This is a genomic window from Achromobacter agilis, from assembly GCF_900496965.1.
GTDB classification, from domain to species: Bacteria; Pseudomonadota; Gammaproteobacteria; order Burkholderiales; family Burkholderiaceae_B; genus Achromobacter; species Achromobacter agilis.
Map to the genome: position 1 here is coordinate 57,672 of NZ_UFQB01000005.1, position 57,671 is coordinate 115,342.

Consider the following 57,671-nt stretch of genomic DNA (forward strand, 5'->3'; position numbering starts at 1 on the left):
ATCGGCTGGACAGGGCGATCGGCGAATTGAGCTATCCCATCTACATCTGCCATTCGCTCGTGATCATGTTCTTCAGCTGGCTGCTCGATGAGCTCAGCCTGCATCAGCCCATGCTGTTCGCGGCGTTGGTCATCACGGGCTGCATCGGCTTCTCGGCGCTGCTCAACGGCCTGATCGCCGACCCGGTGGAGCGTCTGCGCAGCCGCCTGCGCACGGATGCCGATGGTGCGGACGGCAGTTCGCCGGTGCCTGTGGCGGGCGCGCGGCTGCGCCCCCCGGCGGCGGCCCAGCCCCTCGGGTCTATTCGCCGCGTGCCTTGATGTAGGCAGCCAGCACCAGCTCGATCTGGCGCTTTTCCTGCGAGCTCAAGCGGGCATAGGTCGCATAAGAGACCGTCTCGAAGGGCCAAGCGGCCGGCATGGGCACCTCGCCCACGCCGCCGTCGGGGCCCGGGTTCAGCATCGGCCCCTCGCCGATGCTGAGCCACATGGGATTGACGCGCAGCGCGCGGGTCAGCTTGATGAGAGCGTTGCTGGATGGCTGCTGGCGCTGCCCGCTCTCGTAGTTGCCGATAGCGCTTTGCGACAGGTTGCTCGCGACCGCCAAGTCTTTTTGCGTCCATCCCTGAAGCATTCTTGCGTTGCGCAGACGATGGCTAAACGTGTTCAATCGATCAACCTGAGACATTATTAATATGGATTTATGTTTTTGATTAAAGCATCCCGATACTGGCGCCAAATAACCGGATTGCGCCCCAAATTCCAGGCTAATCCGCAAATCGCGGCAGCGGGCTGCCGCGCGGCGCTTTTGCCCGCGCGGACATCAGGCCGCGAACCCGAGTTGCCCTAAAAAAACCATATCTATCATCGGCTTAATAAGGCCATATCCATACCGCGGCGCGGCCGCAGCCACGTGCGCCGGCTGGCGTAGAGGCGAAAAAGCTGCGCAAGTTTAGGCCGCCGATGTATCCGAAATAGAAAATAATGTATCGGCGATACTTAATACGTTGTTATCCTTCATTTCAAAACAAACACTATTTCAAGCAGTTCCCCTTCATTTGATCTAGCGCGACAGTTACCATCAGAAACTACAGAAACGTATCTTCACAAAAAAACACGCCCGTGTTTAAATGAAACACGGGCGTGAATCCCCTGCGGCATCGACGCGCGGATCCGCCGCGAGCCGGCTGCAATGGCCCGGACCTGGGCCCAGGCTGGTCGCGCGCCCATTCGAACAACACCGCCGGACGGCTTCGTCCTGGAAGCATCAATGAACAACACGCTGGATGTCATTTTTCTTGGCTACGACGACGCCAGACATGCCAGACTCGCCGAAGCCCTGTCCCACCTGGGTTTCAACGTCCGCCACTGCCACGACCTCGCCAAGGTCTACGAACGGTATTCCCGCAGCCCCAGCCCGCTGATCGTCCTGGAAGCCCCGCTGCCCGACATCCACAACGCCGCGGTGCGGCTGCGCGCGGCGGACCGCGGCGTGGGCATCGTCGCCATCTCGGCGTTCCCCGATGCCGAAAGCCGTATCCGTACGTTGCTTTGCGGCGCGGACGCCTGCCTGCCCCCAGAGGTCACGGGGCTGGAACTGGCGGCGGCGCTGCAGGCGCTGGTGCGCCGGGCCGCCGTCCAGGAAAGCACGGACGCCTTGCCCGAGACGCCCCCGCCGGGAGAACCCGCCCAGGAAACCTGGCGCCTGGCGAACAAGGGCTGGACATTGGTCAGCCCGGGCGGCCGCAGCCTCGGCCTGACGACAGGAGAACGCGACTTCCTGTCGCGGCTCGTAGACGCGCCGGATCGCAAGGTCAGCCGCGAAGCCTTCCACACGGACGGCGTGGACGAAACGGAGCACAGCATCACGCGCCGCCGCTTCGTGGACGTCATGATCAGCCGCCTGCGCCGCAAAGCCGCCGCCAAACAGATGGCGCTGCCGATCCGCGCCGTGCATGGATGGGGCTATATGTTCGCCGCGGATATCGCGTTCGACCTGGAGGTTCGGGGGATGGGGGATGAAAGCCGGCCGGAGGCGCCGGACGACCGGCGCCGCGAAATGGCGGACGCGTCCTCATGACGGCGGGCGGGTCCGGCGCGCTGCGCGCCGGGCGAAAAAAACGCGGCGCTGCCTCGAAAGGCTAAGACGCCGCGCTAAAACAACACGTGAACCTGGAGTCATCAGCCGGCACTGATGCCTTCTACCTGGCCCACGCGATTCCAACATTCGTGCCTCATACTGCTCACGCACGGCCAAGCCGTGAACCCGTGCGGGGTCTCTAGTCCCCGCGCAAGCTGCAACGTGATCAACGCCAGCGATCGGTCCGCCTCTGCAAACCGGCGGGCAGTTCGCCCTTATCAGCGGCGATCCTTGCGGATAGCCGCGTGATGCACGAAGTTTAGGACCTTGGATCGGTTTCCAGTAATTCTTTGTTGATAGCCTTCTATACCTATTAGGCATAGGCAGCCCTGCCCATGCGCAGCGCCTAAAATGCCGCCAAAGGACCCGCCCCCATGCCGATCATGCCCGTTCCCCCCATGCACCGCATCCGGAAGCTGCTGGCGCTGTTTCCGCCGAACTGGTGCCTGGCCATCCTGGTGGCACTGGACGGCTATGCCTTCATGCATCCCGTGCTGCGGGAAGTGCGCGCGCGGGAGTATTCGTTCTGGCTCGCCATCGACAACTGGCACGAGGTCGTGCGGGTCGTCGGCCTGCTGGAAATTCCGCGCCTGGTCCTGGGCATGGGGTTGCAGGTCATCGCCCTGGGCCTGATCCTCAAGGCCCGCATCGCCTGGGCGTTTTCGCTGGTGCTGCTGATCGGCATCGGCACGTTCGCCATCCTGGACGATCATGGCCGCGCCGGCCTGGGCATCTATACGCTGGTGCTCGTGATCGCGCTGATCGCCTATTGGCGGCGCTTTGACCGGGCCAGCGTCACCGCCGGCTCGCTGTTCGCGGTGGTCAGCATGCTGTCACTGCTGATCTACGCGATCTTCGGCACGCTCTACCTGGGCACGGAATTCAACCCGCCGATCGAAGACGCCGCGACGGCCTTCTATTTCTCCATCGTGTCCATGTCCACGGTGGGCTATGGCGATATCACCCCGCACACCAGCACCGCCCGGCTGTTCACCGCGTCGATTATCATCCTGGGCATCACCATATTCGCCACCTCCATCAGCGCGATCGCCGGTCCGGTGATCGGCGGCAATCTGAAACGGCTGGTCAAAGGCAGATTTTCCACCGCCATGCGCAAGAACCACATCATCATCGCGGGCGCGACGCCCCTGGCGCTGAGCGTCTACGACGGCCTGCGCCGCCGCGGCGACGAAGTCACCGTCATCGTGCCGTCCGGCGCGGCGTCCGAATACCCTGCCGCGGCCGACCTGATCGAGGGCGACGCGTCCAGCGTGGAGGTGCTGCGCAACGCGGGCGTCGCGCGGGCGCGCTACGTGCTGGCGCTGCGCGACGACGATGCCGAAAACGCATTCATCGTGCTGGCCGCCAAGGAAGCGACGGGCGACGCGGGCGCCAAGACGGTAGCGCTGGTCAATACCAGCAAGCACCTTGAAAAAATCCGCCGGGTACAGCCCGACCTGGTGTTCTCGGTGCAATTGCTGGGCGCGGAATTGCTGGCGCGCACGATCAGCGGCGAGCCCATGGACAGCCAGACCATCACCGACCTGTTCTTCACCAAGGCGGCGCCCGGGGGCAAGGCGGCCTAGGCGGTTGCCGGCTTCGCGCCCGCGGCATGCCAGCGCGCGAACTCGGCGGACGGCATGGGCCGCGCAAAGAAGTACCCCTGAAAGAAGGCGACCCCGCGCGCCTCCAGGTAGTCGAACTGGTACCGCGCCTCCACGCCTTCGGCCACCACCGCCAGCCCCAGCCGGCTCGCCAGCGTGATGATCGCGTCCAGTACCGGCGCTTCCTCGCCCGCGGGTCCGATGGCCTGCACGAAGCCCTTGTCGACCTTTAGATAGTCCACCGGGAATTTCTGCAGATACGACAGCGAGCAGTGCCCGGTGCCGAAATCGTCGATGGCCACTCGCAGGCCCTCGGCGCGCAAGGTATCGATATTGCGCCGCGCCTGGCCGTTGTCCGAGATCAGGCTGCGCTCCGTGATCTCGAGCACGACCAGCGGGCGGCGCGCCACGATGGCCGCGGCGAAAGCCTGGATGTCGGGCACCAGCCCGGGGCTGGACAGGTGTTCCGCCGCGATATTCACGCCGACGTGGAAGTCCGGCGGCGTGGCCCAGGTCAGCACGTCGCGCTCGATCAGGGTCAGCAGGTGGCGCGTCAGCTCGATGATCATGCCGTCCGCCTCTGCCGCCGCGATGAAGACGTCCGGACGCACCGGGCCCACGCCGGGCCGCTCCCACCGCATCAGCGCCTCGACGCCTTCGCACCGGCCCGTGGCCCGGCCGTATACCGGCTGGTAATGCACCTGGAACTCGTTGGCCCGCATGGCGCGGCGCAATTGCTCCTTGAACGATTGCCGGTTGGCCTGCAGGCGGTATGCGCCCAGCGCAAGACCCGCGCCGATCAGCAACGCCACCGGCAGATACGTCAGCATGGACTGCGACCACGCGTGCACGAGCGCTTCGGCGGGCGCCATGACGTTGACGGTCAGGGCAGCCCCGCCCGGCCCGCGGACGGTTTCGTGGAACAGCGGCACGGTGTGCGCCGCCGAACGGCCCCAGGAGTCGCTGCGGATCGGAACGCCCTTGCCCACGATGAGCTCAAGCTGCAGGTCGCCCATGGTGGCGACGGCATTCAGCAGGTCCTGCACATAGCGGCCGTCCACCTCGACGATGCCGCCGTAGCCGTCCCGTCGGGATTTGCCGAGCAGGATGGCGGGCCGGTCCGGCGCCAGGGGCGTGCCGGCCACCGTGAGCGGCCAGCTGTCAGGCGCAAAACGGACGGGCCATCTGCTGAAGTCGTCGATCGAGGCGTCCACCCCGCCCAATGCCGACGAACAATAGACGCGGCCATGGCCGGCGAGGACCAGGGACCGGAAGTAGGGGTTCAGCGCGCCCCAGCGTTGCAGGTCGGGCAGCAGTTCGGCGCAGGGCCGCGACGCCAGCGCCGCCACGCGCTCCAGCATGTCGCCGGACTGGACCAGGATTCTTTCGGCCTGGACGCGCACGATGCGCGCCGCGACGCCGGCCTCCTGGCGCTGCGCATTGTTCGCATGCAGCCAGGTCCACCCCACGCAGACGAGGATGGGAAGCATCAGGGCCAGCGCCACTGGCAGATAGCGCCAGGACGGCGCGCCGACCGTCATTCCCGAAATAGGCAAATCGCCTTGCCGCATAGGTTGTCCGTGGCTGTCGCAGGCTCAGCCTGGATAGGACACTATGGCGGACCCGGCGTCAAGAAGGGCCGTCCGCCTGCGGCACAGCGGACGCGCGCAGCAATTCGCAGATCAGCGCCACATGCGCCTGCCGGCGTTCCGGCAGGTCGATGCGCTCGCCCGGGCCGAGCAGCGCGGACATGACGAGGGTATGGACGATGGGCGACAGCAACAGCCACGGATGATCCCGCGCCACGCAATCGCTGCACAGGCCGCGGGCCCGCGCGCGCTCCAGCAGCCTGGCGATGTCGGCCTGGTGCGTTTCCGCGGTATCGCTGCGCCAGCGCGCGGCCAGGTGGGGGACTCGACCGCTCTCGGCCAGCAGCAGGCGCAGGGTGCTAACCATGGCGGGATTGGCCAGGCTCACGTAGAGATGATTGACGATGCGCTCGGCCAGATGGCGCGGCGTCGCGGCGCCGTCCACCACGGCGTCGACGTCCAGCCGCGATGGGCTCAGGTGGCGCGCCAGCAGGGCCTCGAAAACAGCCTCCTTGCTGTCGAAGTGCGCATACAGCCCCCCCTTGGACAGCCCTGCGCGCAAGGCGATGTCGTCCATCCGGGCGCCTGCATAGCCGGCTTGCGAGAATTCCTGCAGCGCGGCGTCGAGGATCTGCCCGACCCGCACGGCCTGCGGAAGACGACGACGCGGCGTGTTCATCCTGCTCCCTCCATGCATGCGATTCATTAAAAACCGACCAGTCAGTCTTTAACTTGACCTAGGTCAAGGAATGCGCAGGCGCGGCTCGGCACAATACAGGCATGACCTCGGTGTCGGGTCCGTCCCGGAGGCGGCGCCACAAGCCTGCCAGACCGGAACGGTCCCCGGCGCCCCCCCCGCGCTGGAGAGACCTCGCATGACACGCCGCCCGTTTCCGGCCACGATCGCCGCGCGCCTCGCCCCCGCAGCCTTGCTGATGCTGCTGACCAGCGGCTGCGTTTCGCTGGCGCCCGACTACAACCGCCCCGCCCTGCCCGTGCCCGCCACGTATGCGCCCGACGATTCCGGCGCCGCGACGGCCACGGCCGCGGCCGATATCGCGTGGCAGGCCTATTTCCCGGATCCGGTGCTGCAAGGCCTCATCGCCACCGCCCTCGACAACAACCGCGACCTGCGCAACGCGCTGCTGCGCGTCGAGGAAGCGCGCGCGCTGTACGGCATCCAGCGCGCGGACCAGTTCCCCACCGTCGGCGTGCAAGCCGAGGGAGCCCGCTCCCGCGTGCCGGGCGACCTGAACCTCACCGGGCAGCCGCAGGTCTCGAGCCAATACCAGGTGGGGCTCGGCATGGCCAGCTGGGAGCTGGACTTCTGGGGCCGCGTGCGCAACCTGAAGGACGCCGCGCTGCAGAACTACCTGGCCTCCGACGCCGCCGCCCGCGCGGCCACGCTGAGCCTGATCGCGGAGGTGGCGGACAGCTACCTGTCGCTGCGCGAACTGGACGAACGCCTGGCGCTGACCCGCGAGACCATCGCCTCGCGCGAAGCGTCGCTGCGCATTTTCCGCCGCCGCTACGAAGTCGGCGCCATCTCGAAGCTGGATCTCACCCAGGTCGAAACGCTGTGGCAGCAGGCCAAGGCCCTGGGCGCGGACCTGGAACAGTCCCGCGCGGCGCAGGCCCATGCGCTGGAACTGCTGCTTGGCGCGCCGCTGGATCTGCCCAAGCTGCCGCCGCGGCTGGACGACAACGCCGTCATGCGCGACCTGCCGCCCGGCCTGCCTTCGGCGCTGTTGGTCAACCGCCCCGACATCGTCGCGGCCGAACACCGCCTGAAGGCCTCGAACGCCAACATCGGCGCGGCCCGCGCCGCTTTCCTACCCAGTATCACGCTGACCGGCGCCTTCGGCACCGCCAGCGCCGAGCTGGACGGCCTGTTTTCCGGCGGCAGCCGCGCCTGGAATTTCGCGCCCAGCATCAGCCTGCCGATCTTCGATGCCGGGCGGCGGGGCGCCACGGTGGACCTGGCAGAAGCGCGCCGCGATCAGGCCGTGGCCACCTACGAACAGACCATACAGACGGCGTTCAAGGACGTGTCCGACGCCCTGTCCGCCCGCCGCTGGCTGGCGGAGCAAGTGGAGGTGCTGCGCGCTACCGTGGCGGCGCAGAGCGAACGCGCCCGCCTGGCCCAGTTGCGCTACGACCATGGCGCATCCCCTTACCTGGAAGTGCTGGACGCCCAGCGCGACCTGCTTGCGGCCCAGCAGAAGCTCGCGCAGACGCGCCGCGCGCTGCTGTCCAGCCGTGTGAGGCTGTATGCGGCGCTGGGCGGCGGCACGCAAGCCGCCGCCCAGGCCCGCGCCGCCGCCGGCCCGCAAGACGCCAGCCCCCGATAACAGAGAACCGAGGATTCTTCCGATGCGCCTGCCCACCCGAAAACTGGCCCCTGTCCTGGTTGTCCTGGCCGTTGCCGCCGCCGGCTTTTACGGCTGGCGGATGTTTTCCGACACCGGCCCGGGCGCCGGTTTCATCAGCGGCAACGGCCGCATCGAGGCCACGGAAATCGACGTCGCCGCCAAACTGGCGGGCCGCGTGCAGGAAGTGCTTGCCGCAGAAGGCGATTTCGTCGCCGCGGGCCGGCCGCTGGCGCGCATGCAGATCGACACGCTGCAGGCGCAGCGCGAAGAAGCCCGCGCGCAGCACCAGCAGACCGTCAATGCCGCGGCCAGCGCCCGCGCGCAGGTCGCGCAGCGCGAAAGCGACAAGCTGGCCGCCGAAGCCGTGGTGGTGCAGCGGGAAAGCGAGCTGGACGCCGCCCGGCGCCGCCTGGCGCGTTCGGAAGCCCTGTCCAAGGAGGGCGCCTCGTCCATCCAGGAACTGGACGACGACCGCGCCCGCGTGCGCAGCGCGCAGGCGGCCGTGCATGCCTCGCGCGCCCAGGTGAATGCGGCGCAGGCCGCGATCGACGCCGCGCGCGCGGCCCAGGTCGGCGCGGAATCCGCCATCACGGCGGCGCAAGCCACCATCGCGCGTATCGAAGCCGACATCGCCGACAGCGAACTGCGCGCCCCGCGCGATGGCCGCGTGCAGTATCGCGTCGCGCAGCCGGGCGAAGTCCTGCCCGCGGGCGGCAAGGTGCTGAACATGGTGGACCTGTCCGACGTATACATGACATTCTTCCTGCCCGAGCAGGCGGCGGGCCGCGTGGCCATGGGGCAGGACGTGCGCATCATCCTGGACGCCGCGCCCCAGTACGTCATTCCCGCCAAGGTGTCCTTCGTGGCCAGCACCGCGCAATTCACGCCCAAGACGGTGGAAACCGCCAGCGAGCGGCAAAAGCTGATGTTCCGCGTCAAGGCCCAGATCAGCCCCGAGCTGCTGCAGCGGCACCTGAAACAGGTCAAGACCGGCCTGCCGGGCGTGGCCTGGCTCAAGCTTGACGCCGACGCCCAATGGCCCGCCGGCCTGGAAGTCAAGGTGCCGTGATGGCTCCCGCGGAAACCGCCCCTGTCGTCAGGCTGTCCGGCGTCAGCCTGCGCTATGGCGAGACGGTCGCGCTGGACGGCATCGCGCTCGACATCCCCGCCGGCCGCATGGTGGGGCTGATCGGCCCCGACGGCGTCGGCAAGTCCAGCCTGCTGGCCCTGGTGGCCGGCGCCCGCAAGGTGCAGGAAGGCAAGGTCGAGGTGCTGGGCGGCGACATGGCCGGCAGCCGGCACCGCGATGCCGTCTGTCCGCGCATCGCCTACATGCCGCAGGGCCTGGGCAAGAACCTCTATCCCACCTTGTCCGTCGAGGAAAACCTGCAATTCTTCGGACGCCTGTTCGGCCATGACGAGGCCGAGCGCCGCCGGCGCATCGACAGCCTGACCCGCAGCACCGGCCTGTCGGCGTTCCTGTCGCGCCCGGCCGGCAAGCTTTCCGGCGGCATGAAGCAGAAGCTCGGCCTGTGCTGCGCCCTGATCCACGATCCCGATCTGCTGATCCTCGACGAACCCACCACCGGCGTGGACCCGCTGGCGCGCGCGCAGTTCTGGGACCTGATCAACCAGATCCGCCGGGAGCGCAGCGGCATGAGCGTCATCGTCGCCACGGCCTACATGGACGAGGCGGAGCGCTTCGATTGGCTGATCGCCATGGACGAAGGCCGGGTGCTCGCCACCGGCACGCCGGCCGAACTGGAACGGCGCACCGGCGCGGACTCCCTGGAAGCGGCCTTCATCGCGCTGCTGCCCGAGGCCAAGCGGCGCGGCCACAAACCCGTGGAAATCGTGCCGCTGGCGGTCGGCGACGACGCCGAGATCGCCATCGAGGCGCGCGACCTCACCATGAAGTTCGGCGATTTCGTCGCGGTAGACCACGTCAATTTCCGCATCCGGAAAGGCGAGATATTCGGCTTCCTGGGCTCCAACGGCTGCGGCAAGTCCACCACCATGAAAATGCTGACGGGCCTGTTGCCCGCCAGCGAAGGCCAGGCCTGGCTGTTCGGCGCGGAAGTCGACCCCAGGAACATCGATACCCGCCGCCGCGTGGGCTACATGTCGCAGGCGTTCTCGCTGTACGGAGAACTGACCGTCCGGCAGAACCTGGTGCTGCACGCGCGCCTGTTCCACGTGCCCGAACCCGAGATCCCCGCGCGCGTGGACGAGATGGTGGCCCGCTTCGACCTGGGCGACGTGCTGGACACCCTGCCCGAGAACCTGCCTATGGGCGTGCGCCAGCGCCTATCGCTGGCGGTGGCCATGGTGCACCGCCCTGAACTGCTGATCCTGGACGAGCCGACCTCGGGCGTGGACCCGGTCGCGCGCGACGGCTTCTGGCGGCTGCTCATCGCGCTGGCGCGGCAGGACCAGGTCACCATCTTCATTTCAACGCACTTCATGAACGAGGCGCAGCGCTGCGACCGCATGTCGCTGATGCACGCCGGCAAGGTGCTGGTCAGCGCCTCGCCCGACGAGATTACCCGCATGCGCGGCGCCAAGACGCTGGAAGAAGCGTTCATCGCCTACCTGATCGATGCCGGCGCGGGCACCCAGGCGGAAGCGGCAACGCCCGAAGACACCACGGCGCCCGAACCCGCCCCCGAGCCCAGGCGCCGCGGCTTCAGCCTGCAGCGCATGCTGAGCTACATGTGGCGCGAATCGCTGGAGCTGCGGCGCGATCCCGTGCGCGCGACGCTGGCGCTGGCCGGATCGCTGCTGCTGATGTTCGTGATGGGCTTTGGCATCAGCATGGATGTGGAAGACCTGCGCTATGCTGTCATGGACCGCGACCAGACCGGGCTGAGCCAGAACTACAGCCTGAACCTCGCCGGATCGCGCTACTTCATCGAACGCCCGCTCATCCAGGATTACGCCGACATGGACGCGCGCATGCGCAGCGGCGAACTGTCGCTCGCCATCGAGATCCCGCAAGGTTTCGCCCGCGACGTGCAGCGGGGAGCCAGCGCACAGATCGGCGTCTGGATCGACGGCGCGATGCCCCAGCGCGCCGAAACCATCCGCGGCTACGTCATGGGCATGCACCAGGGCTGGCTGATGCAGCAGGCGCGCGAACGGCTGGGCGCCAGCGCCACGCTGCCGGTCAGCATCGAAACCCGCTTCCGCTACAACCCCGACGTGCGCAGCCTGCCCGCCATGGTGCCCGCCGTGATCCCCCTGCTCCTGCTCATGATGCCCGCGATGCTGACCGCGCTGGCGGTGGTGCGCGAAAAGGAACTGGGCTCCATCATCAACCTGTACGTCACCCCCGTGACGCGGTTGGAGTTCCTGCTGGGCAAGCAGGCCCCCTACGTGGCGCTGGCGATGCTGAACTTCCTGCTGATGACCCTGCTGGCGGTGACACTGTTCGGCGTCCCGATCACCGGGAGCTTCCCCACGCTGCTGCTGGCCGCGCTGATCTACAACGTGGTGGCCACCGCCATCGGCCTGCTGGCCTCCACCTTTACCCGCAGCCAGATCGCCGCGCTGTTCTTCACCATGATCGGAACGCTGGTGCCGGCGGTGCAGTTCGCGGGGCTGCTCAACCCGGTGTCGTCGCTGGAAGGCGCGGGACGGCTGATCGGCCAGGTCTACCCCGCCACACACATGCTCACCATCAGCCGAGGCGTGTTCAGCAAGGCCCTGGATTTCTCCGATCTGCAGGGCGCGTTCTGGCCCTTGCTGGCCGCGATCCCCATCGTCCTCGGCGCCTCGGCGCTCCTGCTGAAGAAACAGGAGACCTGAGATGCGGCACCTGGCCAATATCTACCGCCTGGGCGTGAAGGAACTGTGGAGCCTCGCGCGCGACCCGATGATGCTGATCCTGATCTTCGTGTCGTTCACGCTGATGATCTATACGGCTGCCACCGCCGTGCCCGAGACGCTGCACAACGCCCCCATCGCCGTGGTGGACGAAGACGTCTCGCCCCTGTCGGCGCGCATCGTCTCGGCCTTCTATCCGCCGCATTTCACGCCGCCGGCGCTGATCACCTCGGCCGAGGCCGACGCCGGCATGGACGCGGGCCGCTATACCTTCTCCGTTGGCATTCCGCCCAATTTCCAGCGCGACGTGCTGGCGGGCAGGCCGGCGGAAATCCAGCTGAACGTAGACGCGACACGGATGAGCCAGGCCTTCACGGGCAGCAGCTACATCCAGCAGATCATTACCGACGAGATCAACGAATTCGCCAGGCGGTACCGCGCGCCCACCGAGCTGCCGGTCGACCTGGCCGTGCGCATGCGCTTCAACCCCAACCTGACGCAGGCCTGGTTCGGCGCGCTGATGGAGATCATCAACAACGTCACGATGCTGTCCATCATCCTGACGGGCGCCGCGCTGATCCGCGAACGCGAGCACGGCACGATCGAACACCTGTTGGTCATGCCGGTGACGCCGACCGAAATCATGGTCGCCAAGGTCTGGTCGATGGGGCTGGTGGTGCTGGCGTCCGCCGGGCTATCGTTGATATTCGTGGTGCGTGGCCTGTTGCACGTCCCGATCGAAGGGTCGGTGGCGCTTTTCCTTGCCGGCGCGGCGTTGCACCTGTTCGCAACGACCTCCATGGGCATCTTCATGGCCACGCTCGCGCGCAGCATGCCCCAGTTCGGCATGCTGCTGGTGCTCGTGCTGCTGCCCCTGCAGATGCTGTCGGGCGGCACCACGCCGCGCGAAAGCATGCCGCAGTTCGTGCAGGACATCATGCTGGCCGCCCCCACCACGCACTTCGTGGAGCTCGGCCAGGCCATTCTCTACCGCGGCGCGGGAATCGGTGTCGTATGGCAGCCGTTCCTGGCGCTGGCGCTGATAGGCACGATCCTGTTCGCGTTCTCTCTCGCGCGCTTTCGCAAGACCCTCAGCCAGATGGCATGAGGCCGAGTATTCGTTGCCCCTTACCACTCTTTTAAAAGGACGGATGATGAAGAAAGCAACTGCCTCCATGCCCCTGGGCCTCGCCAGCGCCAATGCCGCCTATTGCCAGCGCATGGCCCAGCTTGCCCAGGAAAGCCAGCAGCGCTGGATCGAGCTGGGCCGGCGCCTGGCCAGCGGCAACGCCGAGCAATACCTGGCCACGCTGGCGCCGCTGCAACAGTCCGGCGACTGGCAACAGATCGCGCCCGCGCTGGGCGAAATCACGCGCAAGCAATGGCAAGGCCAGCTCGAAGCCAGCCAGGCCATCACGCACGCGCTGCTGGAAGAACAGGCCACGCTGGCCGCCGGCATCAGCGAAGCCATGACCGGTTGGCTGAAGCAGGCCGCCGGCGGCGGCATCGGGCTTGACGCCACGCCCATGGCGCAGATCTGGACCACCCTGTCCCAGCAGATGGCGTCCGCCTGCTCGGCCATGCGCGAGGCCAGCCAACCCGGCGCCCGCCACGACGGCTGACCCGGCGGCGTCCCGCGGCGGGTTCACGCCCGCCGCGGGCCCAGTTCCTCCAGTAGGGAAATCCACGAAAGCCCGGACCTTCGCCACCATGTGGCGCGGCGAGGGATACACCACGTACACATAGGTTGCCACCGGGGTCCAGTCCGCCAGCGCGGCTTGCAGGGCCCCGCTGTCCAGATCGCGCTGCACGTAGAGCCGGGGCACCAGGCTGATGCCGCAGGGCTATCCGCTCACGGTGGCAATGCTGCGTGCGCGGCCTGTCGGTGGCCGCAGCGGTCGCCGGCATCGCGGGGGGCTCGCTGCTGGTGCTGACGCCCGTCTCCGCGCTGGCGTTCACCTCCTGGCAACTGACGGCGGGCGGGCTGCTTCTGCTGCCCGCCCGCCGGCCGCTGTAGCCACGCCATCGAAGCAGACAGATCAGCCCTCTGCCTGTGCTGCTTTTTTTGTAACTTAACCGTCAGCTGGGCATCCGGAAAACAGCCGCTTTCGCCTATGAAAATCGCAGGGAAGGCGGATCAGCCCTCCAAACTGATCCGCTTTTTTTAATCATCTCTGAATCTGTACTGATAACGGCGGAAACCCTACTGTCATGGCGTAGGACAAACTCCGCCAGCGCAGGCCGTCTTGTGGCGATTCCAGCGCGCTGGCTCCCGAAGTCAGGAATACCGCCATGGATAGCGACGCGCTATTGCTTGCCCGAATACAGTTCGGCTTCACCATTTCGTTTCACATCATCTTTCCCGCGATCACCATCGGGCTGGCCAGCTATCTCGCGGTGCTGGAAGGCCTGTGGCTGCGCACGCGGAAAACGGTCTACCGCGACCTCTACCATTTCTGGACCAAGATATTCGCCGTCAACTTCGGCATGGGCGTCGTGTCCGGCCTGGTAATGGCATACCAGTTCGGCACCAACTGGAGCTTCTTCTCCGATTTCGCCGGCAGCGTGACGGGCCCCTTGCTGGCCTACGAGGTGCTGACCGCCTTCTTCCTGGAAGCCGGCTTTCTGGGCGTGATGCTGTTCGGCTGGTCGCGCGTGGGTCCCGGGCTGCATTTCTTTTCGACCGTCATGGTGGCGCTCGGCACGCTGGTGTCGGCCACCTGGATCCTGGCCTCCAACAGCTGGATGCAGACGCCCGCCGGCTACGAGATCCTGGACGGCCGCGTCGTGCCCACCGACTGGCTGGCGGTGATCTTCAACCCCTCGTTCCCGTATCGCCTGGCGCACATGGGCCTGGCCGCCTTCCTGGCCACCGCGCTCATGGTCGGCGCGTCCGGCGCCTGGCACCTGCTGCGCGGCGACCGCAGCCCCGCCGTGAAGAAAATGTTCGCCATGGCGATGGGCATGCTGCTGCTGGTGGCGCCGCTGCAAGCGGTGGTGGGCGACTTCCATGGACTGAACACGCTTGAGCACCAGCCCGCCAAGATCGCGGCCATCGAGGGCCACTGGGAAAACGAGCCTGGCGCCGGCGTGCCGCTGACGCTGTTCGGCATTCCCGACATGGAGCGCGAGCAAACGCGCTACGCGCTGAATGTGCCGCGCCTGGGCAGCCTGATCCTCACGCACAGCTGGGACGGCCAGTTCCCGGGGCTCAAATCGTATCCGCCGGAAGACCGTCCCAACGCGACGGCCGTATTCTGGTCGTTCCGCATCATGGCCGGGCTGGGCATGCTGATGATCGCCCTGGCCGCCTGCGCCCTGTGGGCGCGGTGGCACAACCGGCTGTACGAGGCGCGCTGGCTGCATCGCTACGCCCTGTGGATGGGGCCGTCCGGCCTGATCGCGATCCTGGCCGGATGGTACGTCACCGAGATCGGCCGCCAGCCCTGGGTGGTGTACGGCGTCATGCGCACCGCCGACGCGGCCACGCCGCACGGACTAGGCGAACTAACGCTGACGCTGGCGCTCTTCGTGGCGGTGTACCTGCTGGTGTTCGGCGCTGGCGTGTCGTACATGCTCCGGCTGATCCGCATGGGCCCGAGCCCCGCCCCCGGCCGCTCGCCGCTCTCGGACGGCCCCGGCGAACCGCGCCAACCGTCGCGGCCGCTGTCGGCCGCTTCCACCCTGGCGGGCATCGAGCCCGCGCAACGCAAGCATTCGGGAGTCTGACGCCATGGGCATCGACCTTGCACTGGCATGGGCCGTCATCATCCTTTTCGGCGTGATGATGTACGTGATCATGGATGGCTTCGATCTGGGCATCGGCATCCTCTTCCCGCTGGTCTCCGACCGCGGCGAGCGCGACGTGATGGTCAACACGGTGGCGCCCGTGTGGGACGGCAACGAAACCTGGCTGGTGCTGGGCGGGGCCGGCCTGATGGCGGCCTTTCCGCTGGCCTACTCGGTGATCCTGCATGCGCTGCATCTGCCGCTCGTCTTCATGCTGCTGGGCCTGATCTTCCGCGGCGTGGCGTTCGAATTCCGCTTCAAGGCGGACGAGCGCCATCGCCCCCTGTGGGACCGCGCCTTCGTCGCCGGTTCCGTCTGCGCCACCTTCTTCCAGGGCGTCACGCTGGGCGCGTATATCGAAGGCATCCCGGTGGTGAACCGCGCCTACCACGGCGGCCCCTGGGACTGGATCAGCCCCTTCTCCCTGTTCACCGGCGCCGGGCTGCTCGTGGCCTACGCCCTGCTGGGCTGCACCTGGCTCATCATGAAGACCGAAGGGCGGCTGCACCGCCAGATGTGCGCCATCGCGCGTCCGCTCACGCTGGCGCTGCTGGCGGTGATCGCCGCGCTCAGCCTCTGGACGCCGCTGGCACAGCCGCAGATCGCGCAGCGCTGGTTCAGCCTGCCCAATATGTTCTGGTTCCTTCCCGTGCCAGTGCTGGTGGCGGCCGCCGGCTTCGACCTGATCCGCCGCGTGCGCGGCATGGCGGGCGCCGGCCCCTTCGTCCTGTCGCTGGCCCTGGTGTTCCTGGGCTACAGCGGGCTGGGAATCAGCATCTGGCCCGCCATCATTCCGCCCGACGTGTCCATCTGGACCGCATCGGCGCCGCCGCAAAGCCAGGGCTTCGCGCTCGTGGGCGCCCTGGCGATCATTCCGATTATTCTCATGTACACCGCCTGGTCATACTACGTGTTCCGGGGCAAGGTGCGCACGGGCGAGGAGTTCCACTGATGAACGGTTCCGCTTCCCCCCTGCCCACGTGGCGCAGCCGCCTGCTCTGGCTGGCGATAATCTGGGCATGCAGCGTGGCGGCGCTGGGCGCGGCCGCCTATGCGCTGCGCCTGGTCATGAGATCCATCGGCATGTCCTCCTGAACCGCCCACGCGAACGGACCCTTCCCATGAAGCGCTATGAACGGCTGACAGAAGAAATCACCGCCTCGATCCGCTCGGGCCTGCTGCAGGCGGGCGACCGCCTGCCGTCGGTCCGGCAGACCAGCGCCAGCCGCGGCGTGAGTCCATCGACGGTATTCAAGGCCTATTACCTGCTGGAAGCGCGCGGGCTGATCCGCGCCCGCGACCGCTCCGGCTATTACGTGTTGCGCTCGCCGCACGCCTCGCTGCCGGAATTGGACGGCCTGTCGAACGCCAGCGCCGGCCGCCACCCGGTGGACGTCACCGACAACGTGCTGCAGGTGCTCAACGCCACCTTGCGGCGCGACATGCTGCCGTTCGGGTCCGCGTTTCCCAGCCCTTCGCTGCTGCCTTACGGCCGGCTGGCGAAGTTCATGGCGGCCACGGTCCAGCGCCTGGACCCCTGGGGCTCCATCGACGACCTGAGCCCCGGCGACGCGGCGCTGCGCCGCGCCATCGCGCTGCGCTACCTGGCCGACGGACTCTCCGTGCCGGTCGACGACATCATCATCACCAACGGCGCGCTGGACGCGCTGAACCTGAGCCTGGCGGCCGTGACGCAGCCCGGCGACGCGGTGATCGTCGAGTCCCCCACGTTCTACGCCGCGCTGCAATCGCTGGAGCGCAACCACCTGCACGCGATCGAAGTGGCCACGCACCCGCGCGAAGGCATCGATCTGCAGGCGCTGGAAGCCGCCATCCTGCGGCACCGGCCGAGCGCCTGCTGGCTCATGACCACCTTCCAGAATCCCTTGGGCAGCCTAATGCCGGACGAGAAAAAGGACGCGCTCGTGCAGCTCCTGACGCGGCATGGCGTGGCGCTGATCGAGGACGATGTCTACGGCGAGCTCTATTTCGGCGAAAACCGGCCACGGCCCGCCAAGGCATACGACCGCGAAGGCATCGTGATGCACTGCTCGTCGTTCTCCAAGACCCTCGCGCCTGGGTATCGCGTGGGGTGGGTGGCGGCGGGCCGCTACACGCGCCAGGTCATGCGCAACAAGCTCACCACCAGCCTGGCCACTGCGGCGCCCACGCAGGCCGCCATCGCCGCCTATCTGGAGAAAGGCGGCTTCGACCGGCACCTGCGGCAATTCCGCCAGGCCCTGGCCTTGCAGCAAGGCGAACTGCTCCAGGCCGTGGCCCGCTATTTTCCGAAGGGCACCCGGGCCACTCGGCCCATGGGAGGCTACTTCGTGTGGGTGGAACTGCCTGCGCATATCGACACGCTGAAGGTGCACCGCGCCGCGCTCGGGCACGGCATCAGCATCGCGCCGGGCCCGCTCTTTTCGGCCTCGGGAGCATTCGGCAACTTCCTGCGGCTGAACGGCGGGCATCCATGGAGCGCGGAGATGGAACAGGGCATGGCGACCCTGGGCAAGCTGCTGGCCGGCGGCTGAGCGGCAGGCGGCGCTCAGCGCGCTCTGGCGGCCTTGAGCTCGCGGCGCAGGGAATCCGCATCCGGCCGCAGGGGCAGCACCAGGCGGCCCTGGCGGTCGATCGCGCCCCAGTCGCCGCCCACCACCATCGAATGCTCGCCGCCCGGCTCCGGCACGATGACGCAATGGCTGCAGACCGCGGCCAGCCCGCCGCTGAAAGGCTCCGCCCACGCGTACGAGGTGGCCAGGGCCAGGTTCAGCTGCTTGTCGTAGTACGCCATGCCTTCCGGCCGGCGCCCGCGCGACAGCCCTTCCTCGAACTCGTCCGGGCTATTGTCGTAGGTCAGCACCGCCACCGACCGGCCATCCTGGCGTACCCAGCGCCAGTTGCCGGCGACGCCCGCGGGCGCGAGGCCATCGTCGCCGAATTGCATCCGGCGCAGGTACTCGGGATTGAAGACGATGCCGCCGTTTTCCTCGCGGGCGCAATGTTCCGCGTTATTGAACACGCCTTCGTCGGTCTTGTCCGAGTACTCGCAGGAAAGCTCGAAGGCGGCGGGGTTACCAGACGCCAGGGCCAGTGTCGTGAGCAGGGCAGTCATCAGCATGCCCCATTCTAAGGCACTGCCCCCCCCGCGTGCCATCAGCCTCAGTTCGCGGTGGCGCCCGAATCCTTGACGGCCTTGGCCCAGGCCGCGATCTCGGCCTGGATGAAGTCGCCGAACGCCGCGGTGTTGAGGCTGGAGGCCTGCGCGCCCTCTTCCATCAGCCGCTGCTTGACGGCCGGCGCCGCCAGCGCGCCGCTCAGGGCCTCGTTCAGCCTGGCCACGACCGCGTCCGGCGTGCCCGCAGGCGCGACGATCCCATGCCACGACACCGCCTGGAAGCCCGGCAGGCCGGATTCGGCCATGGTCGGCGTGTCGGGCATGGCCGGCGAGCGCTGCGGCGAGGTCACCGCCAGCGCCCGCAGCGTGCCCGCTTTCACGTGCGGCAGCACGCCGGGAATCGTGGTGAACATGAAGTCGATCTGGCCGCCGATCAGGTCGGTGATCGCGGGGCTGCCGCCCTTGTACGGCACGTGCGTGAACTGCAGCTTGGCCGCGCTCTTGAACATTTCGCCCGCCAGATGGCCGGGCGTGCCCGCGCCCGCCGAGCCCATGTTGGTCCGGTCGCCCTGCGATCGGATGTACGCGATCAGTTCCTGAACGCTCGCGGCCTGCACCTGCTTGCCGATCACCAGCACGTTGGGAACCGTAGCCAGCAGCGTGACCGGGGTGAAATCCTTCTGCGCGTCGTACGAAATGCGCGAGTACAGCGAAGGATTGATGCCGTGCGTGCTGGCGGTGGCCAGCAGCAGCGTGTAGCCGTCGGGCGCGGAAGTGGCCACCTGCTTGGCCGCTATGGTGCCATTGGCGCCGCCCTTGTTGTCGATGACGATGGTCTGCCCGAGGGTCTTGGCGGCTTCGGCCGCGACCGTGCGCGCCAGAATGTCCGACGTGCCGCCGGCCGAGTGCGGCACGACCAGCGTAATGGGCCTCACGGGGAAGGACTGCGCCTGGGCCGCCGGCAATGCCGGCAACAGACAGGCGGCCAGCGCGATGCGCGCCAGCGAAGGGGTACGGAACATGAATGTCTCCTGGTTTGTTATCGGTTGCGGCGCCGCCCCGCGGCGGCTCCCGCTTTATGCCGGCGCCCGGCCGTTCAATCCGAGCCCAGCTGCAGCTTGTTGGGCTGGCGCTTTTCGATGGCCCACTTCAGCAGCGCGGCGGACCGGTAGATTCCATGCGCGAACTTGCCGTAGGGCAGGGTCAGGAACAGCGCCATGACCACGCCCAGGTGAATCGCCAGCAGCAGCGCCATCGCGCCGCCGTCGCGTCCGGCCAGCAGCGCCAGGCCGGTGGCGCTGGTCAGGAACAGCAGCACGATGAAGCCGCGGTCCATCGGCTTCTGCGCGGCGTCCCCCTGCAGCGGGTGGCGCCGCAGGTTCAGCCACAGCAGTCCGGCCGGGCCGATCAGCAGCCCGATGCCGCCCGCGGTGCCCAACAGCACCGGCGCGCTCAGGAAGGGATACGGCGCCTGCTGTCCCAGCAGGTAGTGGTACAGCGTGGCCACGCTGGTGGCCGCGAAGCACAGCATGAAGCCGTAGAAGGTGAAATGGTGGAAACGGCGGCGCCAGAGCGTGAACGCGTCGTCCGCGTTATTGCAGCCCTTGCCGTGCCCGCCATCCAGATAGCGCAGGCGCAGCGCGTCGTGCGCGGCCTCGGCCACCGCCGCGCCGGACGCCGCGCCCGGGCTGACGTTGCGCCAGAAGCGCGCCACGCCGACGCCCAGCGCCAGCACGGCAAAGCCGAACACCGCGCCGAACATCAGCGCCAGGGTGTTGTGCGGAAACACCGCATAGAAGTTGCCGCCCATCGGCTCATGGAGCAGCCCGCCGGCCATCAGCACCGCCAGGACCAGGAACAGCGCCAGGCCCGCCGCGGTGGCCAGGGAAAGGGCCAGGCCATTGCGCTTGTACAGCGAACCCAGAGCGGCAGGCCAGGCATAGTCGGTATAGGTCTGCACCCGCACCCGGGCCATGGCCTGCGGCACGTTCACCGCGAACTCGTGCGGCGGCGCGTACTGGCAGGCATGCAGACAGGCGCCGCAGTTGTGGCAGAGGTTGGCCAAGTAATTGATGTCGGCCTTGCCGAATTCCAGCCGCCGGGTCATGGCGGGGAAGACCGCGCAGAACCCTTCGCAATAGCGGCAGGCATTGCAGATCTGCATGACGCGCGCGACTTCGGTTTCGTCGTCCGTCAGCGCGCCGGCCTGCGGCTTGGCGTTCCTGCCGTGCCATTGGATGGTCTGCTCGGCCATGGCCGGCTTCGATTCGGAAAAGGACTGCGCCTCGCGGGCCAGGGCTTCAAGCTGCTTCATGGAATGCTCCCGCGGAGTGCTGGCGGCGCGCGGCGGCAGCCGCCCGGGTGCCGGCGATGCGGCCGAACGCCGTGCCGATGGACATGCCCACCCCGGCCGTATAGCCCTTGCCCAGCACGTTGCCGGCCATCATTTCGCCGGCAACGAACAGGTTGTCGCTGGGCACGTCGTTGAAACGGACCGCGGCGGTGTCGTCCACCTTCAGGCCCAGATAGGTAAAGGTGATCCCGGGCCGCAGGGCGTAGCCGTAGAAGGGCGCGGTGTCGATAGGGCGCGCCCAGTGCGTCTTGGCGGGCGTCAGTCCTTCGGTATGGCAATCGTCCAACGCGGTGTGGTCGAACTTGCCCACGCGACAGGACGCGTTGTACTGGCGGACGGTCTGCTCGAACGTGGCCGGATCCAGACCCAGCTTCTCCGCCAGTTCCGGCAGGGTATCGGCCGTCACGCCCGGGAACACCGGCGGCATGAAGCGGCCGATCGCCTTGGCGTCGATGATGGAATAGGCGATCTGGCCCGGCTGCATCGCGGTCAGGCGCCCCCAGATGGCGTAACGCTTGGGCCAGAAGTCCTCGCCTTCGTCATAGAAACGCTCGGCATCGCGGTTGACCACCACGCCCAGCGACACGCAGTCGATGCGCGTGCAGATGCCGCCGTCGTACAGCGGAGCACGGGCGTCGATGGCCACGCAGTGGGATTGGGACGGGTCGCCGATGCCGTCCGCGCCGGCGTCGAGCATGAACTTCAGAAGCACGCCCATGTTGAAGCGCGTGCCCCGGATCAGGAAGTTGTCGGCCGGCCATTCGCCGCGCTCGTTCTGGCCCCAGGCCTCTCTCAGCCATTCACGGTTGGACTCGAAGCCCCCCGCGGCCAGCACACAGGCGCGCGCCTCGATACGCTCGCCGCCGATGCGGGCCGCCACGAAGCGCCCGCCGTCCAGCTCCAGCGAATCGACCGGGGCGTTGTAGCGGACCTGCACGCCCAGCGCCTCGGCGCTGCGGTAATAGGCATTGACCAGCGCCTTGCCTCCCCCCATGAAGAAGGCGTTGGTGCGGGCCACGTGCAATGCGCCGGACAGCGGCGGCTGGAAATTCACGCCGTGGCGGCGCATCCAGTCCCTACAGGTGGAGGATTCGCGAATGACCAGGCGCGCCAGGTGCTCGTTGGTCAGCCCGCCCGTCACCTTCAGCAGGTCCTGCCAGTATTCCTCTTCGGGGTAGGCGTCGACCAGCACGTCCTGCGGCGCGTCGTGCATGCAGCGCAGATTGCGCGTGTGCTGAGAATTCCCGCCGCGCCATTCGCGCGGCGCCGCTTCCAGCAGCAGCACGCTGGCGCCGGCTTCGCGCGCCATCAGGGCCGCGCAAAGCGCCGCGTTGCCCCCACCTATCACCAAGACGTCGACCATGCCATTGTTCCCAATTCAAGGAACGGACTGTATCGGGTGGGCCGTCTTCCCGATATCAGCCAGGCGTCAACAGGTCTTCATGAATCGTGAAGGGTCACGACCGCCCACTTGCCGTCCCGCACCAGCGCGCGCGAGACCTCGGCCAGCACCAGGCGGGCCGCCAGCGCGGCGGGCGACAGCTCGTCCTCCGACAGGCTGGCCAGCAGATTGGTGCGGAACAGGTGCGCATCGTCGATGCGAGCCATATGCAACTGGCCGGGCGCGATGCGCGCCATGGCGGAACTGGGCTGGATGGTGGCCACCTGCCCCGACTGCACCACGTCCATCAGCACCGGCAGGCCGTCCACCTCCACGGCCACCAGGGGCGTCCGGCCCGACTGCAGGAAGGCGTTGTTCAGCAGCGCCCGCAGGCCGTGGCGACCGCTGGGCAGCACCAGCGGCAGATGCGCGATGGCGTCGATATGTGTCGTTTCGCCCGCGGGCAGGCCGGGCATGTCCGGGCGGGCCAGCAGGAACAGCGGTTCGTCCAGCAGCGGCATGACACTCCAGCGGCGGGCGGACTCCGCCTGGAACACGATCGCCAGGTCCAGCTGGCGGCCGTTGAGCATGTCGCTGAGGTGGCCGGACAGCGCCTCCACCAGTTGCAGGCGGATGTCCGGATAGCGTTCGTTCATGGCCCGCACGAACGGCGCCCCCAGGATCGCGGCCGTGGTGGACGGCAGGCCCACGCTGACGTGCCCGGCCAGGCGCGCCTGCTGCGCCGCCTGCACGGCGTCGTCGGCGTGGCGCAGCGCCAACTGCGCCTGCCGGAAGAACGCCAGGCCCGCATCCGTCGGCACCACGCCGCTGGCGCTGCGCTGCAGGAGCCGGGTGGAGAGTTCGCCCTCCAGCCGGCTGATCTGCTGGCTGAGCGCGGAGGTCACCATGCCGATGGACTGCGCCGCGCGGCCGATGCTGCCCGCCTCGACGACGCGGACGAAGTAACGGAGCTGACGGAGTTCCATGTACGGGGCCTGTTCAGGCGGGCTGGCGTCCGGCCTAGCCCGGAATCGCCAGGCCCTTCACCACGGCCGGCCGGGCGACGAACGCGTCCAGCGCCCGGGCGACGTTCTTGAACCGCGGGAATTCCACCAACTCTCCCGCGCCATAAAAGCCCACCAGATTGCGCACCCAGGGCAGGATGGCGATGTCGGCGATCGTGTATTGGTCGCCCATCACCCAGTCGCGCCCCTCCAGCCGCTGGTCCAGCACGCCCAGGAGGCGCTTGGATTCGTCCACGTAGCGGTCGCGCGGGCGCTTGTCCTCGTAATCCTTGCCGGCGAACTTATGGAAGAAGCCGAGCTGGCCGAACATCGGGCCGATGCCGCCCATCTGGAACATCACCCATTGCAGCGTTTCGTAGCGGCCGGCCGCGTCCGCCGGGATGAACTGCCCCGACTTGCCGGCCAGGTAGACCAGGATGGCGCCGGACTCGAACAGGCCCAGCGGCTTGCCGTCGGGCCCGTTGGGATCCAGGATGGCCGGAATCTTGTTGTTGGGGCTGAGCGACAGGAATTCCGGCGAGAACTGGTCCTTGGAATCGAAGCTGACGCGATGCGCCTCGTACGGCAGGCCGGTCTCTTCCAGCATGATGGATGCCTTCACGCCGTTGGGCGTGGGCAGCGAATACAGCTGGATGCGGTCGGGGTGCCGGGCGGGCCATTTCTTGGTGATGGCGAAGGAACTGAGGTCGGCCATGCGGAATTCTCCGAGGGAGGCGGGGGAAGTGGCGGTAATCCTAGCGCAAAACCCCGTCCGCGGGCGACCGCAAGCGGACTTCTAGCGCAGGTCCTTGGGGTTCATGGAGGCGTCGCGGACAGCAGGCCGGTGTGGTCCATCCATGCCGCTGTCAGTATCTGAAATAACGCAAGCCGTAGTCCCGGCCGTCGCCGGGCTTGCGTTTCTTCCGGGATATCGCGCGCAGATTCAACTTGCTGGGGTCAGGCCAGCCAAAACCTCGAAAAACCACTTCGGCGAATCGGGCGAACCCTTCCGTCTTGCGTCCGGCGAGCCATGCAAAAAAAATACTGGCACCTAACATTGCCGGCAAGCCGTAGCCAAAGTAGATGGCATAGACCCAGGCGCGTCCGCTCAAGCTGACGTTTCCTGCATTCAAAGCCGAAATCAAGTCAATTATTAAGAGAACAATGAACGCAAAACCCATAATTGCAGCCCAAACGCGAAAGGTCGAAAAATAATGCGACCATCGCCCCTCAAAGCAATGCGGATAGACAGCAACCAGCCCATCCGACTCGCGACGAACTCCTAAAGCCGACCATGCTCCATTCTCGGATTCCTCCGCCATGGCCTCGACCTCGTCCCCATCGCTGAAGGGGAATCTCCAGAACCAGCCCCGTAGCGGCTTCCCGTCCAGTGTGAATTCCACATAATCGGCCTTTTCCGTCGTATCCAGGGTCGCGATTGCGATGGCCGCACCGCCCATCCCCGCCAGGCCCGCCGACACCGCCGCAGGGCCGAGCCCCCCGCCGATCTGGCCCATCACGAAGTCACGGCTGCGCCGCGACCGCGTCAGGCCCTCGATCTTTCCGCGTAGTTTCTGGGGAGACACTTCCATCATCAATATCTGAAATAGCGCACGCCGTAGTCACGGCCATCTCCTGGCAGGCGTTTCGCCTTGGACGTCGCGCGTAGATTGATCCTCGCGGGATGGGCCCAGCCGAATCCCTTGAAGACCGTCTCCGCCATCCGTGCGAATCCTTCGGTCTTGCGGCCCCCTCGCCAGGCGAGAAATCCGAATACGGCCAGCAGGCCAGGCAACAGGTAGAGGGCATAAATGCCGTAGGCAGACAACTGGTTCTCGATGCTGAACGACCCTCTGAACAACGCCAACACGGCGTCCAGGCACATCATGAATACGAAAACCACGGCGACGACAATGCCCCAGAACCGGAACGTGGACAGATAGTGGGAGGAGCGTCCTTCGAAGCAATGGGGATATACCGCCACCAGCGCGTCGGCGTCGCGCCGGGCGCCGTAGGCAATCCACCCGTCGCCATCCCGCTCCGCCACCAGTTCGACCGCGTCGCCATCCTGAAAGGGAAAACGCCAGAACCAGCCGCGCACGGCCTCGCCATTCACGGTGCATTCCACGAAATCGGCAGTTTCGGAGCTGTCGATCGTAGCGATGGCAATCCCCGCGCCCCCCATGCCCGCCAAGCCCGCCGCCACAGCTGACGCGCCGACGTCCCCGCCTATCTGACTGAGGACGAAATCGCGGTTTCGCCGCGACTTGCTCAGATCGGAAATCTTGCCGGCGATCTTGCGGATATTGCCATTCGGTTCATTGCTCATAGTTTTCCTTACACCACATCGGCCAGGGCGGCGATGAAGCCTTCTTCCTGCTTCTTGGGATCGTCCAAGGGCGTACCGAAGGTCCTACGGCCGAACGCGCTGGTCTCGCACCATTCTTCCAGGGCGTCTGGCGTGAAGTACCAGACAAGCAACTGTATACCGACCAGCACAAGTGCGATTTCCCAGCCCACCAGCACACCGAGCACGCGGGCGATCGAAGCAACCGCGACCCGCGAGGCGATGCCGTCCACCGCCACGACGACGACATTCATGCCCACGCGCCGCCCCACGATCTTGAGCAGCGGCGCGGAAGTCGCGATGGCGGTAATCACGGCAGCGCCTGCAGCCGTAAAACCCAAACCCGCTTTGATGCCGACCAACACCATCAATTTGTACTGCTTCTTCTCCCGGCGTTCCGCCGCCTCATTCAGGTCGATGGATGCGCCGATGAACGACGCCCCCGCGCCGAGCATGCCCCCCATCAGCTTCCATTTCTGGAAGCCGAAGGCCTTCTTCCCAGCAAGCTGATAAGGCACGATCGCGATATCGATCACGGCGGCGCTCAAGGTGGCGGTCGACGCGATCAACTGCGCGTAGGTCTTGGCCGTCTTGTCCGTCGCCGATATCAGTTTCTTGAAGTTCCACAACTCGATCAGGCCGACCACCACCGTAATCCGCATGGTCGCCGAGCCATTGCGCCCGTTTACCGGCCGCATCTTGCCCCACATATCCCGCAGAACTTTGTGGCTAGGTTCATTCGCGATCGCCTCGTTCGCCTCCAGGAACGTCCGGGCCGTCCTCAGGCGCTGCAACGCAACCTCACGCGCCACGCCTTCCGATCGCGCCTGTTCACGAACCAGCGCCAGCGCGTCAGCATCGCTGATACCTGTCGACATTAAGAAAATGTTCTGGATGATCTTCTCGCCCACGAAATCACCCAGGCGGCTGAGCCCCATCCACTTGAAGGCGGTATCGCCCACCGTCATCATCAATTTATCGACGCCCGCGTTCTTCATGACGCGAGGCAGGGGCCCGAGCTTCTCGACCTTGGTTTCGCCGACCAGCGATACCGCCTTTTTGTAGTAGCCGGAGAAGGTCTTCAGGTTGCTGATGACCCGTTCGATGATCGCCAGGCCGGTCGGCAGCGGCGTATCCTTGGCCTTGACGGCCTCGTCGAGGGCGCTCGCCACGGCAGGCTTGAGCTCCTTCTGGTTCGCGGCAATCGCCCGCCAGAACAGCGACTTGCGATGGCTCGCATCCCGCCGCTCTTCGACCAGCGTCTTCAGGTATCGGCTCCCGGCCTCGCTGCCGCCTATGCCTTCGGTCAGGTCCGCCACGACTTCAATAAACTCATGGCCGTCGTCTTCGACCTCTTCGCTGTAGTCTTCCAGCGTATCGAACAGCAGGTCCCATTCCAGCCACTTGATCAGTTCCTGAGTCCGCGCATTCGCCAGCGTGGTCGCGGCTTCCTGGAAGCTGTCGTAGTTGGTCTTGAAGCGATTCAGCTTGTCCCAATCGATGTTGTCGTTGTAGCGATCCCAGGCCTCCTGGACCCGCTTCTTGCGATAGTTCTCCAGGTTCTGGTCGCGGGTCTGGTCCGCCTGCACGATCTCAGCGTCATAGGCATTGAAATCCGCTTCCGCCTGCCCCCTGCTAGCCGCCGGCACATACTGGTCCAGCAGCGCACTGCGGCGGCTGCGATACTCGGCATCCGAGATCACGCCATTGGAGCGATCATTCTCCAGCCCGGCCAGCGCCTGCTTGCCCTTCATGTCGGGCACGTGTTGATTGATGACCTGGTTGCGGCGCATCACCTCATAGTGCCGGGATCCGCCGCGCTGGCCCAGCTGCACGGCCTCGGCCGTGCGCCTTGCCGCGTCATCGGCCTTGCCCTCCAGCGCCGCCTTGGCGCCTTCGATATTGCTTGCGGCCATTATTTGCAATGCCCGCTCTTCGCCGTATTTGGCGATGGCGCCCAGGGCGTCGTTGCAGTAGCCGTTGAGCTCGTCGGTGATGCCGACGGCGTCCCACAGGGCGAAGGCCATCGGCCAGTAGCTGATACCCATGGTCGGGTCGCCGCACTTGTCCATCATCTGCTGCAGCAATTGCTGCAACACCAGGTCCTTGCGGTCGCCCACCGGCCGGTTGCGCGGGTACCAGGGAGTGCGGGTCGACTGCAGGCGCAATGCCGCGTCGTCATAAGTGCCGTCGACCTGGCTGATCGTGCTCGGGCGGTCGAACCCCATATGGGGAAGAGACGGCGGTTCGCCGCCCAGCTCGCTGAATTGATAGTCGCCGTACTCGACGATGGTCTTGAAGTTCGATTCGGTGGCCAGGATGTACTGGTGGTTCTTGGTCTCGCAGGTGCCTTGGGCCCACAGCGACGGCTCGATCGGCTGCATCCGCGTGGCGCGATGCGTGGGGTTCTCGTAGCGCTCGCGCGTCTGCGGGCTCCATTTGTGCTCGCTGTACGCCAGCCATACCTTGCCGCACTGTTCGGGCTTCTCGATGACGATGTAGTGCATGCGCAGGGGATTGTGCCCCTGGTTCGCGCATTTCATGGACGGCTCCAGCCGGGCGCTGTCGGCGTCGTCGCAGCGCCAGAGCGTGCCCTCGGCCGTCACGGAGTAGACTTCCCAGTAGTTGGCGCCCTGCGGGCCGGATTCGTAGAAAACGTAAAGAAAGCCCATGCGCAGGGTGCGCGCCACGTACTTGTACTTTCCGCCGTCCAACGCCACATCCTTCACGCGCTCGCCGCTGAAGCTGCCCAGCCCGGGCGCCGGAAAACTTGCCGGCACCACGGCATAGCGTGTGGGCAGAATCGGCAGGCCGCCCGCCTTGCATACATTGCAAGCAGTACTCATTCCTCTTCCCTAACTTGTTGATGCGCCGGGCGCGGCGGCCGGCAATCGCGGGCAATCGCCGCCCAGTCGGCGTCGGTCAAATCCATGACGAGCCGGGCGAAGCCGACGTCCGGCTCACGGGCTTCCAATAGCGCGGCCAATCGGGGATGCCGATCGAATTCCGGGTGCACGGTCAGCGCCCGGATGGCCATCGCCTCCCAATCCCGCGGGTCCAGCAGCCCCAGGGCCGCGCCGCGCCGCACGCAATCCACCGCCTGCGTCAGCATCCCGGCGGTAATGGCCGGAGCCTGATCCGCCACCACGCGCCATGCGCGGTTGACCGCGCCGGCCGCATCGATGCGGCCCCACTGCTCAGCATCGAATTGCAGCGGCGCTCCGGATTCGCGAGCCCCTGCGCGCGCGCGGGCATCGCCGTAGCTCGCCAGGCGAACCCACCGGTCGAGGTTCACCCATGCATCCGCCGGCCCCAGCAATGCCGTCCGCTGCGCGGCCGACGCCAAGCGCCAGGCCTGATCCAGGACGGCCGGATCATGCAGGCGCAGCAGGGCGCGGCCGCCGCCGGGGCGGACTTGCAGCATGATCCGGCCCAGATGGCGCGCCAGCGCGCCGGTGTCCGGGGCGCCGAACAGCCAGCCCCCGATACGGCGTCCCAGCCCCTGCCGCAAGGATTCCGGCGACCAGTCCCGGATCGCCATGCCCGCCGCGGCGCGGTTGATATCGGCGTCGCGCGGGCGCGCCAGATCCAGCGCGATCAGCCGCGGCCACGCCTTGGGTTCGATGTTGCGGTGCTCCAGCCGTACCGGCGTCTCGCGCGCCGCCAATTCGCCGGCCAGGCCTTGCCACTCGTCGTCCTCGGCCGGCTTGCGCAACAGGGGATCGATCAACAGCCAGCAGCGCGCCTCGCCGCGTGCGATGGCCAGCTGTTGCAGCGCTTCCGCCAGCGGGATGTCCGATGTGAATGGGCTCATGTCTGTCCGCCCAGCCGCTACAGGTCAACCGCCGCGGCGCCCGATGACGCCGCGCTCTGCATTCTCAGCTGGCACCCTTCGAAGTCCCCTGCCGGCAAAGTTGCGGGCAACGGCGCGCTTTGCGGGCCGATCCAGCTATGCACGCCGGCTTTCAATTCCACTTTGCCCGGCGCATGCAGCTGGATGCCGCCGCCTTCGACCCGCAGATAGGCGCCGCCCGCGGTGGCCAGCAGGCGTTTCTTGGCTTCGACCAGCACGCTCGCGTCGGCCGATGCGATGGTTACCGCCTTCTCGGCCGTCAACGTCATCTTGGCGTCCTGGCTGTGCAGCCGCAGCTTGCCGCCGGCTGCATGCAGGCGCAGGCCCTGGTCCTTGACCGGACGGCCGCCGGACGGCGCCTGGCCGAGCGTGAACAGCACCGCGCCGGCGGCCACCCCGAGCGCCACGTTGGCGCTGCTGGCCCAGTTAACGTCCGGCGCCACCTGCGCGAAGGTATTGCCCGCCACGAGGAACGCGTCCGCCGGTGTGTACTGGCCGATGCCACTCGGCGCGCTGACCTGGATGTGGGGCTCGCTATACGCCGCCACCGCCACGCTGGCCTTGCCCCCGCCCGGGCCTTCCTGCTCCGCTTCCACCACGTCCAGGACGTGCTGGAGTGCGTCCTGCGCCGGCACGGTTTCAGGATCGCCCTCCAGGGCCGCCTTCTGCTTGGCCGCCAGGTCCGCAAGTTCCTTGACCGACGCCATGGCGCTTTCAATCTGCTTGGCCGCCTCCGCGCTGTCCAGCAGCGCGCCGTCGGCGTTCTCGCGCAGATCGGCGCTGATCAGCAGCCCCGATCCCGCGCGCACCGCCACCGCTTCCTTGGTGGCCAGTTCCGCGCCATGGCCCAGGTCGTCCAGCCGCTCGTTGTCGCGCTGCTGCTTGATGTGGCCCAGGTTCAAGCGCGCGTCCGCCTGCGTGGTGGACGCCGTCAGCCGGGATTGTCCCGGGGTGTCGTCCTGCACCAGCTGGTTGTAGCCGCCGGTGCCCGCGCCGCTGCTCGACAGCGCCTGCGTCTTGAAGCCGGACATCACGGCGTTGTGCGCATGGCCTTCGTTGCCGCCGGCGAACCACGCGGGCGCATTGCCGGTGGCGTTGGCCCCGCCCGCCTGCACCTGGTTGTGCGACGCGTCCTCGGCGCCCTCGCCGTTGTAAAGCGCGCCCACCACGACGGGCCGGTCGATGTCGCCATGCAGGAACTCCACCAGCACCTCCTGCCCCACCCGCGGCACGAAATGGCCGCCCCAGTCTCCGCCGGCCACCGGCTCCGCCACGCGGACCCAGGTGCCCAGTTCATCCTTGGCGGGCGCGTTCTCATCGCCCGAGGGGTGCGCAAGGCGGCTGCTGGAGGCTTTGCCGCGCTGCCAATGGAATTGCACCTTGATGCGGTGGTCGCGGTCGGTGTGCACCGGGTCTTTCGCTCCCACCACCAGCGCGGTCTGCGCGCCGAAGACGGTGGGACGCGGATGCAGCCGCGCGCCATGGCCATCCTGCGTCGCCGGACGGAATTCGGTGTCGATGCCGATGCAAGTAAAGGTGTTCTTGTAGAAGTCCGCGTCGTCTTGCGCGCCCGCGCCGCCACCAAGCGCCTCGCTCACCGCGCGGCCCAGGTCGGCATCGAAGTTATTGCGGGCCTGATGCGTCATCGCAATCACGACGTAGGCGGACGGCCCGCCCTGCTGATAGTGGCCGGTCAGCTCGAAGCGCTGCCCCGGCGCCAGCGTACGCACGGTGCCCGCTCCCTCATAGCTCTCCTGGCGGACGCGGATGGCGGCCAGGGCATTGTGCGCCAGCCGTTCGCCCTGCGCGCTGTCCTCGTAGGCGTACTGCCCGGGGTAGTCGTTGCTCGCCAACTCGATGGCCTGCGCCCCGCCCGCATCGGCCTGCGCGGCGACCGAACGCGCCTGAGCACTGCGATAGTCCCAGCTGGCCATGCGCACGGCATTGGTCTGCCAGCGCTTGCGCTGGCTCCACTGCTGGATGCTGTCTTCCGTTTCCGTCACGTCCGCGCGCGCGAAACGCACGCTGGCCTGCGCGCCCGCCTTGAAGGCCCCATTGTGGTCCGCGATGACCAGCGTATGGCCGTCCGCCTCGTGCTCGATCCAATAGAACAGGCCCTCTTCCGCGAGCAGGCGTTCAACGAAGGCAAGGTCGGTTTCGCGGTACTGGATGGTCAGACTGCGCTTGGCGTAGGCCGCCTTGTCCTTCACGTCCCAGCGCCATTGCGGCGCAAGCGTCGCCTGGCCCTTATAGTCCCCGAACACGCTCTCGACGATGTCGAACACCGTCTTGTCCTGATAGGCGAAGCTGTCGCGCCGGGCGCGCAGGAAGGCCAGCCAAGGCTCCACGGTCAGGGCGTAGCGAGCCATGCCGCCGTTGGCGCCGCGGAATTCCGCCGCCGTCACATGGCCGTGCCAGAGGCGCGGCTGCTCGCGGTCCAGCGCCGTCTGCAGGCGCAGCGCCACCGGCTGCCCCAACAGCGACTTCAACGGGATGTGGGCATCGCTGGACAGCGCCGTGATTTCCAGCCGGCACGCGCCTCCGCTCAATTGTTCGTGCGCAGTCAGCGTCTCCGCCACGAGGCGGTTCTCGCCCAGCGGCGTGGTCAGGTTCAGCAGGCGGTTGGCCTGCGTTACGCCTGCGGTCTGCAGGCGGGAAAGTCCGGAGGAATCCTGGGGGGGCATGGCGGCGGCTCCGGGCTCAGGTCAGGCGGTAGCGGAAATCGCCGTTCTTGCCGGCTGTGACCCGGATACGCACAATGGCCTCGCCTTGCGCCATCCGACTCAGCACCTGCTCGGCGATCTGCGGGAGCAGCGTGCCGTTCAGGATGTGGTCGACATTTCGCGCGCCGGTATCCACCTCGGTGCAGCGCGCGAGCACGGCCTCGACCAGCGCCTCGTCCCAATCGAACACCGCGCGGTGGTTGGCCTGCACGCGCTCGGCGATGCGTCCGAGCTTGAGGCCGATGATGCGCGCCAGCGCGTCGTCGTCCACGGGGTAGTAGGCGATGGTCTTCATCCGGCCCAGGAAGGCGGGCTTGAAGGCCTTGTACAGCTGCGGCGCCAGCAGTTCCTGCAACGCCTCCGGATCCGGCCGTTCCTCGGCGTTCTTGTTCAGGCACGCCTGCATGATGGCCGACGATCCGACATTGGAGGTCAGGATGATCAGCGTATTGCGGAAGTCGATCTCGCGGCCCTCGGCATCGTCCAGCACCCCTTTGTCGAACACCTGGAAGAACAGCTCCAGCACATCCGGATGGGCTTTTTCGATTTCGTCCAGCAACACTACGCTGTAGGGCTGGCGGCGCACCGCCTCGGTCAGCACGCCGCCTTCGCCGTAGCCCACATAGCCCGGCGGCGAGCCCTTCAAACCCGATACGCTGTGGGCTTCCTGATACTCGCTCATGTTGATGGTGACCAGCTTGCGCTCGCCGCCGTACAGCACGTCCGCCACGGCCAGCGCGGTCTCGGTCTTGCCCACGCCCGAAGGGCCGATGAACAGGAACACGCCCTTGGGCTTGTTGGGATCCTCCAGGCCCGCGCGCGCCGTGCGCACGCGCTGGGCGATGGCATGCAGCGCATGGTCCTGGCCGATGACGCGCTCGGCCAGCAGGGGCTGCAATTCCAGTACCGTGCGGATTTCGTCGTTCACCATGCGGCCCAGCGGGATGCCGGTCCAGGCCGACACGATTTCGGCGATGACCTGTGCGTCCACGAACGCGGGCACCAGCGGCGCTTCACCCTGCAGGGCGCGCAGCTGCTGCTGCAGTTCGGCCAGCTGCGCCTGGCCGGGCGTAGCCGCGGGCGCGGCCGCCTTGCCCGAACGGCGCTTGGCCGCGGGCTCCGGCACGGCGGGCTCTCCCGCCGCTTCGAGTTCTTCCCGCAGCGCGTGAATCTGCCCGACCAATTCGCTTTCCTGCGCCAGCCGCACCTCGGCCTGCGCAAGCGCTGTGCGCGTCGCGTCCATCTCCTGTTCCAGTTCACGCAGGCGCGCGGACTGCGCCGCGCCCGCCGCCGCTTCGCGGCGCAGGGCTGCATGCTCGGTTTCCAGGCGGGCCAGGCGATGACGCGCATCGTCGATCAGCGCCGGCGTGGCGCTGCGGCCCAGGGCCACGCGCGCGCACGCGGTATCGAGCACGCCGACGGCCTTGTCCGGCAGCTGGCGGCCGCTGATGTAGCGGTGCGACAGGCGCGCCGCGGCCACGATCGCCTCATCCAGGACGCGCACGCCAAAATGCCGTTCCATCAGCGGCGCCATGCCGCGCAGCATGCTGGCGGCCAGTTCCTCGCTGGGCTCCTCCACCTTCACCACCTGGAAACGCCGCGCCAGCGCCGCGTCCTTCTCGAAGTACTTCTTGTATTCGCTCCAGGTGGTGGCGGCGATGGTGCGCAGTTCGCCGCGCGCCAGCGCCGGCTTGAGCAGATTGGCCGCGTCGTTCTGGCCCGCCTGCCCGCCCGCGCCGATCATGGTGTGGGCCTCATCGATGAACAGGATAATGGGCGTGGAGCTTTGCTTGACCTCGTCGATGACGTTCTTCAGGCGGTTCTCGAACTCCCCCTTGACGCTGGCGCCGGCCTGCAGCAGGCCCATGTCCAGCGTGCGCAAGGCCACGCCCGCAAGCGCCGGCGGCACGTCGCCGGCCACGATGCGCAGCGCCAACCCTTCGACCACCGCCGTCTTGCCCACGCCCGCTTCGCCGGTCAGGATCGGGTTGTTCTGGCGGCGGCGCGTGAGAATGTCGATCATCTGGCGAATCTCGGCGTCGCGGCCGATCACCGGGTCGATCTTGCCTTCGCGCGCGCGTTCGGTCAGGTTGGCGGTGTACTGATCCAGCGCCGGCGTCTTGGACAGGCCCGAGGCGGGCGCGGCCCCCTCCTCGGCGGCGCCGTCCGCGCCATCGCCCAGGGAGACGGACTGGCCCGCCTCCTCCGATCCCGCCGTCAGCGCGGTGAAATCGTGCTTCAACTCTTCCAGCCGGAAAGATTCGAACAGATGCGAGCCGCGCCGCGCAAGTTGCGCCAGGTCCGGCTCCGTCAACAGCGCAAGCAGCAGGTGGCCGGAGCGGATGCGCGTCGTCTGCGTGTCCAGCGAGGCGATCAGCCAGGCGTGCTCGAACAACCGCGGCAGATGCGGCGAAAACACCGGCGTACGCGTGTTGCCGTTCTTGAATCCGCGGATTTCGGCATTCAGGTCGGCTTCCAGCGTCGAGGCATCGATGCCGCTGCGGCGGGCCACGATGCTGAAGTCGCTAGCGGGCTTTTCCAGCAAGGCCAGGAACAGGTGTTCCAGGTCCACCTCGTAATGGCCTTGCGCCATGCACAGGCTGGCGGCGCGCTCGGCGGCCTGACGGCAGGTCTGGTTCAGTTTCCCGATCAGGGTTTTCAAGGGAGTGGCCATGTTCTAGGTGATGTTTTTCTTAGTGAATGGTGTGCAGTTCATAGCTGGCGTCGTCGCGATCCGACGCCACCGGTCCGGTGCAAAGAAAGGAGTTCCAGCCCAGGCGCGCGCCTTCGCCATCGCCGCCCAGGACGCTGCCGGCGACGTCCGTCTTGGCCATCACGAGCCGAACCTCGTACTCAAAACTCATGCCGCCGAACATCGTCAGCAGCTTCTCAAGCGCCTGCGCGCGGGCGCCGCCCGGCAGGAAATCGGCGAACGCGGCCTTGGACAGCGGCCCGATCCACAGCCGGATGCGCATGTCGCGCTGCCAGATGCGATCGCCCGCCATCGCGGAGACCCCCAGCACCGCGCCCGGCATACCCAGCTGGGTGCGGTGTTCGGGCGGAACGTGGTACCAGCGGCCGACGAACTGCTCGACCCGCAAATCCACCTGGAAGTAATCGCACAGCACGCGCTGCAGATAGGCAGCCGACACCGGCCGCTGGCGCGCCGCGGCGGCATAGTGCGCCAGCGATTCATCGAACACCTGCCCCTGGCCCGAATGCAGGCGGTCGCGCAGGGCTGCGTGGCCGATTCCGCCCAGCGCCAGCAGGAGCGGTAGATAGTGATGGTCCTGCTCGGTTTCGTGGCGCAGCGGCATGCGGTACTTTTTCCACGCCGCATAGAACAGCGCCGCCGCCCGGTTCGAGAAAATATCGAAAAATGCGCGCGCGCCGCGATCGCGCTTGGCGCTCTCCCGGTGGCTCAGTATCTCGGAATAGTGCAGCGGCAAGGCGCCCTGCGCGCCCAGCAGGCCGAAGAAGGCGGGCTCGATTTCCACCCGACCCAGCTTGCCCGAGGCCAGCGCGTCCAGGCGCGATTGCGGATCGTCAAGCGCCTGCCCGTCCTTGTCGTATGCCGTCAGCGAGGCGATTTCGCTTGCGGGAAAGCCCAGCGACGACGAGTTCAGAAAGCGCAAGTGCGCCGGCACCGCGTTCTTGGCGCGCGAGCCCTCCTGCCGGGCGAACCACAGCTCCAGCACCCGCACGGCCTGGAAGAACTTGAATCGCTGCGGTTCGGCCAGCAGCGATTCGATTACGCTAGGATCGCGTCGCCGTTGCATGGGGGGCACCGTAGGATTTCTTCCGCGCCGCGGCGCGAGAGCACGACCAACTGCACGAAGCTGTTGGCATGCACGTAAAGACCGAAAAAGCGGTTGATCACCGCCACGAAGGCATGCAGGCTGGTGCCGACGAAGTTGTCTTCGTTGATCGTCAGCCGGATTTCGATGCCGCGCACGAAGGTGGCGAACGGCTCGCCCGGCATCCAGTGCGTGGCAGGCTTGTAGTCCAGCCCCACCAGCCCTTCTATCTGGCGCGCCGCCACCGCGGCGTGCGACAGGTCATACAGGCGCAGCGTTTCCTTCAGAGCGGGCAGGCCGCTTTGCACCAGGGACAGATGGTTCAGCGCCAGATGCGAAATCAGACGCCAATGCGCCGCACGGCCCTGCTGGAAGCGGTGCGTATGCGTCGGGCGCCGCAGCATGCGGATTTCGCGCGCAACCGATCCGCCCTCCAGGAACAGGTCACCGCCGGGCTGGCCCACGGCCAGGTGCGAGGGGAGGTCCCGGTTGGTGCAGGTCAATTCCAGGCTCAGCGTCTCGGTCTGCGGCACCGAAGGATCGAAGTCAATGTCCACGATGGACATCTCCATCTCGTAGCCCGGGCTGCGTTCTGCCACCATCGAATCGCGCCGCGCGGTCCAGTAATGGCTGGCCCTATCGGGCGTCTCGCCATGATGCAGGGAGTAGAAGGGGCGGAACTCGACGATCGAATCGCCCTGCGCGTTCTGCCGCACCTGGCGTACGCGGTCGATGGAATAGACCTCGTAGCCGTAGGCGCGCCGCGCATCGGCCACCACGGGATACGACGCCGCGGCGTGCGTGATGCGGATGGGATCCGCGCGCTGGGGGAACAGATTGACCACCGGCGTGCAGCCCAGCCGGAAATTGTCGGCGGAAGCGGATTCCAGCAGCCGGGCCGTATTGGAATCGGCGCGCAGGCCCTTCACGGGCAAGTGCAGCGTGAATTCGCGGACCGGACCCACCGCGCGCCGCAGCGCCGCCAGGTCTATGTCCACGAAGTTGAATTTCTCGGAAAAGACGAAGTACTCGGCCAGCAGGCGGTAGGCGGGATGCGAGCTGGCGGGAAAATCGATCAGCGCGTCCTCCTCGGCCAGGCCCACCTGCGCCAGCGGCACCTCCGTCAGGCGGCTCCAGCGGCCGGGCTGCGTCTCCACATAGGCCGCGGCGGTGCGCAGGAACAGGCAGTCGCGCAGCGCGGCGACGAACGACGGCTCGCCATGCAGATAAACGCGCAGCCTGTCCACGGCCAGCGTGGAAAAATTCTGCGTTTCAGCCAGGCACGCCAGGGTCAGCGACAGGCGGCCCGTCACGCCCGGCGGCAGGGTCGTGGAGGACGGCGCGTTGGCGGTCGACGCGAAACCCGCCTGGCGGATTGCCACGGGCGCCAGCGTCACGTCATAAGCGGTGCGAAAGCGGCAGGCCACACCGCGCACGGCATGCGATTTCAGCTCCGTGCTGCGCGGCAGGCGCACCGGCGCGGTCAGCTGGGCGGCCACGCCGCCCATGTCGAATTGCGCCACCGAACACGAGGGGAACGGGCGCAGGTAGTGCGGATACATCACCTCGAACAGCGCTTCCGTGAATTCCGGATAGTCGTCGTCGAGCTTCTTGTTGATGCGCGCGCCCAGCAGGGCGAACGATTCGATCATCCGCTCCACGTGCGGATCTTCGCAGGTTTCGCCCGATAATCCGAGCCGCGCGGCGATCTTGGGATAGCGCTGCGCGAAATCGCGCGACGAACTGCGCAGAAAACCCAGCTCGCGTTCGTAATATGGCAGCAGTTCTTCCATCTTTCCCTTCTCCGCCGGCGGCTTTGAGCCGGCGCCCGCGTTCATTGTTCGTTCAGGCGGCGGCTGCGGTCTTGGCCCAGCCCTTGCTCACCGAATACTGCAAAGTAGATGGCTGCAGCGTTGCATCGAATGTCACCGGCTCATGCGCGGGACCCACGTCCAGCATCGCGGTGATCGCGAAATACAGCACCGACGTCGCGCGGCTGTCCACCTGCAGCATGACCCGCACATGCGTCAGGCGCGGCTCATGGCGGGCGATCGCCTGCTCCAGCGATCGGCAGATGAATTCGCGGTCGTAGTGGCTGGCCAGGCTCAGGCCCGAAAAGTCCGACAGCCCATAGGTGAGGATGGACCGCTGGCAATTCGGATAGCGCTTGAGCGATTCCTCGGTGAAGACCATGCGCGTATTGAGCAGGGCTTCGATGTCGCGCGCGACGGTTTCCTTGATTTCCTCAACCGACAGGCGCCGCAGGGCGTGCGGTGTTTTCCCGTCGCCGTCGAACAATTTGTCGAACAGGCTGGGTTCGAATCCTTTCATCACGGACCTCATTCAGGAAAGGCTGCGGCCCGGATCGAGCCGCGGCCTTTACCGTCTACGCGGTCACGTTCAGACCGAATACGTCTTGTCGTTCTTGGTCAGGCTCCATGCGCCCTGGGCGTTGCCGCCCTGGTTGCCGCCCACCTTCTGCTGCGTGTACTTCCACTGCACGGCGGCGTACTTCAGCGAGAACGATTCGTGCGGCAGGCCTTCGCTCACGACCTCGGGGGCCACGCGCGAGATGATCACGTACTTGAGCTTGATCTCCAGGTACTTGACGCGGTTGCCTTCGCCGTCGGCGCGCAGGAAATCGATGGTCACTTCGTCGAACGTCGTGCCGCCGGAGGCGTGCTGATACAGCAGCGGGCTGACCACGTCCAGATCCTTGGTGAAGACCATCTCGCCATGCTCGGTGCGCTCGGCGGTATGGCCGCCCGAGGTGGAGGCGGTAGCCGAACGCGGCTGGATGATTTCATGGCGCCACGATCCGACTTCGATCCAGTCCGGATGGTCCTTGTCTTGCGACTCGCCCTTGAGCGCGGGGTTGCCGAATTTGACGTAGATGTCCTTCATTAATAGCCTCTCCAGTAAAAAAACGTCGAATCAAACGGGCCTTACGACTTCTGGGCCTGCGCGGGAAGCTCCGCGACCAGACGCAGCGAAATCGAAAGCTCGTCGAGCTGAAAGTGAGGCCGCAAAAACGCCACGGCCCTGAACACGCCGGGGCGACCCGGCACTTCGGCGACCTGCACCGATGCCTCCCGCAAGGGGAACTGCGCTTTCTGCTCCTGGCTCGCGTTATCGTCCAGCAGCACGTACTGCGAAACCCAGCGATTCAGGAAGCTCTCGACAGATTGCGCGGAGGCAAAGCTGCCGATCTTGTCCCGCATCATGGCCTTCAGGTAATGGGCCACGCGCGACACCGAAAATATGTACTGCAGCTGCGCGGACAGGACCGCGTTGGCATTGGCACTATCGGTGTTGTATTTCTTGGCCTTTTGCACCGACTGCGCGCCGAAGAAGGCGGCATAGTCGGAGTTCTTGCAGTGCACCAGCGGAATCAGGCCGAGGTCGCTCAGTTCTTTCTCGCGGCGGTCGGTGATGGCGATCTCGGTGGGGCACTTCAGGGCGATCTCGCCGTCGTCGGTCTTGAAGGTATGGGTGGGCAGGTTCTCCACCAGACCGCCGCCTTCCACGCCGCGGATCGCCGCGCACCAGCCGAAGTCGGCGAATGCCGCCGTCAGGCGCGCGCCGAAAGCCCAGGCGGCGTTGCACCACAGGTACTTGGCATGGTCGGTGCCATCCACCTCTTCGACGAAGTTGAAGCCCTCTACCGAGGTGCCTTCCTTCGGGTCGTAGGGCAGGCGGCCCAGGAAACGCGGCATGGTCAGGCCCACGTAGCGCGAGTCTTCCGAATCTCGGAAGCTGCGCCACTTGGTGTATTCCACCGTGTCGAACACTTTGGCCAGGTCGCGCGGCCGGCCCAGGTCGGCGAAGCTGTCCAGGCCCAGCAGCTCGGGCGAGGCCGAGGCGATGAACGGCGCATGCGAGGCCGCGGCCACGTGCGACATCTGTTCGATGAAGTACATATCCTCGGGCTGGCGCGTGATCTCGAAGTTGCCCAGCAGCGCGCCGAAGGGCGAACCGCCGAACGTGCCGAACTCTTCTTCGTAGACCTTCTTGAACATCAGGCTCTGGTCGAAGTCGATGGCGGTCTGGAAATCGCGCACCAGGTCGCGCTTGGTGACGTTGAGCACCTTGATCTTGAGCATCGGGCCGGTGTTGCTCTCCTGGCACAGGTAGTGCAGGCCGCGCCAGGTGCTTTCCAGTTTCTGGAATTCGGCGCCGTGCATCACCTCGCTCAGCTGAGCGGAGATCAGGCGATCCAGTTCGGCGACGCGGGCGTCCAGCATCGCCGACAGATTGTCCGAAACGACGACGGTGCCCTTCATGACTTCACGGGCCAGTTCGCCGATCAGGTCCTTGGCGCGGTCGTGCTCGGCGGTGGACTTGGCCACCCGGCTTTGCTCGACGATCTGGTCCAGCAGGCCCGAGTCCGCCTCGGCGGCCGGGGCGGACACGTTCTGCGCGGCGGCGGAATTACTCATTGCTGCCTCCCTTGCCATTCTTGCCGGCTTCGCTGGTCAATTGCTGCAGTTTTTCCGTGCTGCTGAGCACTTCGCCCAGCAGGTCCTCGAGCTTGTCGTTGCCCGCGAGCTTATTGCGCAGGTCGGCAAGCTTGGTGCGGATGTCCAGCAGCTCTTTCAGCGGCTCGATCTGTTGCACCACGGCTTCCGGCCGGAAATCCTCGACCGAGCGGAACTTCAGGTCCACCCCGAAGGTGCCGCCCTCATCGGTCAGGCGGTTCTTCACGCGATAGGCGGCGCGCGGCTCCAGGCCGCGCATCACGTCATCGAAATTGTCTACATCAATATTGACGAACTTGCGATCCTTCAGGCGCGGAAGCTCGGCTTCCGACTGCGCGCTGAAGTCGCCCACCACGCCCACGACGAAGGGAAGCTCTTTCTGTTCGATCGCATCGCCCTTCTCGACGTCATAGGTCAGCTGGACGCGCGGCGGGCGTACTTTCTGGAGTCGTTTCTGAACGCTTTCTTTCTTAGCCATGGGGGCTCCAAGCGAAGTGCATAGTGACGGGGCTGGCGGCCCGATCAGGGTTTGAGGAGATTGCCGAAGGGATCCGGCGCGCGGCCTGCGGGAGCGGCCGCCGGGGCGGCGCCCGCGGCGTTTGCGCCCTGCGCGCCGGCGGCAGGTGTTGCAGCCGGATTGGCGACGGGTTTGGCCGGCGGCACGGCGGCCGCTGGCGTGGCGGAGCCGGCGGCCGGCACGGCAGCCGCGCCCGCCCCTTGCGTATCGTTGTTACGCTTGGCCGGCTGACGGTGACGCGGCGGTTTGTAACCTTCCGGGAACAGCACATCCTGCCCCAGCGTTTCACGCATCGCGGCGGCGAGCGCCACCGCGTCGGTCCGGGCATTGCCGGCCAGCAGCGCGTCGGCGCGCAGGTCGGCCAGCGACTGCATCGCAACGCGCAAGCCACCCACAGCGCGGACGGTCTTGGCCGTGAAGTCCTCGGGTTCCCGGTTCAGGGCTTCATCCGCCGCGACGATGGCTTCGCCATACCGCTGTTCGTCAAAGCGGATCTTCGCGATATACGACCATGGCGCGCCGCGCGACGGATTGCGCAGCGCGATTTCCTGGAACTGGGCAACGGCCTGGTCGTTGCTCTTCGTGGCCAGTGTCTCCGTGGCCAGCGTCATTGATTGTTTGTATTCGGCGTCCGTTTGGGGCTTCGATGACGTCGCGCAGCCCGTCACGAAAGCCAATATTCCGCTAATGAGGAGAACCCGGGAAATGTGCATTTTTTGGCTTGTAGGTGGGTGTAACCAAGGCCGCGTATTTCAACAACCTTTTGTTAGCACAGCACTACAGTGCATTACTTCATGTAACTCACAACGAAATTTCGCTCATCATGCAGCGATCTGTATGTTGTCGCAGGCTTCCGGTATAAAGAGCCATGTCAAAACATCTCTATTTTTCTCGGCGCATGGCAGCGGTCGCACTGATCGCGACAACCCCCGTCATCAGTGGTTGTGCAGCGGTTTCAGCGATTGGAGCAGTGGCAGGAATGACCGGCGGCGTCATGGATATGGCGGGTCTCAAAAAGGACCCGAATGCGCCTGTCGACGTGAAATTGGCGATACACGCCGGAGAAAATTTGAACTCGAGCAACGGCCAGCCCATGGCCGTGGTTACGAAAATATACTATTTGAAGAACGCCGAGGCATTTCAGCGCGCGCCGCTCACACAATTAGTTGATACTGACGGCGAAAAGTCAGCCCTGGGCGACAGCGTCATCGCCTCGCGCGAGGTCACGCTGACACCGGGGCAGCGTTACGAAAACCTGGAGAAGGTGCCGAAAAGCGCCACCTATATAGCTGTCGCGGGTTTGTTTTATGCGCCCGCGCCGCAACGCTGGAAGTACGTGTTCGCAGTGGAAACCGCAGAGGACACCGGCATCGTCATGGGCGCCCATGCCTGCGCGATGACGGTCGTCACCGGCAAGATGACCTTGCCGCCAGGCGTGCCCGACTTCGACCCGGCGCGGCTCGGATCGGTGCAATGCCCGGGCTGAACACACGCAACCCGCGGCGCCCCGTCGTCATGAACCGCCGTCTCTAATATGAACAAGAGCCAGAAAACGTGAGCCATTCAGCGAAGATCCTATGGGGAGAGGGGCTGTTCCTGCGGCCCCAGCATTTTCAACGCCAAGACGCCTACCACGAAGCCCGCCTCGCCGAGATGAGCCGGGCGCTGCATCCCTATTCGTGGGGCCTGCGCGCCGCGCGCTTTGACGCCGCGGCGCTTGCCAACGGCATGCTGCGCGCCACCGAACTATCCGCCATTTTCCCCGACGGAGAAATCTATAACGCGCCCCACAACGACGACCTGCCGCCCGCCGTGGCGCTGGACGGGCTGGACGGCGCGAGCGAAGCGGTCTTCTATCTGGCGCTGCATCCCATGAAGGACATCGGCGGCAACTATCGCGATGCGCAGCAAGGCCAGGGTTTCGATGCGCGCTACGCGCACCAGGACAGCCCCGCGCCCGATCTCTATACCAATGCCAGCACCGCCGACCTGGCGTTCCTGCGCAAGAACGTCCGCCTCCTGTCCGAGCATGAACCGCGCGATGCGCTCTTGACGATTCCGATTGCCCGCGTGCGCCGCACGGCCAGCGCCGGCTATGAACTGGATACGGGCTTCATCGCGCCCAGCCTCACGGTCCAGGCCTGCAGCGCGCTCTTCGAGCAGCTGCGCCGCCTGCTCGACGCGCTGCAGGCCAAGGTCAACGCCCTGTACGGCTTTCACCGCGAACCCAACAAGAACATCATCGAGTTCCGCTCGGGCGACGTAGCCTCCTTCTGGCTGCTGCACACCGCCAACGAGGCCTATTCGGCGCTTTCGCACCTGTTCCACAACCCGCAGCTGCACCCGGAGCGCCTGTTCCAGGAAATGCTGCGCCTGGCCGGCGCGCTGATGACGTTCTCCAAGGTGCATACGCTGGCGGACCTGCCCGCATATCGGCACGAGCAGCCGGGCGCGGCCTTTGCGCAGCTCGATGAAATCCTGCGCGACCTGCTCGACACCGTCATCTCGACCCGCTACTTCTCCATCGTGCTGGACGAGGTGCGCCCCTCGTTCCACGTCGGCCGGCTGGACTCGGACAAACTGGACGAGGCCACCGCGCTGTACCTGTCGGTTTCGGCCACCACGCCGGCCAGCGAGCTGGCCGAAACCGTGCCGCTGCGTTTCAAGGTCGGCGCGCCCGACGACGTGGAAAAGCTCGTGCTGTCGGCCATGCCGGGCGTGCAGCTGGTGTACACGCCGCAAGTGCCGCCCGCCGTGCCCGTCAAGCCGGGTGCCTGCTACTTCACCTTGCAGACGCGCGGCTCGCTGTACGACCGCATGCTGCAGGCCCGCAGCATCGCCATCTACGCTCCGTCCGGCATTCCGGAACTGAAGCTGGACCTGATCGCCGTCACCCGCTAAACGACGCCAACCGAAAGAGCCCGCCATGACCGCCGACGCGCCCTCTCTGATGCCCGGAGCTTCGCTCCCTCCCCGAGCCGCCGAGTTCTACGGCTCACGCCCCGCGAAATCGCTGCTGGACCTGCTGTACGACGGCTTCCTGATGCTGTTCCTGCTCAAGAGCGGGCAGGAACCCGCCAGCGCCGCGTCGTTTTCGGCGCGCGTGCAGCAGTTCCTGGCGGACTTCGAGCGCAGCGCCAAGAAAATGGACATCCCGGCCGAAGACGTCTACGCGACCAAGTACGCCTTTTGCGCCGCGGTGGACGAAACCGTGCTGAATTCCGGCTTCTCGATCCGCGACGCGTGGATGCTGCAGCCCTTGCAACTGACCCTGTTCGGCGAACAGCTGGCCGGCGAGAATTTCTTCGCGCGCCTGGAAGACCTGCGGGCCCAGGGCGCGCCGCGCCTGCAATCGCTCGAAGTGTTCTACATGTGCCTGCTGCTGGGCTTCCAGGGCAAATACATGATTGAAGGCCAGGAGAAGCTCGGCTACCTGACCGCGCGCCTGGGCGACGAGATCGCGCTGCTGCGGGGCAAACGCGCCGGCTTCGCGCCGCACTGGCCGCTGCCCGACAAGATCGCCCATACCTTGAAACGCGACGTGCCGCTGTGGAGCATCGGCGCCCTGTTCGCCCTGCTCGGCCTTTTGGCGTACCTGGGCATGAGCCATTTCCTGAACGCGGACATGCAGACCGCCATGGCGCCCTATCACGACATCGTCAAGCTGGGCCCGCGCGCCGCCCACCTGACCATCTCGCTTCCCTGAAGGTCCACCTACACCGCCACGCCCCATGATCGATCGCTCCTCCACGCCTGCGGGCTTCAGCAGCCTGGATGCCGCCTCGCTGTCCCAGAACGCCCGCCTGCTGCAAGTGCGCACGCCGCTGGGCGACGCGCTCACCGTCGAACGCATGCAGCTGCGCGAAGGCGTGTCCGAACTGTTCGCCCTGACCCTGGACTGTCTGGCGTCGTCGGCGGAGCTGGACGTGGAACCGCTGCTGGGCAAGGAGATCAGCGTCAGCCTGCTGCTGGCCGACGGCAGCCGGCGCCTCTGGCACGCGGTGGTGGAAGGCGTGGATTCGCTGGGCGCCGATGGCGGGCTGGCGCGCTACCGGCTGCATGCCGCCCCGTGGCTGGCCACGCTGCGCCTGCGCCGCGACAGCTTCCTCTACCAGGACAAGCCGGTCACCGACATCCTGAGCGAAGTCTTCGCCGACTATCCTCTGGCGTCGTTCGCATTCGAAATCACCGAGCCGCCGGCGCCGCGCCCGGTGCGCACCCAGTACCGTGAAACCGACCTGGCCTTCGTGCTGCGCCTGATGGCCGAAGCAGGCCTGAGCTTCCGCTTCGACCATCAGCAGGGCGAACAGCAGGACGGCGCCGCAGGAGGCGCGCAGCACCGCCTGGTGGTGTTCGACGCGGGCGCAGCGCATCCCGCCAATCCCGCCGCCACGCTGCGCTTTCACCGCAGCGACGCCACGGAAACCGAAGACAGCGTCACGCGCTTCGGCGCCGCGCGCGCCATCCAGCCCAATGCCGTCACGCGCGTGGCCTGGAACGACCGCGCGCTGCTCGCGCACGGCGCGCATGCCCAGTCCGGCCTGGATGCGGGCTCGGTGCCGCCGCTGGAAGACTACGATTACGACGGCCACGGCCGCTACACGGACGACGCCGGGGCCGAACAGCGGGCCGCGCGCAGCCTGCTGGCCCACGAAGCGCGCATGGTGCGTTTCGACGGCGGCGGCACGGCGCGCCAGATGGCGCCCGGCCACGACTTCACGCTGACGCAGCACGACCGCTATGCGGAAGGCGCGGGCCAGGCGGTCGATGAAATGGGCGGCAACCAATACACGCTGCTGCACGTATTGCACGAGGCCGCCAACAACCTGGGCAGCCAGGCGGCCCAGGTGCTGGGCGCGTCCGACCTGGAACACGGCACCTACCACAACACCTTCAGCGCCCAACCCGTGGCGGCCGCGCTGCTGCCCCCGTGGATCGCCAAGCCGACCGCCCCCGAAGGCCTCGTCGCCGTGGTGGTGACGGCGCAGGACGAAGCCATTTCGTCCGGACGAGACCTGCGCGTCAAAGTGCAGTTTCCCTGGCAGCGCGGACGGCGTCCCCTGCCGGGCGGCCTGCCCCACCGCAGCCACGGCGACGACGAAGGCAACGCGCCGGGCAACGACAGTTCCGGCACTTGGCTGCGTGTTGCCGGCGCGCAGGCCGGCCCCAACTGGGGCGCCCACCATCTTCCGCGGCAGGGCACCGAAGTCGTCGTGGAATTCCTGGATGGCGACATCGACCAGCCCGTGGTGGTGGCGCAGCTCTATAACGACGCCGACCTGCCGCCCTGGTCGGCGGGCGTGGATGCCGAGGCCAACCACCCCGGCACGCTCAGCGGCTGGCACAGCCAGGGCCTGGACGGCGAAGGCCACAGCCAGTGGCTGTTCGACGACACCTCGGGACAGGTGCGCACGCGCCTGTCCAGCTCGGCCGCTGCCTCGCAGCTGGGCCTGGGCCATCTGGTCAAGCAGGCTGCGGACGAATCCAGCCGCGGCGAATGGCGCGGCACCGGCTTCGAACTGCGCTCGGACGCCTGGACCGTGGTGCGCTCCGGGCAAGGCATGCTGCTGTCGGCCAATGCGCGGTCAAACGCCGGCTCCACCCTGGCCGATGCGAAGGAAGCGCTGGCCCTGATGCGCGGCGCGCAGAACGCCGCGCAGCGCATCAACGACGCCGCCGCGCAGCGCCAGGCGCGCGAATTGACGGCCACCGGCCAGTACGATGCGCAGATCAAGGCCATCGATCCCAAGGCCGACGGCCGCTATCCGGGCAGCGTAGGCGGCCAGCAGGCCATCAAGGCCAGCGGCGGCGGACGAACCGGCACGGAGCCGGTCGAACGCATCGATGGCGCGCGCATGCTGATCGACGCGCCCTCCTCCCTCAACCTGTCCACGCCCGCGTCGACCATCCTGCACGCGAGCGAGAACCTGCACGTCACCGCACAGGCGGATGGCCACATTGCCGCCCGCCAGACCTTCGCCAGCGCGTCGGGCAAATCGACCAGCCTGTTCGTGCAGGACGGCGGCCTGCGCGCCATTGCGGCCAACGCGCCCGTCTCGCTCCACGCACATACCGACATGCTGGAAATGCTGGCCGGCCAGGACATCACCGTCACGTCGACCACGGACAGCATCGAGATCCTGGCGAACCAGCGTGTCACCCTGCAGGCCGCGAACGGCAGCATCGTGCTGGACGGCGGCGACATCCTGTTCAAAGGGCCGGGCATGTTTTCGGTCAAAGGCGCCTCGCACAGCCTGATCGGCCCGGGCAGCGACGCCGCCGCCCTGCCCGCGCTGCCGTCGACCCAGGTAGGCGACCCGATGATCGTGACGGCCGAGCTGCTGCACCGGCCCAAGGCGCAGGCGCTGGCGGCCTTGCAAGCCAGTTCCTCCCAGGGCGCGAACGCCGCCGCGGCGGGCGCCGCGGCAAGCGGCGCCGCGACGGCAACCGCCTCGGCCGATACGAGCCTGGCCGGCCGTGCCGCCGCGCTGGCGGGGCAGGCTGGCGGCCTGGCCAGCAGCGCCGCGCAATCGATCAAAAGCGCTTCCACTGCCGTCACCGGCGCCGTCGACGGCGCCAAACAGGCGGGCACCACGCTGATGGCTGGCGCCGCAGACAAGGCCGGCGAGCTGGCACGCTCGGCGGCCAACGCGGTCACGCCGTCGCTGATGGGTGGGCCTGGCGCAAGCCTGGGCGCAACGGCCGGGCAAGCCGCCGGCACCGGCGCGACTTCGGCCGTTTCCTCGACAGCCGGCAATGCCATGGGCTCAGCCGCCGCAAATGCTGCCGGAACACTGGCGTCAGGCGTCGCGGCGAACGCGGGCGCCACCGCCCAGGGCGCGGCATCCGGACTGCAGGGCGCCTCGGCGACGGCCGGCGCTGGCGCCTTCTCCGGCGCGGCGGACATGCTTTCGGCCGCTGGCGACGCGGCGGGCAAGATTGGCGAATTCGTGAACCCCGTCATGGCGCAGGCCCTGACGGGCAATGGCGACCGGGGGTCGGCGATCGGCTCGGCGGTCAACGGCCTGCTGGGTTCGACCCGCGCCGGACAATACGGATTGCCGGCAATCGCCGGCGCCATCATGCGCGCCCCCAGCCTGGATGCTTCCGCGCTGCCGGCCGTGGCAAGCGCGGTCCTGCAGTCTCCGGCCGTGAGCGGCTCTGGGCTGCCCGGGGTCGCCGCCGCCGTCTTGCGCACGCCCGGCTTCAGCCCGGACATGCTGCCGTCGTCCGTGACCAAGGCCCTGCAAATGGCAGGCGTGCTGCCCAACTCCGGAACGCCACCTTTCGCGCCGCCGGGCACGCCTAGATCCACGCCAGGCGCAACCCAGGACGGCGCCGCCGCGCAGGATGCCGGCGAACCCGCGGCGTCCAACGCGCTGACCACCTACCGCGGCCAGACGGGCGCGCATCTGCAGTTCGTGAACTTTGCCGAAGAAGACGCGTTCTGGAACGACGGCACCGTCCTCATCAGCGAGGACCGGCAGACGGCCAAACCGAAGATCCACGTCAGATTCAGCAAGGCCGCCGTCCACAAGTTCAGCATCAAGGTCGTCGCAGGCAGGGACAACATCGCGTACTCGCAAGGCGAGAAGGGCCGCCATGCAGCCTATCGCGACCCGAACGGCAGAACGTTCCAATACCAGACGGATCCCGACGGCACCAAGGTCGTGAACGACATCTCGCTGCCGGCCGCTGGGCTGAATACCTACACCTTCGAGGTCCGGGACGCGCGAAACCAGCGCATCGCCACCGAAACGGTGGAAACGGCACGCCGGCTCTACATCCAGGAACTGGTGATGCCCGGTCCGCAACCAATGGCGCGCGCGCAGGACAATAGCGCCATGGCCGCCGAGTACCGCCGCCATGGCATCGATGTCGCGCACCTTCCGGCGCGCCAAGGCGCCGGAAACGCGAACTACGACGTAGACCAGGCCGACGCCGACCTGCTCCAGCGCCAGGCAAGGGCGATCTACGATCAATCCGAAGGGCCTGACCACGAGCCCTACACGATCGTCGTCTGCCACGTGGAACGCCTGGCCTTCAAGGCGCCCCAGCACACCATCTACCGGGACGCCTACGCGGGCCCGGGCGAGCGCAAGGTCTATGTGCCGCTGGTGGGCGGCGACGGCGCCTCCCATTTCCTCTGGTACGGCATCGACAACGACCCGTGGTTCCTGAACGCCACCTACGAATACACGGACGCCTCGGGCCAGGTCCGCCGCATCCCCATTCCGCCCGATCGCGTCTTCCCGGTGCCTCAAGATCAGGGCAAGCCCCTGGAATGCCCGGGCGTGGGCGTGATCGTCGATGGCCTGACGCCGACGCGGACGCTGGGCAAGATCCACCTCAACGTGCAATTGATGGACTCGGCAGCCACCGGCGTGGCGTTCCCGGGCACTAATCTGCTATGCGTCGCGGCCCGCACCCCCTGGGATCCTGCGGACCCCGCAGGCCGCCAACAGACGCTGGTGCATGAAATCGGCCACCTGATCTATATGGTGGCCAGCGGGCCTGCATGGGCGCAGGCGAACGGCTACGAGGACGATGACTCGCACCTGGACGCCTCGCCCTACTTCTACTCGCCCCACGGCCGCCATTGCCACTTCGGCCTGGCCAAGCTGGCCAACGTCGAAGACTATGCCTACGAATCGGGCTCCTGCGTCATGTTCGGCATCAGCGGGGCTCCCATACGCTTCTGCCCGACCTGCGCCAGGGCCGTGCGCAAAGTGGACTTCTCCAATGGCTGGCCTTCCTTCTAACCGCGCACCGCGCTGGCGCCCGCTGCTGGCCGCGCTATGCGCGGCCGCCGGCCTCATGCTCGCGTCCGCGCCCTCCGGCGCCTCGCCGCCCTCGCCCATGACTACCGACTGGATCGATCCCCCCGCCTTCGCGACCGCCCCCGTGGGCACGACCCGCGAGCACGCCTGCATGCCCGCCAACCGGGCCGACAGCGACCCCCAGCTGCACCTGGCCGGCCCTCGGCGCGTCACCCTCCAGGCCGCGGACAAGCTGGTCGTGCCGGTTTGCGCCCGAGGCATCATCCCCGTCACCACCAACATGCCGCCGCCTGCCGTCGTCGCGACGGACAAGACCACCGGCAAGGTCTATCGCGGCATCGCCTATCAACGCAAGCGGCCGCAACCGCGCGGCATGGACATCGATATCGCGCCAGGCTCGGTTCCGCCGCGGGATACACCGATCGAGCCCGGCGTCAGCGTCGGGACGCAATTCAGCACCGACGTGGCCGCGGCCGCCGGGCTTCCAAAGCAGGAAGCCGTCTACGAGGTTTACGTGGAAGCCAACGGCCTGCGCTCGAATGCCGTCACGATCGAGGTGCGGGCCGCGGAATAGCTGCCGCCCTTCAGCCCGGCCCGGCGCTGCCGGGCCGGAACATGCGCAGCACGCGATCACGGATAGATCGCCCATAGGCCCAGCACCACACCGCCAGGGCCAGCAGGGCGACCAGCAGATAGGCGCGGTGCTCCACGGGCACGGGATTGAGGGCCGACAAGGTCAAGAAGGGCTCGAAGCCCATGAAATCGCTGGCGGCGAGCGTGCTGAAGAAGAGCGCCAGCACCGGCCCCGTGAAATGCGGGCGCTCGCCCCGCGTGTCCTTGTCCGCCCATGCGAACCAATGGATGAAGCGGATCAGCTGAATCGCCACCGCGCATAGCGGGACGACGACGGCGAGCAGCAGGACGATAAGGGCGACGGCGACTTGAGGCGGAAGCATGGCGGCATTTTAGCGGCTGCCGGCGCATTCGCCAGCCAGCCCCGCCGCAAGCCTAGAACGGCAATCCCAGTATCAGCGAATTCGGCGTCGTCATATTGGAGAAAGTGTCGTCGGCGGCCTTTTTCAGCTTTTCCGTAAACGTGGGCTGCCGCGTATCGTCGCCATCGTCGATGAAGCGCGACCGGAAAAGCCGCGCGTTGCTGGGGAGGCGTTGAATCGCCCAATCGTCGTCCGGCGGATCCACCGGGTCATGCATATAGATGGAGAAGACCTGTAGGGTGGACGGCCCGAGGCGGGGCTGCGGCGTCAATGAAGCCACTTCCAGGCAGGCACGTTGATAGTCGGTGGGCGGCGCAATCCGGGCGCGCCCATAGAACGTTTCCTTCCCAGCGTGCTTGTGCATGATTTCAAGGCGCGCAAAATCAATCGCAGCCTGCAGGGCGCTGATATATAGATAGCTGGGCGCCGCCCCTCTGCGGGCCTGGGCAAGCAGGTCGACCAGCCACACCACATACATCATGCGGTGCAGATAGAGTTGCCTGGCAAGCGCCTTGTCGCCCTCCATGCCGTCGATGGCGTCCTCGGCGTGGCGCACCCCAAGCAGGGCCGCCGAAGGAGGCGCCAGTTGCTGCTGATAGTTGCGCAGAACGTCTCGCGCACGCGAGGTTGCGGCGATATCGAAGTCAGCGCCCAGATCCATTGCATTGGTCTTGGTCTGTTCCAGCCCATCGAATGGAACGCCACTCAAGCGGGCTATCCGCCACATTTCCTGCAACGCGACATGGCCGATCCCCGAATCGCGCTGCTGGAAGCCTTTAGGATAACTCCCAGAGACATCGCGTCCCAGGCCGGGGTAGATGCGCTCCTGCCGGGCCGGCGGCGCCATCGGTGACGCCATCAGCGGCACCAGTTGCGCGCCGCCAAGCGTATGCACGCGCCATCTGAGTTCGTGCGCGGAAATGAAATGCGCCGCCTTGGCAAGGGCACGCGGCAGATCCTGGGCATCCGCCGCGGTATTGCGCAAGATACCGAATGCCCAAGGGATCTTCGAGGCGGCAAACCCCACGAATGAATTGTCGCGATACCCCACCGCGTCATAAAAACCCGCGAACACCAGCTTGAGGGGCACCTTGCGCTTGTCCGCCAGTTCCCACTCCAGTTTGTCGCTGTTCTCGTCTCCGTCGCATTCCTTGCACAACTCGTTGAGAAACGCCCGTGCCAGCGCAGCCCCCCAATCGCAACCGAACACAGAGACCTGGATTTCTTCGATCTTGATCGTCGTCGAGGTCAGCGCGTCTTTGAAGTAATTGACGCCTTGGCTGATGCGCGGCGCGGCACCCGAATTGATGGCCTCGAACATGAATTTGGAGTCCCGCACCGGATCGAACTGATCCAAAATGGCCCGGGCAATGTTGCCGGCAGCATCCTTGACCACTTTGACGCCGGTTTTGCCGGGATTGCGTATCGCCTCTCCTACGTCCTTGCGCACCTTGCCCGGCAACCCCTTTATCGCATCGCCGACCGCCGAACCCACCCGCTTTCCCTTCAGGATGTCGATGCCGATATCCTTGGCAGTATCCAGGGGAAGATCCTTCGCGGGATCCACGGTCACGCTCTTCAGCATATCGCCCGCAATCGATCCCGCCTGATCTTTGGGAAACTCATAGGAGCTCAGATTCATATCTGTGCCCAGCCCAGCGATGTAATACGCCCTGCGCAACAGAGCACCCACCGGCGTTTTTCCATACCCTTTCCAGAGACGGCCGATGTTCGATGGCGGCAAGCTGGCGTCATGGATACTCAGGCCAATACCATCGAAGAACAGGGTGATATGCAACTTTCCATGGCATTTAACGCCGTTTACGGGCTCGCAAGCCAACACCTGCATGGCCGCGCGTTCTTCTTCAAGCAATATTTCTTTCCAGCTGTCTGGCGCCGTCATCGATTTGTCACCCAGCCACTACCCGGAAGCTCGGGCGCGACGTTGCTGAACTCCGATACCAGCGGCACATTAACGTAGCGCGCCGCCACCTTGCCTTCGGGATATATACGCAACTCCAGCGCCACCCTCCCGGCGGGGCGTTCAGGCTGAGGAAGCGTTACCTGAAACGGATAGTCCCCCTCCTCAGTCGCCTGCGGCCCCGATGCATAACGCCAAAGTATGCGCATCGGCGCATCGGGAGCGGCAGGCTTGTAGCCAAATGACTGGGAATCCAACCCTCGGGCCGACTCCGCACGAATAGTGTCCCGAAGTCCGGGAGTCATGGAATACGCGATGTCGTACTGCGTAAAGTTATAGGGATAAATGGTTATCGAACCTTCATACATCCCGCGCTGGACGTTTGCCGTATTAGTCCGCACCACATAGGCGTAGGCGGCCACAGCGATAGCGACCAGTATCAGCGCACCCAACGCGATCCGAAGACCGCGTTTCGAACTGCCCCGTTTCGCTTGGCCACGATCAGACATTCCCGACATTCCTCTTTCCCTTGTTCCTCATTGGCTCACCCAATCTCCGCTATTCCACACCGACTCTGGCACTGCCGTGGGTTCGGGCATTTCAGCCGCAGTCGCAAACCGAGCTTGCACCCGGTCCGTCGCGGTGAAACGCAACAACAGCACCGCCGCATCGTCCGGGCGCGGCACCTTCAATTCTGCGCGTTGCGGATAGCGGTTTCCTTCGCCGTCCAGCGGTCCCCATCGCACCTCGACCGGCTTGTGGCGGCTGTCCGGCCCGTAGAAACAGGCAGGAGAAAGCGGGCCGGGCGGCGCGCCGGAAGCCCGCGCGGTCCAATCGCCCGGAAACGCGCCCGTGGCATCTTCTAGCTGGTAGGCGATGTCGGTATCGGTGTCATTGCGGGCCTCGCACAACAGCAATGGAGGCATCATCGCCGCGTACGCCCAGCGGTAGACAGGCGGCCCCGCCACTACGGCCACCAACGCTACGGCGAGGGCCATTAGTGTCCAGGGCAAGATACGTTTCGACGTCATGCCGCCCTCCCGCGGACAAAAGCGGCGAACTGAGGCTCGAACGCATAACCCGCCGGCGCCTCGAACCCGGCCCCGCCATCGGCCGCGATCAGTTCCGCTTTCACTGCGGCGCGCTCGTCGGGCGCCAGGTGTTCCAGGACCTGGTCGAGAGCCTGCCCTTCGCGCACGCGCGCCGCGACCAACGAACTCCTGTGCGCCATGGGATGCAAGTCCAGGGCATCCAGCGCGTAGCAGAACTGGCGTTCGAAAGTCGCCAAGCCGTGCGCCGCGGCCACGCGCGACAGATGGCATGCCAGGGCATAAGGCGTGGGCCGCGTCCAGCGCGCCAGCATGCCGGGCACGCGCTGGAGCAGCGCGTCCAGCAGCGGGCCGGGTTCGCACAGGCGCATCACCGCGTCCGTTTGCGATTGCGCCAGCACCCAGGGCGGCGACGCCGGTTTCGGCGCGGTGTCTTCCTGCGCCAGGTTGAGGGAACACGCGCGGTTCCAGGGGTCTACCCATGACCATTGCTCGCCGGTCCGCAGCATACCCCGCAATACGTCTTCCCCCATCAGCGTCAACATGGGTTCCGCAAGGCGCGGATCGTAGAAGCGCAGCAGGAAATCCAGGCCGTCGTCGGTTTGCGCATCCAACCAATGGGCCAGATGCTGGGCCATGTCTTCGATCGGCTGCTCCGTCCACACCCACGACACGGCATGGTGGGCCTGCCCGGTCCGCCACAGCCATTCGGCTTGCGCGACGTCGGGCTGCACCAGCAGCGGGCCGATCGACGCGGCGGCGGCTTCGTGCCGCTGCGCGTACAGTGAGGCATCGCCCGGGGCATCGAAGTGCCGGCGCAATTCCGCTGGCACCGTGTCCTGGCAATCCTCCAGCATGCCCGGCTCGACCAGGGCGAAAAGATGGCGCCCCGAGGCCAGGTCGCGCGCGCCGGCCTGGACCTTGGCGTACAGCGCCTCGGCGTCCGAGCGCAGGATCAGGGAACGGGCGCCGGCGTTCATGAGCGAAACACTGCCGGCAATGCCTGCTTCATGGCGTTCTTCAGGCATTCGATGCAGACCTCCCCAGGCATGGAAGGGAACTGATAAGGCATCTGGTCCGGCCCTGCGAACTGCTTGTTCCCGGTCTTCACGTCGATTCTTCCCGGGGCCGTCACCGTGATGTTGCCGCCTTCGAGCACGATGCTGGCGCCTGCCGCGGTCGCGATACGGATGCGTTTGGGCGCGGCGCACTCGACGGACGTCTGGGCGCTGCCGATCCTGATGTCCTTCTGCGCCTGCACGCGCAGGATGTCGTGCTGCGCCTGGACGTCCACATTGCCCTTGGCCGAGATCAGGTCCAGCCCGGAATCCGCCCCGCCCTGCTGCAGGCCGGCGACGATGCCCAGGCCCTGGCCGGTATGCAGGCGCAGCGCGCCCATCACGGCCAGGTTCTGGTCCTTGCCCGATGACCAGTGCACGGCTTCGCCGGCGGTGTATTGCATGTGCTGGCCGGCGATCTGCGCGAGGCCCGCGCGGGCGGCCATCAGCACCACCGGATCGGTGGGGTGCGGCACTTTTCCTTCGGCTGCCTGCGTGTGCTTGGCCGTTGCATCGCCGCGCGCGCCATCCAGACTGTCGCCGGCGACGGTGCCCGACACGGTGCGGTGCATGGCGGCCAGGGGCGCCTTGCCATCATCCAGCACGCTGGCTTCCGGCCCGCTGGTGCCCATAGCCGTCGCCAGGCGCAAGCCCTCGTGCGCGCCGACCACGCTGTCCAGCGAGCGCGCCATCTGGTCCGTCTGGCCCGCCAGCGCCTGCAAGCCTGCCGCGTCTCCCGCCCCGCTGGCGGCGCCGCCAGTGACGGCATAGGTGCTGAGCAGCACGCCCGCGCCGCCGCGCACGGCGCCGTAGCCGTCGCTGCGCAGCTCCGCGCCCAGGCCGCGCAGGCCGCCGCGGTAGTTGCCGGCCTGGTGGATCAGGTGGCCCAGGTTCAGCTCGCTGGCCTCCTGGCTGCTCTTGATCTGTACGCGCAACTGGCCGTCGGTGTCGTCGAAGACGATCTGGTTGTAGCCGGAACCGCCGAATTCCTTGCTCTTGAAACCGGTCAAGGCGGCGGCATTGCGATGGTTCTCCTCGCCGCCCCCCGCGCCGTGCCAGGCGGGCGCATTGCCGGACGCCAGGTTGGCCTGCGCACTGGGCGCGCCGTCGCGCGCGGCGGCATACACCTGCATGTCGACCTGGCTGCCCTGGCGGCCGCCGGGCGTGGCGGGCGTACCGCCTTCGCCGCGGCCGTTGTACAGCGCGCCCACCACGATGGGCTGGTCCACGTCGTCATCCAAAAAGCGCACAAGCACTTCCTGCCCGATGCGCGGTACGAAGCTGATGCCCATGCCCGCGCCGGACTGTCGCTGCGCCACGCGCACCCAGCGGCTCTTGGCTTCGCCGTCCTTGGCCTCGCCCTGCCAGTGGAACTTGATGCGCACATCGCCGCGCTTATTGCGCAGGATCTCGTCCTGCGCTTTGGGTTGCGCGCCGCCTTCGGCGTCCGTCACCACTGCCGTATGCACACCGTGCACCGAGGGCGCGCCGCTCAGGCGTGCACCGCGCGCCTGCGGCAGCTCTGGCCGCCAGGGCCGGTCGCAGCGCACAGCTTCGAAACGGTTGGCGTAGCCGACCTCGCGGGCCTTGGCCAGCACGGCGGCATCCACCTCCAGCGCCGCGCCGGCATGCGGCGCGCCTCCCGGAGGCGCCGGCGCATCATCGTCCAGCAGCAGGTGCGCGTCCAGTCCGCCCAGGCGTTGCGCCAGCGAGGCGCGCGTCTCGGGCGGCAGATTGTTGATGCCTACGTGTTCGATGCGATCCAGCGCGAATACCGGTTCGAAACCTTCCTCGCCGGCCGGCCCCAAGGACGACATGGCTTGCAAGGTGAACCGCGTGCCCGACCGGAACGTGCGCACACCGCCGCGGCCGATAAAGGTTTCGGCGCGGGCGCGCACGGCCTCCATGGCCAAGGTGGCCTGACGCTTGGCCTGGGCTTCATCGGCAAAGCCGCCGTGGCCCACGGGCTCGTACCATTCCAGGTCCGCCGCGTCGTCCTCTCCGTTGGCCGGGTTGACCAGCGCCTCGGCCGCCACCGCGCGCTTGCCGCTGTCGTGCCAGCCCAGGACGGTGATGCGGTCCGGCACGCGGCGGCGCTGGCGCGCCAGGACCTGCACGGTATCGCGGGACTCCGTGGCGCCGGCGCGGTGAAAACGCACGCCGCCGCCGGCGGACTCCTCGTCCTCCGGCAGGCTGCGGCTGTCGGTGAAGATCAAGAGCGCGTGCTTGGCCGGCACGCTGGCGTCTTCCACCACCGCCCAGCCCAGGCCCGCTTCGGCCAGCAGGCGGCTCAGGAATTCGTAGTCGGTCTCACGGTACTGCGTAACGTAAGGACGGGGCGCCAGATCGGCCAGCGCGGGCTCCACGTCGGGAGCGATGCGATAGACATAGCCCTCGTAGCCATCCAGCACATGGCGCACGATATCCAGCACCGGCTTGGCTTCGTAGATGCGGCTGGTGCGCCGCTGCGTGGCCAGCCACAGCCAGGGCGCAACCGTCAGGCGGTAGCGGGCCAGGCCGGCGTCGCCGGACAGCAATTCAGCTTCACGGATCACTCCGCTACGGCTGGCGCGGCTGCCGTCCGCCCGCGTGGTCCACAGCGTGACCGGGCGAGCGATCATGTCCTGCAGCGGCAGGCCGGCATTGTCGGCCAGCGCCACGACCCGCATCTGGGCCACGCCGGACAGCGCCTCGCGCCCGACCCAGCCTTCCACCTGCAGGGAGGCGAGCGCGCCCTCGCCTTCCAGTTGGTAGAGGCGGGCATCGGAACTGAACAGGCCGGCGGTCGCGGTCGAATCCATTGCGGGTAAAACCTTTATTTAGGGGCTCAGGGCTCGATGTTGGCTTGCGGATTGGGGCACTCGGACGCGGTTCCCCAATGGCCCGCGCAAACCCGCAGGCGGCATTGCTCGCTCTCCAGGAACCCGAGCTCGCGGCATTGCTCCAGGCGCGAGGCCAACGGCGACCCGGGCAACTCCC

At 66.8% G+C, this 57,671-nt stretch carries 46 protein-coding genes and 2 pseudogenes (2 of these 48 cut by a window edge); 18 read left to right on the plus strand and 30 right to left on the minus strand.

Annotated elements, in window-relative coordinates:
• A protein-coding gene (locus tag AGI3411_RS07760; protein ID WP_341867904.1) for an acyltransferase family protein crosses the window boundary here: on the plus strand, positions 1-320 show its 3' portion. The gene continues 823 nt to the left of window position 1, outside the view; only the last 320 of its 1,143 coding nucleotides appear in the window; the start codon falls outside the window, past its left edge; its stop codon occupies positions 318-320.
• Here the strand turns inward: AGI3411_RS07760 and AGI3411_RS07765 are convergent.
• Complete coding sequence (locus tag AGI3411_RS07765; RefSeq protein WP_129526809.1) at positions 301-687, minus strand: helix-turn-helix domain-containing protein; 387 nt, start codon at positions 685-687, stop codon at positions 301-303. The genes AGI3411_RS07760 and AGI3411_RS07765 overlap by 20 nt on opposite strands.
• A 582-nt stretch (positions 688-1,269) precedes the next feature.
• On the opposite strand from AGI3411_RS07765, the gene AGI3411_RS07770 reads away from it, so the two are divergent.
• Both AGI3411_RS07770 and kch read left to right on the plus strand, forming a co-directional pair.
• Entirely contained in the window at positions 1,270-2,079 is an 810-nt protein-coding gene (locus AGI3411_RS07770) for a response regulator transcription factor (protein ID WP_129526810.1), read from the plus strand.
• A gap of 434 nt (positions 2,080-2,513) precedes the next feature.
• The gene (gene kch, locus AGI3411_RS07775; protein WP_129526811.1) at positions 2,514-3,725 is read left to right on the plus strand and encodes a voltage-gated potassium channel protein; all 1,212 of its coding nucleotides are present in this window, start codon (positions 2,514-2,516) and stop codon (positions 3,723-3,725) included.
• On the opposite strand, the gene AGI3411_RS07780 is transcribed toward kch, so the two are convergent.
• A complete protein-coding gene (locus AGI3411_RS07780) occupies positions 3,722-5,314 on the minus strand; it encodes an EAL domain-containing protein (RefSeq protein WP_244240281.1) in 1,593 nt (530 codons plus the stop codon). The two genes, kch and AGI3411_RS07780, sit on opposite strands and share 4 nt — an antisense overlap.
• Before the next feature lie 58 nt (positions 5,315-5,372).
• The gene (locus AGI3411_RS07785; RefSeq protein ID WP_129526812.1) at positions 5,373-6,011 is read right to left on the minus strand and encodes a TetR/AcrR family transcriptional regulator; all 639 of its coding nucleotides are present in this window, start codon (positions 6,009-6,011) and stop codon (positions 5,373-5,375) included.
• A 196-nt stretch (positions 6,012-6,207) separates the two neighbouring features.
• Between AGI3411_RS07785 and AGI3411_RS07790 the strand changes: the two genes are divergently transcribed.
• From AGI3411_RS07790 to AGI3411_RS07810, 5 genes are read left to right on the plus strand one after another with little or no spacing between them, the layout of a single operon-like run.
• Complete coding sequence (locus tag AGI3411_RS07790; RefSeq protein WP_129526813.1) at positions 6,208-7,683, plus strand: efflux transporter outer membrane subunit; 1,476 nt, start codon at positions 6,208-6,210, stop codon at positions 7,681-7,683.
• A gap of 22 nt (positions 7,684-7,705) precedes the next feature.
• Positions 7,706-8,773 carry an HlyD family secretion protein gene (locus tag AGI3411_RS07795; protein ID WP_129526814.1) on the plus strand — a complete coding sequence of 356 codons (1,068 nt, stop codon included), beginning with the start codon at positions 7,706-7,708 and terminating at the stop codon, positions 8,771-8,773.
• On the plus strand, positions 8,773-11,511 hold the full coding sequence (gene rbbA / locus AGI3411_RS07800; RefSeq protein WP_129526815.1) for a ribosome-associated ATPase/putative transporter RbbA: 2,739 nt from the start codon (positions 8,773-8,775) through the stop codon (positions 11,509-11,511). Before AGI3411_RS07795 ends, rbbA begins: the two co-directional genes overlap by 1 nt.
• A 1-nt stretch (position 11,512) precedes the next feature.
• Positions 11,513-12,637 carry an ABC transporter permease gene (locus AGI3411_RS07805; RefSeq protein WP_129526816.1) on the plus strand — a complete coding sequence of 375 codons (1,125 nt, stop codon included), beginning with the start codon at positions 11,513-11,515 and terminating at the stop codon, positions 12,635-12,637.
• A 46-nt stretch (positions 12,638-12,683) separates the two neighbouring features.
• Positions 12,684-13,151 (plus strand): hypothetical protein, encoded by a 468-nt coding sequence (locus AGI3411_RS07810; RefSeq protein ID WP_129526817.1) that lies wholly within the window; start codon positions 12,684-12,686, stop codon positions 13,149-13,151.
• A gap of 117 nt (positions 13,152-13,268) precedes the next feature.
• Here the strand turns inward: AGI3411_RS07810 and AGI3411_RS30335 are convergent.
• Positions 13,269-13,355, minus strand: a pseudogene (locus tag AGI3411_RS30335) (hypothetical protein); the annotation flags it as partial.
• Between the two features lie 44 nt (positions 13,356-13,399).
• On the opposite strand from AGI3411_RS30335, the pseudogene AGI3411_RS07820 reads away from it, so the two are divergent.
• The 5 genes and pseudogenes from AGI3411_RS07820 to AGI3411_RS07840 all read left to right on the plus strand — a co-directional run.
• Positions 13,400-13,528, plus strand: a pseudogene (locus AGI3411_RS07820) (EamA family transporter); the annotation flags it as partial.
• 293 nt (positions 13,529-13,821) lie between these two features.
• Complete coding sequence (locus AGI3411_RS07825) at positions 13,822-15,258, plus strand: cytochrome ubiquinol oxidase subunit I (RefSeq protein WP_129526818.1); 1,437 nt, start codon at positions 13,822-13,824, stop codon at positions 15,256-15,258.
• Between the two features lie 4 nt (positions 15,259-15,262).
• On the plus strand, positions 15,263-16,270 hold the full coding sequence (gene cydB, locus AGI3411_RS07830; protein ID WP_129526819.1) for a cytochrome d ubiquinol oxidase subunit II: 1,008 nt from the start codon (positions 15,263-15,265) through the stop codon (positions 16,268-16,270).
• Positions 16,270-16,413, plus strand: a complete 144-nt coding sequence (locus tag AGI3411_RS07835; protein ID WP_129526820.1) for a DUF2474 family protein — start codon at positions 16,270-16,272, stop codon at positions 16,411-16,413. Before cydB ends, AGI3411_RS07835 begins: the two co-directional genes overlap by 1 nt.
• Positions 16,414-16,439: 26 nt before the next feature.
• A complete protein-coding gene (locus AGI3411_RS07840; RefSeq protein WP_129526821.1) occupies positions 16,440-17,852 on the plus strand; it encodes an aminotransferase-like domain-containing protein in 1,413 nt (470 codons plus the stop codon).
• A 14-nt stretch (positions 17,853-17,866) separates the two neighbouring features.
• Here AGI3411_RS07840 and AGI3411_RS07845 read toward each other — a convergent pair whose 3' ends face one another.
• The 19 genes from AGI3411_RS07845 to AGI3411_RS07935 form a co-directional block, all read right to left on the minus strand.
• Complete coding sequence (locus tag AGI3411_RS07845; RefSeq protein ID WP_129526822.1) at positions 17,867-18,439, minus strand: WG repeat-containing protein; 573 nt, start codon at positions 18,437-18,439, stop codon at positions 17,867-17,869.
• A 41-nt stretch (positions 18,440-18,480) separates the two neighbouring features.
• Positions 18,481-19,458, minus strand: a complete 978-nt coding sequence (locus tag AGI3411_RS07850; protein WP_129526823.1) for a Bug family tripartite tricarboxylate transporter substrate binding protein — start codon at positions 19,456-19,458, stop codon at positions 18,481-18,483.
• Positions 19,459-19,532: 74 nt separating this feature from the next.
• Entirely contained in the window at positions 19,533-20,750 is a 1,218-nt protein-coding gene (gene tcuB / locus AGI3411_RS07855) for a tricarballylate utilization 4Fe-4S protein TcuB (RefSeq protein ID WP_129526824.1), read from the minus strand.
• The gene (tcuA, locus tag AGI3411_RS07860; protein WP_129526825.1) at positions 20,737-22,152 is read right to left on the minus strand and encodes an FAD-dependent tricarballylate dehydrogenase TcuA; all 1,416 of its coding nucleotides are present in this window, start codon (positions 22,150-22,152) and stop codon (positions 20,737-20,739) included. Before tcuA ends, tcuB begins: the two co-directional genes overlap by 14 nt.
• A gap of 77 nt (positions 22,153-22,229) precedes the next feature.
• Entirely contained in the window at positions 22,230-23,156 is a 927-nt protein-coding gene (locus tag AGI3411_RS07865) for a LysR family transcriptional regulator (RefSeq protein WP_129526826.1), read from the minus strand.
• A gap of 34 nt (positions 23,157-23,190) precedes the next feature.
• On the minus strand, positions 23,191-23,889 hold the full coding sequence (locus tag AGI3411_RS07870) for a glutathione S-transferase N-terminal domain-containing protein (RefSeq protein WP_129526827.1): 699 nt from the start codon (positions 23,887-23,889) through the stop codon (positions 23,191-23,193).
• 151 nt (positions 23,890-24,040) lie between these two features.
• Positions 24,041-24,769 (minus strand): putative type VI secretion system effector, encoded by a 729-nt coding sequence (locus tag AGI3411_RS07875; RefSeq protein WP_129526828.1) that lies wholly within the window; start codon positions 24,767-24,769, stop codon positions 24,041-24,043.
• A complete protein-coding gene (locus AGI3411_RS07880) occupies positions 24,769-25,503 on the minus strand; it encodes a putative type VI secretion system effector (protein ID WP_129526829.1) in 735 nt (244 codons plus the stop codon). Before AGI3411_RS07880 ends, AGI3411_RS07875 begins: the two co-directional genes overlap by 1 nt.
• 8 nt (positions 25,504-25,511) lie before the next feature.
• On the minus strand, positions 25,512-28,367 hold the full coding sequence (locus tag AGI3411_RS07885; RefSeq protein WP_129526830.1) for a T6SS effector BTH_I2691 family protein: 2,856 nt from the start codon (positions 28,365-28,367) through the stop codon (positions 25,512-25,514).
• Positions 28,364-29,335 carry a DUF4123 domain-containing protein gene (locus AGI3411_RS07890; RefSeq protein WP_129526831.1) on the minus strand — a complete coding sequence of 324 codons (972 nt, stop codon included), beginning with the start codon at positions 29,333-29,335 and terminating at the stop codon, positions 28,364-28,366. Before AGI3411_RS07890 ends, AGI3411_RS07885 begins: the two co-directional genes overlap by 4 nt.
• 17 nt (positions 29,336-29,352) lie before the next feature.
• Positions 29,353-32,058 carry a type VI secretion system Vgr family protein gene (locus AGI3411_RS07895; RefSeq protein WP_129526832.1) on the minus strand — a complete coding sequence of 902 codons (2,706 nt, stop codon included), beginning with the start codon at positions 32,056-32,058 and terminating at the stop codon, positions 29,353-29,355.
• Between the two features lie 16 nt (positions 32,059-32,074).
• Positions 32,075-34,771 (minus strand): type VI secretion system ATPase TssH, encoded by a 2,697-nt coding sequence (gene tssH / locus AGI3411_RS07900; protein WP_129526833.1) that lies wholly within the window; start codon positions 34,769-34,771, stop codon positions 32,075-32,077.
• Positions 34,772-34,790: 19 nt separating this feature from the next.
• Positions 34,791-35,885, minus strand: coding sequence for a type VI secretion system baseplate subunit TssG (tssG, locus tag AGI3411_RS07905; RefSeq protein ID WP_208748030.1), 1,095 nt, complete (start codon positions 35,883-35,885; stop codon positions 34,791-34,793).
• Positions 35,849-37,687, minus strand: a complete 1,839-nt coding sequence (tssF, locus tag AGI3411_RS07910; RefSeq protein ID WP_129526835.1) for a type VI secretion system baseplate subunit TssF — start codon at positions 37,685-37,687, stop codon at positions 35,849-35,851. The genes tssG and tssF overlap by 37 nt, the downstream gene beginning before the upstream one ends.
• A gap of 52 nt (positions 37,688-37,739) precedes the next feature.
• Entirely contained in the window at positions 37,740-38,225 is a 486-nt protein-coding gene (tssE, locus tag AGI3411_RS07915; protein ID WP_043546372.1) for a type VI secretion system baseplate subunit TssE, read from the minus strand.
• A gap of 69 nt (positions 38,226-38,294) precedes the next feature.
• On the minus strand, positions 38,295-38,798 hold the full coding sequence (locus tag AGI3411_RS07920; RefSeq protein ID WP_006395404.1) for an Hcp family type VI secretion system effector: 504 nt from the start codon (positions 38,796-38,798) through the stop codon (positions 38,295-38,297).
• A 41-nt stretch (positions 38,799-38,839) separates the two neighbouring features.
• On the minus strand, positions 38,840-40,333 hold the full coding sequence (gene tssC / locus AGI3411_RS07925) for a type VI secretion system contractile sheath large subunit (protein WP_059371264.1): 1,494 nt from the start codon (positions 40,331-40,333) through the stop codon (positions 38,840-38,842).
• Positions 40,326-40,850 carry a type VI secretion system contractile sheath small subunit gene (tssB, locus tag AGI3411_RS07930; protein WP_013396290.1) on the minus strand — a complete coding sequence of 175 codons (525 nt, stop codon included), beginning with the start codon at positions 40,848-40,850 and terminating at the stop codon, positions 40,326-40,328. Before tssB ends, tssC begins: the two co-directional genes overlap by 8 nt.
• Positions 40,851-40,894: 44 nt before the next feature.
• On the minus strand, positions 40,895-41,500 hold the full coding sequence (locus tag AGI3411_RS07935) for a hypothetical protein (RefSeq protein WP_244240282.1): 606 nt from the start codon (positions 41,498-41,500) through the stop codon (positions 40,895-40,897).
• 257 nt (positions 41,501-41,757) lie between these two features.
• On the opposite strand from AGI3411_RS07935, the gene tssJ reads away from it, so the two are divergent.
• From tssJ to AGI3411_RS07960, 5 genes are all read left to right on the plus strand, one after another.
• Positions 41,758-42,375 carry a type VI secretion system lipoprotein TssJ gene (gene tssJ, locus AGI3411_RS07940; protein ID WP_244240283.1) on the plus strand — a complete coding sequence of 206 codons (618 nt, stop codon included), beginning with the start codon at positions 41,758-41,760 and terminating at the stop codon, positions 42,373-42,375.
• A 68-nt stretch (positions 42,376-42,443) separates the two neighbouring features.
• Positions 42,444-43,790: a type VI secretion system baseplate subunit TssK gene (gene tssK / locus AGI3411_RS07945; RefSeq protein WP_129526836.1), complete on the plus strand. Its 1,347-nt coding sequence runs from the start codon at positions 42,444-42,446 to the stop codon at positions 43,788-43,790.
• 49 nt (positions 43,791-43,839) lie between these two features.
• Positions 43,840-44,595 (plus strand): type IVB secretion system protein IcmH/DotU, encoded by a 756-nt coding sequence (gene icmH, locus AGI3411_RS07950; protein WP_244240297.1) that lies wholly within the window; start codon positions 43,840-43,842, stop codon positions 44,593-44,595.
• Between the two features lie 25 nt (positions 44,596-44,620).
• The gene (tssI, locus tag AGI3411_RS07955; RefSeq protein WP_129526838.1) at positions 44,621-49,651 is read left to right on the plus strand and encodes a type VI secretion system tip protein TssI/VgrG; all 5,031 of its coding nucleotides are present in this window, start codon (positions 44,621-44,623) and stop codon (positions 49,649-49,651) included.
• On the plus strand, positions 49,632-50,243 hold the full coding sequence (locus tag AGI3411_RS07960) for a hypothetical protein (RefSeq protein WP_165359104.1): 612 nt from the start codon (positions 49,632-49,634) through the stop codon (positions 50,241-50,243). Before tssI ends, AGI3411_RS07960 begins: the two co-directional genes overlap by 20 nt.
• A 10-nt stretch (positions 50,244-50,253) precedes the next feature.
• Here the strand turns inward: AGI3411_RS07960 and AGI3411_RS07965 are convergent, their stop codons facing one another.
• The 7 genes in view from AGI3411_RS07965 to AGI3411_RS07995 are tightly spaced (at most 52 nt apart) and all read right to left on the minus strand, a layout consistent with a single transcriptional unit that may run on beyond the window.
• Positions 50,254-50,625: a hypothetical protein gene (locus tag AGI3411_RS07965; protein ID WP_129526839.1), complete on the minus strand. Its 372-nt coding sequence runs from the start codon at positions 50,623-50,625 to the stop codon at positions 50,254-50,256.
• 52 nt (positions 50,626-50,677) lie between these two features.
• The gene (locus AGI3411_RS07970) at positions 50,678-52,537 is read right to left on the minus strand and encodes a hypothetical protein (protein ID WP_129526840.1); all 1,860 of its coding nucleotides are present in this window, start codon (positions 52,535-52,537) and stop codon (positions 50,678-50,680) included.
• Positions 52,538-52,563: 26 nt separating this feature from the next.
• Positions 52,564-53,094 (minus strand): hypothetical protein, encoded by a 531-nt coding sequence (locus tag AGI3411_RS07975; RefSeq protein WP_129526841.1) that lies wholly within the window; start codon positions 53,092-53,094, stop codon positions 52,564-52,566.
• Positions 53,095-53,121: 27 nt separating this feature from the next.
• Positions 53,122-53,616, minus strand: coding sequence for a hypothetical protein (locus AGI3411_RS07980; RefSeq protein ID WP_129526842.1), 495 nt, complete (start codon positions 53,614-53,616; stop codon positions 53,122-53,124).
• Positions 53,613-54,662: a DUF4123 domain-containing protein gene (locus AGI3411_RS07985; RefSeq protein WP_129526843.1), complete on the minus strand. Its 1,050-nt coding sequence runs from the start codon at positions 54,660-54,662 to the stop codon at positions 53,613-53,615. Before AGI3411_RS07985 ends, AGI3411_RS07980 begins: the two co-directional genes overlap by 4 nt.
• The gene (locus tag AGI3411_RS07990) at positions 54,611-57,493 is read right to left on the minus strand and encodes a type VI secretion system Vgr family protein (protein ID WP_129526844.1); all 2,883 of its coding nucleotides are present in this window, start codon (positions 57,491-57,493) and stop codon (positions 54,611-54,613) included. The genes AGI3411_RS07985 and AGI3411_RS07990 overlap by 52 nt, the downstream gene beginning before the upstream one ends.
• 26 nt (positions 57,494-57,519) lie before the next feature.
• Positions 57,520-57,671, minus strand: the final stretch of a protein-coding gene (locus tag AGI3411_RS07995) for a hypothetical protein (protein ID WP_129526845.1). 700 nt of this gene lie beyond the right edge of the window; only the last 152 of its 852 coding nucleotides appear in the window; the start codon falls outside the window, past its right edge; it ends in the stop codon at positions 57,520-57,522.

What these genes read in the sequence shown, in the direction of transcription:
- AGI3411_RS07765 (WP_129526809.1), bottom strand. Translation starts at nt 687, where the DNA reads ATGTCTCAGGTTGATCGATTGAACACGTTTAGCCATCGTCTGCGCAAC.
- AGI3411_RS07770 (WP_129526810.1), top strand. Translation starts at nt 1,270, where the DNA reads ATGAACAACACGCTGGATGTCATTTTTCTTGGCTACGACGACGCCAGA.
- kch (WP_129526811.1), top strand. Translation starts at nt 2,514, where the DNA reads ATGCCGATCATGCCCGTTCCCCCCATGCACCGCATCCGGAAGCTGCTG.
- AGI3411_RS07780 (WP_244240281.1), bottom strand. Translation starts at nt 5,314, where the DNA reads ATGCGGCAAGGCGATTTGCCTATTTCGGGAATGACGGTCGGCGCGCCG.
- AGI3411_RS07785 (WP_129526812.1), bottom strand. Translation starts at nt 6,011, where the DNA reads ATGAACACGCCGCGTCGTCGTCTTCCGCAGGCCGTGCGGGTCGGGCAG.
- AGI3411_RS07790 (WP_129526813.1), top strand. Translation starts at nt 6,208, where the DNA reads ATGACACGCCGCCCGTTTCCGGCCACGATCGCCGCGCGCCTCGCCCCC.
- AGI3411_RS07795 (WP_129526814.1), top strand. Translation starts at nt 7,706, where the DNA reads ATGCGCCTGCCCACCCGAAAACTGGCCCCTGTCCTGGTTGTCCTGGCC.
- rbbA (WP_129526815.1), top strand. Translation starts at nt 8,773, where the DNA reads ATGGCTCCCGCGGAAACCGCCCCTGTCGTCAGGCTGTCCGGCGTCAGC.
- AGI3411_RS07805 (WP_129526816.1), top strand. Translation starts at nt 11,513, where the DNA reads ATGCGGCACCTGGCCAATATCTACCGCCTGGGCGTGAAGGAACTGTGG.
- AGI3411_RS07810 (WP_129526817.1), top strand. Translation starts at nt 12,684, where the DNA reads ATGAAGAAAGCAACTGCCTCCATGCCCCTGGGCCTCGCCAGCGCCAAT.
- AGI3411_RS07825 (WP_129526818.1), top strand. Translation starts at nt 13,822, where the DNA reads ATGGATAGCGACGCGCTATTGCTTGCCCGAATACAGTTCGGCTTCACC.
- cydB (WP_129526819.1), top strand. Translation starts at nt 15,263, where the DNA reads ATGGGCATCGACCTTGCACTGGCATGGGCCGTCATCATCCTTTTCGGC.
- AGI3411_RS07835 (WP_129526820.1), top strand. Translation starts at nt 16,270, where the DNA reads ATGAACGGTTCCGCTTCCCCCCTGCCCACGTGGCGCAGCCGCCTGCTC.
- AGI3411_RS07840 (WP_129526821.1), top strand. Translation starts at nt 16,440, where the DNA reads ATGAAGCGCTATGAACGGCTGACAGAAGAAATCACCGCCTCGATCCGC.
- AGI3411_RS07845 (WP_129526822.1), bottom strand. Translation starts at nt 18,439, where the DNA reads ATGCTGATGACTGCCCTGCTCACGACACTGGCCCTGGCGTCTGGTAAC.
- AGI3411_RS07850 (WP_129526823.1), bottom strand. Translation starts at nt 19,458, where the DNA reads ATGTTCCGTACCCCTTCGCTGGCGCGCATCGCGCTGGCCGCCTGTCTG.
- tcuB (WP_129526824.1), bottom strand. Translation starts at nt 20,750, where the DNA reads ATGAAGCAGCTTGAAGCCCTGGCCCGCGAGGCGCAGTCCTTTTCCGAA.
- tcuA (WP_129526825.1), bottom strand. Translation starts at nt 22,152, where the DNA reads ATGGTCGACGTCTTGGTGATAGGTGGGGGCAACGCGGCGCTTTGCGCG.
- AGI3411_RS07865 (WP_129526826.1), bottom strand. Translation starts at nt 23,156, where the DNA reads ATGGAACTCCGTCAGCTCCGTTACTTCGTCCGCGTCGTCGAGGCGGGC.
- AGI3411_RS07870 (WP_129526827.1), bottom strand. Translation starts at nt 23,889, where the DNA reads ATGGCCGACCTCAGTTCCTTCGCCATCACCAAGAAATGGCCCGCCCGG.
- AGI3411_RS07875 (WP_129526828.1), bottom strand. Translation starts at nt 24,769, where the DNA reads ATGATGGAAGTGTCTCCCCAGAAACTACGCGGAAAGATCGAGGGCCTG.
- AGI3411_RS07880 (WP_129526829.1), bottom strand. Translation starts at nt 25,503, where the DNA reads ATGAGCAATGAACCGAATGGCAATATCCGCAAGATCGCCGGCAAGATT.
- AGI3411_RS07885 (WP_129526830.1), bottom strand. Translation starts at nt 28,367, where the DNA reads ATGAGTACTGCTTGCAATGTATGCAAGGCGGGCGGCCTGCCGATTCTG.
- AGI3411_RS07890 (WP_129526831.1), bottom strand. Translation starts at nt 29,335, where the DNA reads ATGAGCCCATTCACATCGGACATCCCGCTGGCGGAAGCGCTGCAACAG.
- AGI3411_RS07895 (WP_129526832.1), bottom strand. Translation starts at nt 32,058, where the DNA reads ATGCCCCCCCAGGATTCCTCCGGACTTTCCCGCCTGCAGACCGCAGGC.
- tssH (WP_129526833.1), bottom strand. Translation starts at nt 34,771, where the DNA reads ATGGCCACTCCCTTGAAAACCCTGATCGGGAAACTGAACCAGACCTGC.
- tssF (WP_129526835.1), bottom strand. Translation starts at nt 37,687, where the DNA reads ATGGAAGAACTGCTGCCATATTACGAACGCGAGCTGGGTTTTCTGCGC.
- tssE (WP_043546372.1), bottom strand. Translation starts at nt 38,225, where the DNA reads ATGAAAGGATTCGAACCCAGCCTGTTCGACAAATTGTTCGACGGCGAC.
- AGI3411_RS07920 (WP_006395404.1), bottom strand. Translation starts at nt 38,798, where the DNA reads ATGAAGGACATCTACGTCAAATTCGGCAACCCCGCGCTCAAGGGCGAG.
- tssC (WP_059371264.1), bottom strand. Translation starts at nt 40,333, where the DNA reads ATGAGTAATTCCGCCGCCGCGCAGAACGTGTCCGCCCCGGCCGCCGAG.
- tssB (WP_013396290.1), bottom strand. Translation starts at nt 40,850, where the DNA reads ATGGCTAAGAAAGAAAGCGTTCAGAAACGACTCCAGAAAGTACGCCCG.
- AGI3411_RS07935 (WP_244240282.1), bottom strand. Translation starts at nt 41,500, where the DNA reads ATGACGCTGGCCACGGAGACACTGGCCACGAAGAGCAACGACCAGGCC.
- tssJ (WP_244240283.1), top strand. Translation starts at nt 41,758, where the DNA reads ATGTCAAAACATCTCTATTTTTCTCGGCGCATGGCAGCGGTCGCACTG.
- icmH (WP_244240297.1), top strand. Translation starts at nt 43,840, where the DNA reads ATGCCCGGAGCTTCGCTCCCTCCCCGAGCCGCCGAGTTCTACGGCTCA.
- tssI (WP_129526838.1), top strand. Translation starts at nt 44,621, where the DNA reads ATGATCGATCGCTCCTCCACGCCTGCGGGCTTCAGCAGCCTGGATGCC.
- AGI3411_RS07960 (WP_165359104.1), top strand. Translation starts at nt 49,632, where the DNA reads ATGGCTGGCCTTCCTTCTAACCGCGCACCGCGCTGGCGCCCGCTGCTG.
- AGI3411_RS07965 (WP_129526839.1), bottom strand. Translation starts at nt 50,625, where the DNA reads ATGCTTCCGCCTCAAGTCGCCGTCGCCCTTATCGTCCTGCTGCTCGCC.
- AGI3411_RS07975 (WP_129526841.1), bottom strand. Translation starts at nt 53,094, where the DNA reads ATGTCTGATCGTGGCCAAGCGAAACGGGGCAGTTCGAAACGCGGTCTT.
- AGI3411_RS07980 (WP_129526842.1), bottom strand. Translation starts at nt 53,616, where the DNA reads ATGACGTCGAAACGTATCTTGCCCTGGACACTAATGGCCCTCGCCGTA.
- AGI3411_RS07985 (WP_129526843.1), bottom strand. Translation starts at nt 54,662, where the DNA reads ATGCCTGAAGAACGCCATGAAGCAGGCATTGCCGGCAGTGTTTCGCTC.
- AGI3411_RS07990 (WP_129526844.1), bottom strand. Translation starts at nt 57,493, where the DNA reads ATGGATTCGACCGCGACCGCCGGCCTGTTCAGTTCCGATGCCCGCCTC.